Source organism: Sulfitobacter aestuarii (assembly GCF_042685005.1).
GTDB lineage: Bacteria > Pseudomonadota > Alphaproteobacteria > Rhodobacterales > Rhodobacteraceae > Sulfitobacter > Sulfitobacter aestuarii.
Window position 1 is genome coordinate 1 of the sequence record NZ_JBHUMP010000018.1, and the last position, 56352, is coordinate 56352.

Annotated in this window: 55 protein-coding genes and 2 pseudogenes (1 of these 57 only partly in view); 18 read left to right on the forward strand and 39 right to left on the reverse strand. The window is 59.2% G+C overall.

What is annotated here, in order from left to right:
- The 3 genes from ACFSUD_RS16270 to ACFSUD_RS16280 form a co-directional block, all read left to right on the forward strand.
- On the forward strand, positions 1-705 hold a 705-nt coding region (locus tag ACFSUD_RS16270), incomplete at its 5' end, for a tyrosine-type recombinase/integrase (protein WP_386375562.1).
- Positions 698-2701 carry a hypothetical protein gene (locus tag ACFSUD_RS16275; RefSeq protein WP_386375563.1) on the forward strand — a complete coding sequence of 668 codons (2004 nt, stop codon included), beginning with the start codon at positions 698-700 and terminating at the stop codon, positions 2699-2701. The genes ACFSUD_RS16270 and ACFSUD_RS16275, both read left to right, overlap by 8 nt.
- 10 nt (positions 2702-2711) lie before the next feature.
- Positions 2712-3116 carry a hypothetical protein gene (locus ACFSUD_RS16280; protein WP_386375564.1) on the forward strand — a complete coding sequence of 135 codons (405 nt, stop codon included), beginning with the start codon at positions 2712-2714 and terminating at the stop codon, positions 3114-3116.
- Between the two features lie 84 nt (positions 3117-3200).
- Here the strand turns inward: ACFSUD_RS16280 and ACFSUD_RS16285 are convergent, their stop codons facing one another.
- From ACFSUD_RS16285 to ACFSUD_RS16320, 8 genes are all read right to left on the reverse strand, one after another.
- Entirely contained in the window at positions 3201-4424 is a 1224-nt protein-coding gene (locus ACFSUD_RS16285; protein ID WP_386375565.1) for a GIY-YIG nuclease family protein, read from the reverse strand.
- A 4-nt stretch (positions 4425-4428) separates the two neighbouring features.
- Positions 4429-6504, reverse strand: a complete 2076-nt coding sequence (locus ACFSUD_RS16290) for a DEAD/DEAH box helicase (protein WP_386375566.1) — start codon at positions 6502-6504, stop codon at positions 4429-4431.
- Positions 6504-9179 (reverse strand): class I SAM-dependent DNA methyltransferase, encoded by a 2676-nt coding sequence (locus ACFSUD_RS16295; RefSeq protein ID WP_386375567.1) that lies wholly within the window; start codon positions 9177-9179, stop codon positions 6504-6506. The genes ACFSUD_RS16290 and ACFSUD_RS16295 overlap by 1 nt, the downstream gene beginning before the upstream one ends.
- Positions 9180-9234: 55 nt before the next feature.
- A complete protein-coding gene (locus ACFSUD_RS16300) occupies positions 9235-9690 on the reverse strand; it encodes a type II toxin-antitoxin system VapC family toxin (RefSeq protein WP_386375568.1) in 456 nt (151 codons plus the stop codon).
- Positions 9687-9929, reverse strand: coding sequence for a FitA-like ribbon-helix-helix domain-containing protein (locus tag ACFSUD_RS16305; RefSeq protein WP_386375569.1), 243 nt, complete (start codon positions 9927-9929; stop codon positions 9687-9689). Before ACFSUD_RS16305 ends, ACFSUD_RS16300 begins: the two co-directional genes overlap by 4 nt.
- Before the next feature lie 83 nt (positions 9930-10012).
- Entirely contained in the window at positions 10013-10219 is a 207-nt protein-coding gene (locus ACFSUD_RS16310; protein ID WP_386375570.1) for a hypothetical protein, read from the reverse strand.
- Positions 10216-10755, reverse strand: coding sequence for a 3'-5' exonuclease (locus ACFSUD_RS16315; RefSeq protein ID WP_386375571.1), 540 nt, complete (start codon positions 10753-10755; stop codon positions 10216-10218). Before ACFSUD_RS16315 ends, ACFSUD_RS16310 begins: the two co-directional genes overlap by 4 nt.
- A 4-nt stretch (positions 10756-10759) precedes the next feature.
- Complete coding sequence (locus tag ACFSUD_RS16320) at positions 10760-11149, reverse strand: hypothetical protein (protein WP_386375572.1); 390 nt, start codon at positions 11147-11149, stop codon at positions 10760-10762.
- A gap of 709 nt (positions 11150-11858) precedes the next feature.
- Here ACFSUD_RS16320 and ACFSUD_RS16325 point away from each other — a divergent pair.
- Positions 11859-12113 (forward strand): helix-turn-helix domain-containing protein, encoded by a 255-nt coding sequence (locus tag ACFSUD_RS16325; protein WP_386375573.1) that lies wholly within the window; start codon positions 11859-11861, stop codon positions 12111-12113.
- Between the two features lie 131 nt (positions 12114-12244).
- On the opposite strand, the gene ACFSUD_RS16330 is transcribed toward ACFSUD_RS16325, so the two are convergent.
- On the reverse strand, positions 12245-15046 hold the full coding sequence (locus ACFSUD_RS16330; protein ID WP_386375618.1) for a tetratricopeptide repeat protein: 2802 nt from the start codon (positions 15044-15046) through the stop codon (positions 12245-12247).
- Positions 15047-15943: 897 nt separating this feature from the next.
- Here ACFSUD_RS16330 and istA point away from each other — a divergent pair.
- Together istA and istB are read left to right on the forward strand one after the other, a co-directional pair.
- Positions 15944-17443, forward strand: coding sequence for an IS21 family transposase (gene istA / locus ACFSUD_RS16335; protein WP_386375619.1), 1500 nt, complete (start codon positions 15944-15946; stop codon positions 17441-17443).
- Entirely contained in the window at positions 17440-18171 is a 732-nt protein-coding gene (gene istB, locus ACFSUD_RS16340) for an IS21-like element helper ATPase IstB (protein WP_386375574.1), read from the forward strand. The genes istA and istB overlap by 4 nt, the downstream gene beginning before the upstream one ends.
- A gap of 298 nt (positions 18172-18469) precedes the next feature.
- Here the strand turns inward: istB and ACFSUD_RS16345 are convergent, their stop codons facing one another.
- The gene (locus ACFSUD_RS16345; RefSeq protein ID WP_386375575.1) at positions 18470-19045 is read right to left on the reverse strand and encodes a recombinase family protein; all 576 of its coding nucleotides are present in this window, start codon (positions 19043-19045) and stop codon (positions 18470-18472) included.
- Between the two features lie 150 nt (positions 19046-19195).
- Here ACFSUD_RS16345 and ACFSUD_RS16350 point away from each other — a divergent pair, with 150 nt between their 5' ends.
- The 3 genes from ACFSUD_RS16350 to ACFSUD_RS16360 all read left to right on the forward strand — a co-directional run bounded on the left by ACFSUD_RS16350 (position 19196) and on the right by ACFSUD_RS16360 (position 23683).
- Complete coding sequence (locus ACFSUD_RS16350; RefSeq protein WP_386375576.1) at positions 19196-19885, forward strand: AAA family ATPase; 690 nt, start codon at positions 19196-19198, stop codon at positions 19883-19885.
- 453 nt (positions 19886-20338) lie between these two features.
- Positions 20339-22285, forward strand: a complete 1947-nt coding sequence (locus ACFSUD_RS16355) for a hypothetical protein (RefSeq protein ID WP_386375577.1) — start codon at positions 20339-20341, stop codon at positions 22283-22285.
- Positions 22286-22300: 15 nt separating this feature from the next.
- Entirely contained in the window at positions 22301-23683 is a 1383-nt protein-coding gene (locus tag ACFSUD_RS16360) for a hypothetical protein (RefSeq protein ID WP_386375578.1), read from the forward strand.
- 235 nt (positions 23684-23918) lie between these two features.
- Here ACFSUD_RS16360 and ACFSUD_RS16365 read toward each other — a convergent pair whose 3' ends face one another.
- A complete protein-coding gene (locus tag ACFSUD_RS16365) occupies positions 23919-24587 on the reverse strand; it encodes an NnrU family protein (RefSeq protein WP_386375579.1) in 669 nt (222 codons plus the stop codon).
- Positions 24584-25777, reverse strand: coding sequence for an NnrS family protein (locus ACFSUD_RS16370; RefSeq protein ID WP_386375580.1), 1194 nt, complete (start codon positions 25775-25777; stop codon positions 24584-24586). The genes ACFSUD_RS16365 and ACFSUD_RS16370 overlap by 4 nt, the downstream gene beginning before the upstream one ends.
- A 328-nt stretch (positions 25778-26105) precedes the next feature.
- Here ACFSUD_RS16370 and ACFSUD_RS16375 point away from each other — a divergent pair, with 328 nt between their 5' ends.
- Positions 26106-26822, forward strand: a complete 717-nt coding sequence (locus ACFSUD_RS16375; RefSeq protein WP_386375581.1) for a Crp/Fnr family transcriptional regulator — start codon at positions 26106-26108, stop codon at positions 26820-26822.
- 252 nt (positions 26823-27074) lie between these two features.
- On the opposite strand, the gene ACFSUD_RS16380 is transcribed toward ACFSUD_RS16375, so the two are convergent.
- Both ACFSUD_RS16380 and ACFSUD_RS16385 read right to left on the reverse strand, forming a co-directional pair.
- Complete coding sequence (locus tag ACFSUD_RS16380; RefSeq protein ID WP_386375582.1) at positions 27075-27326, reverse strand: DUF6522 family protein; 252 nt, start codon at positions 27324-27326, stop codon at positions 27075-27077.
- Between the two features lie 67 nt (positions 27327-27393).
- Complete coding sequence (locus tag ACFSUD_RS16385; RefSeq protein WP_386375583.1) at positions 27394-28395, reverse strand: LysR substrate-binding domain-containing protein; 1002 nt, start codon at positions 28393-28395, stop codon at positions 27394-27396.
- A gap of 112 nt (positions 28396-28507) precedes the next feature.
- Here ACFSUD_RS16385 and ACFSUD_RS16390 point away from each other — a divergent pair, with 112 nt between their 5' ends.
- Positions 28508-29044, forward strand: coding sequence for a DUF6647 family protein (locus tag ACFSUD_RS16390; RefSeq protein WP_386375584.1), 537 nt, complete (start codon positions 28508-28510; stop codon positions 29042-29044).
- A 302-nt stretch (positions 29045-29346) separates the two neighbouring features.
- Here the strand turns inward: ACFSUD_RS16390 and ACFSUD_RS16395 are convergent, their stop codons facing one another.
- The 10 genes and pseudogenes from ACFSUD_RS16395 to ACFSUD_RS16440 all read right to left on the reverse strand — a co-directional run bounded on the left by ACFSUD_RS16395 (position 29347) and on the right by ACFSUD_RS16440 (position 36262).
- Positions 29347-30372, reverse strand: coding sequence for an IS1595 family transposase (locus ACFSUD_RS16395; protein ID WP_386375585.1), 1026 nt, complete (start codon positions 30370-30372; stop codon positions 29347-29349).
- Positions 30373-30616: 244 nt separating this feature from the next.
- Positions 30617-30718, reverse strand: a pseudogene (locus ACFSUD_RS16400) (transposase); the annotation flags it as partial.
- Positions 30719-30840: 122 nt separating this feature from the next.
- Positions 30841-31527, reverse strand: coding sequence for a NapC/NirT family cytochrome c (locus ACFSUD_RS16405; protein ID WP_386375586.1), 687 nt, complete (start codon positions 31525-31527; stop codon positions 30841-30843).
- Position 31528: 1 nt separating this feature from the next.
- Positions 31529-31987 (reverse strand): nitrate reductase cytochrome c-type subunit, encoded by a 459-nt coding sequence (locus tag ACFSUD_RS16410; RefSeq protein ID WP_386375587.1) that lies wholly within the window; start codon positions 31985-31987, stop codon positions 31529-31531.
- Positions 31987-34488 carry a periplasmic nitrate reductase subunit alpha gene (gene napA, locus ACFSUD_RS16415; RefSeq protein ID WP_386375588.1) on the reverse strand — a complete coding sequence of 834 codons (2502 nt, stop codon included), beginning with the start codon at positions 34486-34488 and terminating at the stop codon, positions 31987-31989. Before napA ends, ACFSUD_RS16410 begins: the two co-directional genes overlap by 1 nt.
- A complete protein-coding gene (locus ACFSUD_RS16420) occupies positions 34473-34751 on the reverse strand; it encodes a chaperone NapD (RefSeq protein ID WP_386375589.1) in 279 nt (92 codons plus the stop codon). The genes napA and ACFSUD_RS16420 overlap by 16 nt, the downstream gene beginning before the upstream one ends.
- On the reverse strand, positions 34744-35145 hold the full coding sequence (locus tag ACFSUD_RS16425; RefSeq protein ID WP_386375590.1) for a ferredoxin-type protein NapF: 402 nt from the start codon (positions 35143-35145) through the stop codon (positions 34744-34746). The genes ACFSUD_RS16420 and ACFSUD_RS16425 overlap by 8 nt, the downstream gene beginning before the upstream one ends.
- Positions 35146-35239: 94 nt before the next feature.
- Complete coding sequence (gene napE, locus ACFSUD_RS16430; RefSeq protein WP_386375591.1) at positions 35240-35431, reverse strand: periplasmic nitrate reductase, NapE protein; 192 nt, start codon at positions 35429-35431, stop codon at positions 35240-35242.
- 80 nt (positions 35432-35511) lie between these two features.
- Positions 35512-35742, reverse strand: a complete 231-nt coding sequence (locus ACFSUD_RS16435) for a hypothetical protein (protein ID WP_386375592.1) — start codon at positions 35740-35742, stop codon at positions 35512-35514.
- A gap of 64 nt (positions 35743-35806) precedes the next feature.
- Positions 35807-36262 carry an RrF2 family transcriptional regulator gene (locus ACFSUD_RS16440; RefSeq protein ID WP_386375593.1) on the reverse strand — a complete coding sequence of 152 codons (456 nt, stop codon included), beginning with the start codon at positions 36260-36262 and terminating at the stop codon, positions 35807-35809.
- Between the two features lie 82 nt (positions 36263-36344).
- Between ACFSUD_RS16440 and ACFSUD_RS16445 the strand changes: the two genes are divergently transcribed.
- Positions 36345-36500 (forward strand): hypothetical protein, encoded by a 156-nt coding sequence (locus ACFSUD_RS16445; RefSeq protein WP_386375594.1) that lies wholly within the window; start codon positions 36345-36347, stop codon positions 36498-36500.
- Positions 36497-36904 (forward strand): group III truncated hemoglobin, encoded by a 408-nt coding sequence (locus tag ACFSUD_RS16450; RefSeq protein ID WP_386375595.1) that lies wholly within the window; start codon positions 36497-36499, stop codon positions 36902-36904. The genes ACFSUD_RS16445 and ACFSUD_RS16450 overlap by 4 nt, the downstream gene beginning before the upstream one ends.
- Before the next feature lie 9 nt (positions 36905-36913).
- Here the strand turns inward: ACFSUD_RS16450 and ACFSUD_RS16455 are convergent, their stop codons facing one another.
- Positions 36914-37699 (reverse strand): ornithine cyclodeaminase family protein, encoded by a 786-nt coding sequence (locus ACFSUD_RS16455; RefSeq protein WP_386375596.1) that lies wholly within the window; start codon positions 37697-37699, stop codon positions 36914-36916.
- A 10-nt stretch (positions 37700-37709) separates the two neighbouring features.
- Positions 37710-38837, reverse strand: a complete 1128-nt coding sequence (locus ACFSUD_RS16460) for a DSD1 family PLP-dependent enzyme (protein WP_386375597.1) — start codon at positions 38835-38837, stop codon at positions 37710-37712.
- A gap of 368 nt (positions 38838-39205) precedes the next feature.
- On the opposite strand from ACFSUD_RS16460, the gene ACFSUD_RS16465 reads away from it, so the two are divergent.
- From ACFSUD_RS16465 to ACFSUD_RS16475, 3 genes are read left to right on the forward strand one after another with little or no spacing between them, the layout of a single operon-like run.
- Positions 39206-39475, forward strand: a complete 270-nt coding sequence (locus ACFSUD_RS16465) for a hypothetical protein (RefSeq protein ID WP_386375598.1) — start codon at positions 39206-39208, stop codon at positions 39473-39475.
- Between the two features lie 26 nt (positions 39476-39501).
- The gene (locus tag ACFSUD_RS16470) at positions 39502-40287 is read left to right on the forward strand and encodes a hypothetical protein (RefSeq protein WP_386375599.1); all 786 of its coding nucleotides are present in this window, start codon (positions 39502-39504) and stop codon (positions 40285-40287) included.
- The gene (locus ACFSUD_RS16475; RefSeq protein ID WP_386375600.1) at positions 40284-41192 is read left to right on the forward strand and encodes a hypothetical protein; all 909 of its coding nucleotides are present in this window, start codon (positions 40284-40286) and stop codon (positions 41190-41192) included. Before ACFSUD_RS16470 ends, ACFSUD_RS16475 begins: the two co-directional genes overlap by 4 nt.
- Positions 41193-41436: 244 nt before the next feature.
- On the opposite strand, the gene ACFSUD_RS16480 is transcribed toward ACFSUD_RS16475, so the two are convergent.
- From ACFSUD_RS16480 to ACFSUD_RS16540, 13 genes and pseudogenes are all read right to left on the reverse strand, one after another.
- Complete coding sequence (locus tag ACFSUD_RS16480) at positions 41437-42201, reverse strand: hypothetical protein (protein ID WP_386375601.1); 765 nt, start codon at positions 42199-42201, stop codon at positions 41437-41439.
- Positions 42202-42482: 281 nt separating this feature from the next.
- On the reverse strand, positions 42483-44180 hold the full coding sequence (locus ACFSUD_RS16485; RefSeq protein ID WP_386375602.1) for a tyrosine-type recombinase/integrase: 1698 nt from the start codon (positions 44178-44180) through the stop codon (positions 42483-42485).
- A gap of 483 nt (positions 44181-44663) precedes the next feature.
- Positions 44664-44879: a helix-turn-helix domain-containing protein gene (locus ACFSUD_RS16490; RefSeq protein ID WP_386375620.1), complete on the reverse strand. Its 216-nt coding sequence runs from the start codon at positions 44877-44879 to the stop codon at positions 44664-44666.
- Positions 44880-45510: 631 nt separating this feature from the next.
- Positions 45511-45711 (reverse strand): annotated as a pseudogene (locus tag ACFSUD_RS16495) (transposase); the annotation flags it as partial.
- A 310-nt stretch (positions 45712-46021) separates the two neighbouring features.
- Positions 46022-47050 carry an IS110 family transposase gene (locus ACFSUD_RS16500; RefSeq protein WP_386375603.1) on the reverse strand — a complete coding sequence of 343 codons (1029 nt, stop codon included), beginning with the start codon at positions 47048-47050 and terminating at the stop codon, positions 46022-46024.
- A 98-nt stretch (positions 47051-47148) separates the two neighbouring features.
- The gene (locus tag ACFSUD_RS16505) at positions 47149-47970 is read right to left on the reverse strand and encodes a universal stress protein (RefSeq protein WP_386375604.1); all 822 of its coding nucleotides are present in this window, start codon (positions 47968-47970) and stop codon (positions 47149-47151) included.
- Positions 47970-49571 (reverse strand): tripartite tricarboxylate transporter permease, encoded by a 1602-nt coding sequence (locus ACFSUD_RS16510; protein ID WP_386375605.1) that lies wholly within the window; start codon positions 49569-49571, stop codon positions 47970-47972. The genes ACFSUD_RS16505 and ACFSUD_RS16510 overlap by 1 nt, the downstream gene beginning before the upstream one ends.
- Positions 49571-50146 (reverse strand): hypothetical protein, encoded by a 576-nt coding sequence (locus tag ACFSUD_RS16515; RefSeq protein WP_386375606.1) that lies wholly within the window; start codon positions 50144-50146, stop codon positions 49571-49573. The genes ACFSUD_RS16510 and ACFSUD_RS16515 overlap by 1 nt, the downstream gene beginning before the upstream one ends.
- Before the next feature lie 170 nt (positions 50147-50316).
- Complete coding sequence (locus ACFSUD_RS16520; protein WP_386375607.1) at positions 50317-51405, reverse strand: Ldh family oxidoreductase; 1089 nt, start codon at positions 51403-51405, stop codon at positions 50317-50319.
- Positions 51406-51429: 24 nt separating this feature from the next.
- A complete protein-coding gene (locus tag ACFSUD_RS16525) occupies positions 51430-52626 on the reverse strand; it encodes a UxaA family hydrolase (protein ID WP_386375608.1) in 1197 nt (398 codons plus the stop codon).
- Positions 52623-52925 (reverse strand): UxaA family hydrolase, encoded by a 303-nt coding sequence (locus tag ACFSUD_RS16530; protein WP_386375609.1) that lies wholly within the window; start codon positions 52923-52925, stop codon positions 52623-52625. The genes ACFSUD_RS16525 and ACFSUD_RS16530 overlap by 4 nt, the downstream gene beginning before the upstream one ends.
- A 92-nt stretch (positions 52926-53017) precedes the next feature.
- Positions 53018-53974, reverse strand: coding sequence for a tripartite tricarboxylate transporter substrate-binding protein (locus ACFSUD_RS16535; protein ID WP_386375610.1), 957 nt, complete (start codon positions 53972-53974; stop codon positions 53018-53020).
- A 21-nt stretch (positions 53975-53995) separates the two neighbouring features.
- Complete coding sequence (locus ACFSUD_RS16540; RefSeq protein WP_386375611.1) at positions 53996-54340, reverse strand: hydroxyisourate hydrolase; 345 nt, start codon at positions 54338-54340, stop codon at positions 53996-53998.
- A 147-nt stretch (positions 54341-54487) separates the two neighbouring features.
- Between ACFSUD_RS16540 and ACFSUD_RS16545 the strand changes: the two genes are divergently transcribed.
- Together ACFSUD_RS16545 and ACFSUD_RS16550 are read left to right on the forward strand one after the other, a co-directional pair.
- Positions 54488-55414, forward strand: a complete 927-nt coding sequence (locus tag ACFSUD_RS16545) for a LysR family transcriptional regulator (protein ID WP_386375612.1) — start codon at positions 54488-54490, stop codon at positions 55412-55414.
- 205 nt (positions 55415-55619) lie between these two features.
- A protein-coding gene (locus ACFSUD_RS16550) for an AbrB family transcriptional regulator (RefSeq protein WP_386375613.1) crosses the window boundary here: on the forward strand, positions 55620-56352 show its 5' portion. The gene runs 335 nt beyond the window's last position; the window shows 733 of its 1068 coding nt (coding positions 1-733); it begins with the start codon at positions 55620-55622; the stop codon falls past the right edge of the window.

Here is a 56352-nt window from a genome sequence, read left to right on the forward strand (position 1 = left end):
GACGCAACCCTCGAACGGAGAATGCCGCGGGAGAGGCCGCCGAGCCAGTCAGCTCACACGGCGATCATGGGGTCTAAGGGGTATGCCGGTCACCCGAATGCAGATACGCTTAACGTAAGATATCAAAGGATCATTCGCAGTCTCGGCATCATTTCACCGCGAACCGGCAGGGATCTAAGAGCTACGCCAAATCGTGCGCGTCATACGGTCGGCACACAAATGGCGATGCAAGGCGCGCCGGCGGCAGCGATCGCTGCCTGGTTGGAGCACCAAAGCGAATTGAGCTGCGAGGCATATGTGACCGTCGCGACGCAACACTTCCAGCTGATGAGCAGCCTGCTCGATGGCCATCTTACCCATTTGGCGGGTCGCTTTTTGGGAGAGATTATCTCCCAGGATGCGGTCGACGAAGTTGATCTCACGGGCATCATTTTCGACGTTGAAGACGAAGGGGCCCCTTCACTCGGCGCTTGTGCAGAAGGAGGTTGTGTTGCGGTTGAAAGCCTCGATGCACCCTACGCATGCTTCACTTGCCCAAACTTCAACCTTTCCTCATCAGCGGACCTACGCCCGCTTCTCGTCCGCCTCAAAGAGCGACACCAGCTCGCCGCCGGGCGGGGCGACAGCATGATGCTCCGCCAAATTGAAGGCACGGTCGCCGCAGTTCGTGCCGCCCATGAAGCTCAGGAGACGCACCGTGGCTGAAGTATACGATTTTAAGTCTAAGCGCTTGCTTGCCTGTGAACGGTTCGTAGCAAACGCCCGCTCGCTTCCCATCTTCGCGTCCAAAAATGACTTCAACTTCGAGAGCCTGTCTTGGAATGTAGCGCAGCTGGTCTCGGCGGGTCGGGCGAGAAATGCATGCATTGCCTTCAAATCCCTCAAAAGTCCTCTTGGCACCAAAAAAAAACCGATGGCCCAGCCTTTTGGGGATGCCGTGAAGGCGGCAGTGGCAGAGAAACTCTGGGCAACGCGCGATGCACCCAACGGAGTGAGCGCTTACAGAGACATTGCCAGGGCAGGACAATATCTTTTCCGGGTAATGGAAGAAGACCAGCTCAATGGTGATATCACCGCCTTGACTATTGACCACCTTACTCGGGCGATCCCTTCCCACTTGGCACAGGACACGCAAACCACGATCGCCTACGGACTCCGAACGCTGGCCCGTATATGGGCAGAGGCCGGCATCGCTCCCCAGCTTGAAGACTGGGAGTTTGACCGTATTCCGAGCGCTAAAGAATCTCGCTTGGAAAATGTAAAGGCGCGGCGCAATCTGACTCACGATGAGGTCTGCGCTATTGCCGAGGCTTTCCATCGCGCCAAGACACCATATGAACAAGTAATCACATCTGTTCTTGCCTTGCTCTGTTGTGCGCCCTCAAGGATGGAAGAAGCCCTGATATTGCCTGAGCAAGTAGAGATCGTTGAAAGGCCTGGAGAATACGACGTTCCGGCTGAGCAGTCATTTCACAAAGACAATCGCTTCCGCTTCGGATTACGTTGGTGGCCTTCGAAGGGGGGGCCGCCGATGATTAAGTTCGTGCCCGCTGAAATGGTTCCTGTAGCTATCGAAGCTCTGTCTCGATTGAGAACTCATACCGCGACGGCGCGTGAACTTGCCAAGTGGATGGATAAAAACCCAGGCGTGATGCCACTACCCTGCGCCCTGTCTCATGTGCGCGACTGCGGCGAAATCACAACGGCCGAGATTCTTCAGTTATTCGAGCGCGACGTTCAAAGGTACAAAAAATTTCGCCCATTTCGCCGTCTGCGAAATGGTGTCTATGATTTCTTCAGTGTCGAAGATTGGTGGCGCGCGCAGAGGCCGAATGGATGGCCCATCCTTTCAGAAAGAAGTGGAGTGAAGTATAGCAATGCGCTGCTTGTCTTCAATCGTTATCAGTTGGGCAATTGGGCAACTGATCCAACACAAATCGAGATGCTCACCGAGAAACAAATTGGGGCGGCCCTGTCGCCGAATCCTGGTCAACCCTCAATTTTTGAACGTCTTGGGGTTCGTCTGCCTGATGGGTCCTTTCCGCGGATCACAACTCATCAGATCAGACATTACCTAAACACTATCGCTCAGCGTGCCAACGTTCCGCAAGCTCACATCGCATATTGGAGTGGACGAAAGAGCGTCATGCAAAACAGAGACTACGACCATACAGATATTCTCGATGTTGTCGACCAAATCATGGCGCGCGGAGTACACAGCGAGGTAGCGCAAAGTGTGCCAGTGATCGTAAGCGACGGCGATGGCACGGACATGGACCTCCTCGAGGCTTCGATCCGAACAAACGTGCATAGCACGCCGTTTGGCTTCTGCGTCGGTAACCTCACCTACGAACCATGCAGCCGTGCCATGACTTGCACGACCTGCACCCGGCTCGTTTGCGTGGTGGGAAACATGGACCAAACGGCAAACATCGAAGCTGACATTTTGCGCCGCCGGAAGTCTGTAGAAAACCTGAAGGCAATGGATGCTAATGGGCGTAAAGTTAACCCACGTATGAAGGCGCAGATGGAAGCGCAACTCAAGCACGGCGAGATGCTATTAAGTATGATGATAAAGTCAGAGAATGAAGGCGCCGTAATTCGAAACTCAGGTGCTCCTGGCCTGATGGATTTCAGTCACAGCGTGCGCGCTTTTGAATCGCGGAAAAAGCGAAACCAAGAATGTCTTTTTGAAAACTAAAAGATGCCTGATGAGCTATCATCTAACTCATCGCGATTTAACCGAAATTGAAGCCCAGATTCGAAAGATGCGCCGAATTACTTGGGAGCGTGTCCATAAGCGCGTAAAAGATAGGCTTGGCCTGCCGCACTCCATTTCCACCTTAAAAAAGAACTCAAGGGTGCGAAAGGCGTATGCAGATCGTAAAAAAGATCTCAGCATTAAAGAAACCGCAGATGAAAATAAATTATCAAAAATACATTTGCCCAAAGACCCGGGGGCATACATCGTCGAACTTGAGAGACGAGAAAGTGCCATGCTCGAAAATCTCAAGACGATTCTCGGAAACGCCGTGCAACTTGGTATACCTGTCGAACGCATGGAACTGCCCCTGGAACCTGTGAGCTATAGTCCGACCCCAAGGAAACCTCGATAATTTGCGAATTCTTCTTGAGCAGGCAGAAGCACACTATCAGTTTTGGCGTTTGAGCGTTCGTTCCGGTAAACCGCTGCTTGGTTATCAAATTCGTCTAACGATCTTCTGGCTCAACGGGTCGTATTTCAGCTTGTGAAGCTGACCATTCTGGATTGCGGCAACTGCCTGGCTGACGTGCTCGGGCAGGACATAGAACCACTCGCGTGGATAGATGCGCTTGCCGAACCGGTCCTTGATCCAGAGGTCCCGCGGCCGGGCCGTGTCGAAGAAGCGATGCAGCAGGTCCTCGACCTTGCGCCTGGAGAGGTTCTTCAGCTCGTAGGTTGCCACGATGTCGACGGGAGCGAGCAGGAAGGTCGGGTCGTTTCGGGCGTCAGCGACGCGCCGCTGCACGTCCTGGGTGGTGACGCCGATCTTGAGAAGGATGTCGCGCACCTCGGCGATGGCCGGTTCGGTGGAGCGGCTGCGCGCCACGTAGATCGTGCCGGTGAGGTCGAGCTGGTCGGCCTCCCAGTCCGGATCGAGCGGGCCAATGCCGGGACGATGGATGACCCTTGCTGTCGGGTCCGCGGCGAGCGCCTTCCGGAACGAGGAGATCAGAGGATCGCTCTCGGTCCCGTTCGAGAAGATGACCCGGAGGCGGTGATCCCGCTTGCCACCGCGCGCGGTCATCTCGGCCTTCTCGGCGATGTAGGCGAGCAGGCCATTACGGATGAAGTAGCCGCCCTCCTGCACGTCGATCACCTCGCGCGATCCGACGGCCGTCGCCTCTCGCATGCCGTTCTCAAGCTCGGCCTGTAACTCTTCGAAGGCCGGCTGGAAGACCTCGAAGTCGGGACAGGGGAAGAACTCGGCACGGTGGTCCGGGAGGTGGCGCTCCGCGACGGGCGTGACGTTCTGGATCCGGGTGAAGGCCTCGGAGACGTCCCCATCGTCCTCGTCGAAGATGTCGTCCAGGCTTTCAGGGATCTCGTCCTCGAGCGGGTCATCGCGCCAGTCCCGCACTGGAGGGGCCTCTGCCACAGGTGCCATGGCGAGGAGCCCATTGCGGTCGACGTCCTCGAAGACGTTGGGGTCGGCGCGTCCTGCGAGGCTGCTCCAGATCGTTCCGAGCCGCATTTCGTCGTGATCAGAGGCATTCTCGTTCGGCAGCCGGCCGTGCCGGTCGTAGAAGTCGTTCACCTCTCGCACCAGACCGGCATCGCGCTCGAGTTCCGGCGGCCGCGTGCCGCGCGGTTTCAGCCGGACATCGAGCAGGCCGAACTCGTCCGGTTCGTCGAAGATCTCATCAAGCGTGGGCCGCGGCATGCGTTCACTCCGCGGCGGCCGAGCGCAACCGCTCCGCCTTCTTGGACCTGATGTAGGCGAGGGCCTCGGCCATGCGCTTCTCCAAAGGATCGGCTGCGTGCGGGTTGGGCTCGCGGCCTTCGGCCTCGCGGAAGCGTTTGATGCGCGGCCAGAGCGTGCGCGCCTCGTCCTCGGTCATCTGGATGCGCTGTGCGACCATGGCGCTCTGGATCTGTTTCAGCAGCGGCGTGTCGAGGGCTTTGGAGGCGACGTCGAAGCCTTCGCGGAACGGGTTGATCCCGTCGATCAGGTCGATGTCGAGCTCGCGGACGTTGATGAATTTCTTCACCAGGTTGATCAGGTTCATGCCGTCGGGGGCGCTCTCGATCTCGTCTTCCTCGGTGTCCTCGCCGCCGGCCTTTGCTTGTTCCTGTTCTCTCTCGGCCTCTCGCCGGGCGAGGTTGGCGATGTTCATGCGCGCGGCCAGGTCCTGGCGGATAGCTTCGGTCTCGTCGGCGGAGAGGTTCTCGTAGCTCTTCTCGATGATGTCGGTGAGCACCATCTGCGTCGCGACCTCGGGGGCGATGTCGTCGCCGACGGTTCTGCGATCCATGGCCTGGCAGGCCTTCGCCATCAGGTCCTGCATGTCGTTCTCGCAGATCGCCTTCGATCGGTCCGTCGGCGGCTCCATCAGCCCCTTGATGCCGATATGGACGGTGCCCGTGTCGTCGACCTCGATGGGTTCGCGGATGTCACCGTCCTCACGGCGGTAGAAGCGGAAGTTGGGCTGGAGCACCTGTTCCATCAGCAGAGCGCCGGAGATCGCCTTCAGCATGTCGTTGACCGCGTCGGCTACGACCGTCGTCTCGACGCCGGGTTCGGCGATCAGGTTGGTGAACTGCGCGTGCGCCTTGCCCGTGGCATCCCGAGTGGCGCGGCCGATGATCTGGACGATCTCGGTGAGTGAGGAGCGGTAGCCGATCGTCAGGGCGTGCTCGCACCAGGGCCAGTCGAAGCCTTCCTTGGCCATTCCAAGCGCGATGATGATGTCGACCTTGTCACGGTCGGCCGCGTCGTCGCGGCGACCGTCGGGGCCGGTGATCTCGCGGGTCAGGGCAGCCTTCACGCCGCCACGCTCCTCGTTGTCGTTCACCAGGTCCGCGACCTTGAGGATCCTCCCGTCGGATTTCCGTCGGACCAGGTCGAAGCCCGTCTCCTCGTCGCGGCCGACATGCTCGCCAATCGCGTCTATGATCCGGCCGACCTCGTCGTTCTTCTCGCCGTAAGCCTCGGCCGAGCCGCGGTGCGGGATGTGCACGATGGTCTTGAGGTCGCTGTCGAGAACGTCCGGTATCGCCGAGATGTATTTGCCCCGGTAGAAGCTGTAGCTGATCCCCAGAGACTTGAGGTGCTCGTAGCCATCGAGCTGCTCGTAGTATGAATAGGTGATCGACCGGAACTTGGCCTCGTCCTCGGGCCGCAGGACCGGGATGCTGTCGCCGCGGAAGTAGCTGCCGGTCATCGCCACGACATGCGCCTTCTCGCGCACGAGCAGGCGGCGCAGGATCTCGCCCAGCCTGTTGTCGTCGCCGGCACTGACATGGTGGAATTCGTCGATCGCGATCAGGCAGTCGTCGAAGGCCTCCGCGCCCGTCGCGGCCTCGATGGCGTCGTAGGCGAACCGGAAGGTGGCGTGGGTGCAGACGATCACCTCGTCGTCGGAGGCCATGAATTCCTGGAAGGCCTTCACCTTCTGCGACTTCGATCCTTCCTCGGCACCGCTGACGCAGAGGTTCCAGCGCGGTTCGACATGCCAGTCGCGGAAGAAGCCGTGCGAGGTCAGGTCGGTCGACCGGAACGAGGCTCCGATCGAGGTCTCGGGCACGGCAACGATCACCTTGCGGACACCCTGGTTCTCAAGCTTGTCGAGTCCGAGGAACATGAGAGCCCGGGACTTGCCTGCGGCGGGTGGCGCCTTCAGGAGGATGAACTGGGCGCCGCGGGCTTCGTAGACCCGGGCCTGCATCGGCCGCATGCCCATGGCATTCGTCGTCTTCGATGTGCCCGTGCGCCCGTAGGCGACCTTTACCAGATCGACCATCACGCGGCCTCCTTCTTCAGCTTCTTCACCTTGGCCGCGTAGAGCTTGAAGAGATGCTCGAGGCGCTCGGTGTCGGTCTTGAACGGCCGACCGATATACATGCTCTCCAGCAGGTCGTCGTTCGCCCGGTGCGCGGCGCGAAGATCCTCCGGCATCTTGTCGGGATCATAGAGATCCGCGATCGTTGCCGGATGATGCTTGTAGCGGGTCTTGAGGATCGCGCGGGCGGACTGGGATAGCGCCTCGAGCTGGCTCTCGGTGAAGGCCGGGACCGGGAAGGTGTTCCAACCCAGGGTGTTCGAGTAGCGGAAATCGGACTTGAGCTTCCCGCAAACCGTCGCGATCCATACGAGGTGAATACGAGATGCTATGAGGGCAATACACCATTCTGGAGCGTCGTAGATCGCCTGGTTCAGGTTCGACGAGATCGTGTCGGCTCCAAAACGCGCGACCGGAAGGTATGGCCGCCTTTCAGAGCTGACGCTGGGAACCAAGATGGAATGATCGCGTGCGACACCTTGAATCTGGACAAATCGGTGAGGGCGATTTGAAAAATCCTGAGTAGAGGTTGCGGGACTCTCCAGCCGGTTGGAGGCTACCGCGTCGAGGCGCTCGGAGATGAAGCTCGATGTGCGGGCTTCATCGACTTGGTGATCTTCGATCCAGAGGCACCACCGCTCCTTTCCCTTGATTACTTCTTCCGACCCCATGTAGCGCCGGACAAGATGGCCATATCCGGAGCTTTTCAGCATTTCTGCTTCTGATTGATCCAAGATAAGATGCCCCCCGTCTCGAGGCATGTTTCCGAAAAGCATCTCCGGTAGTCCGAAGATACTAATACGCTCGGGGGTAACGAAGGAGTCGTCAGCATCCAGAAGATAGGCATTTATGTTTGCCGCTGCGTTTCGGACTGTCTCATCGAAGAGCCATTTCGGTCTGCCTGATGAGTTTCTCAAACCGACGACAACACACATAACCGCCGCATTTGCGGATGCGTTGTTCCTCCATTTGAAGGTCCTGTGTGCGAACGATATCTCCAGGCCGTCTGCCAAGATTTTCGGCCAAAGTGCGGGCACGGAGGCGCCTTGGCAGATCGAATTGGTTGCCACGAGAGCTGCAGCTGCGCGCTTTCCTCGAATGTATTCCGAAGCTTTCAGATACCATGCCGCGACCATGTCAAGCGCCTTATGACTTCCGGAAAAGTCACGGAAGGCGTGGGCAACGTCAGCCTTCTGGTCTGCATTCATGTTTCGTCCGCCCAAGAAGGGTGGGTTCCCAGCGATGAAAACCTCGCCATCCACGAGAGGTGAACAGACATCAGCCCAGTCTATCCGCAGGGCGTTTCCATTCCTGATGCTGGCCCCTACCTTTAGCGGTAGGGCTGCCGGCTTGCGCCCGAAGGCCTCACCGAACATGGCGTTCGCCTGATACTCGGCGATGAACATGGCGAGCTTCGCCGTCTCGGCCGAGAAGTCGGTGATCTCGATACCGTAGAAGTTCGTGATCGGGATCTGCGACCACATCTGGATCTGGGTCTGGCCCTCGATCTCGCCGAGGCGCCGCAGGATGCGGATCTCGCGTGCGCGCAGCTCACGATAGGCGACGACCAGGAAGTTGCCGCTGCCGCAGGCCGGGTCGAACACCCGGATCGCCGACATCCGGTCCAGCACCTTGCGCAGCCCGTTCGGCCGGTCCCAGGCCTTGTCGATCTCGGCATCGAGCTCGTCGAGGAACAGCGGGCCCAGCACCTTCATGATGTTTGGCACGCTGGTATAGTGCATGCCGAGTTCGGCGCGCGCCTTCGGGTCGGCCACGGACTGGATCATCGAGCCGAAGATGTCCGGGTTGATCTCCTTCCAGTCGAGGTCGCAGGCCTCGCGCAGGTAGCGGAAGGCGATCACATCGAAGCGCGGCGCGTCGATCGTGCCGGCGAAGAGTCCGCCATTGACGTATTCGAGGTCGTGACTCCAGGCCGGGAGGTCGGTCCGCTTGTTCTTGGGCAGATTCATCGCCTGGAAGGCGGAAATCAGGACGCCGTGGGCCTCCTCACCCTTGTCGCCGGCATGGGTGAAGATCGCGCGCGAGAACTGGTTCTCCGGGAAGATCCCGACATCCTCGGCGAACATGCAGAAGATCAGCCGCGTCATGAACTGGTTCATGTCGTGGCGCCGGGCATCGGTGGCCCAGTCGGGGTTCGCCTTTACCAGCGCATCGTAGAGTTTCGCGAGCTTGCCCGTGGCCTTCACGTCGACCGGGTTTTCCTCGGCCGGGCGATAGCGGTCCTTGCCGGCGGCGGGGAGGAAGAACCCGAAATGGTCGCCGATCTCCGAGAAGGCGCAGTGCAGCCGCTCGCCGCTCTTCCAGTGCTCGGCTGCGACTGTCTCGCCGTCGGTGGCGATCAGGATCGCCGGCTTGTGCTTCGCGGTCCGCTTGCTGCCCTTCAGCGCATCGAGGGTGGCCTCGACCCCCAGGGCGTCGGCCGGGGCGTAATGGAACTTGAGGTTCATCAGGACACCGCCCTCGATGTCCGACCTGTTTAGTGACCCGCCGCGGAGCTTCGAGACCGTGGCCTGGGCATTGTCGGTCGCCTCGGCGAAGGAGAACCCGAATTCCGCCGGATCGAAGGGAGCCTTGGCGATGGCCTCGAGGGCCTCGAAGATGTCTGTCGGGTTCATGCGCTCACTCGAAAAATCGTTGCTGAAATGAATATTGCTCGCGGCGGAAGGCGTCTCAAAGGCGGGCCTCCCCCGACGCGGCTGACCCCAGGGTCTCCAAGGCAAGAACCCGCGCCGCATGCTCGGTGCCGGAAAGGGTCTTGATGAACCTGCGATCGGCGGTGATGAGCCGGCGGTCCATGCGCTCGGCAAGCGCGAGGTAGACGCAATCGTAGATCGGGTGCTTGAGCGTCAGCGCGAGGTCGAGGGCACGTCGCTCCAGGAGCTCGTCGGCGTCGATGATTGTCACCGGGGCTGTTTGCAGAAACAGAAAGAGGTCGATCGCACGATCGTTGGCGAGGATATGTTTCGCCGCGAGGGTGCGAAGGACGTTGCCGGCCTCAATGCGAAAGAGGGCAGGGGCCACCATATCGGCACCCTGAAGGAGCTCTGCCTTGTCGCTGTCCTCTTCGTCCACGATCCACTTGATCGCGACGGAGGTGTCGACAACGAAGCTCTCGCCCGCTGTCACGACGCCTCGTCTCGATCACGATCCGCGCGCAGGATCTCCGTCGTGGTCGGGGCCCCTGGGACCAGTTTCACGCGCCTGGTGCGCGCCTCGGCGAAGAAGTCGGCCCTTCGTCCGGGGCGGAGGGCTTCCTCGAGGATCCTGCGATGCTCCGCCTCTGCGGATCGCCCCGCTTTCGCCGCGCGCTCCTTGAGGGCGGCGGCGATCGCATCGTCGACATTTCGAACGGTGAGTTGTGCCATGACGCGCATCCTGAATGCGAAATGATGGCACTATGAAGGCAAACCAGAGATCTGGCAAGATTTCTCTGGTTTCGGGGATACTGTCAGCTGATCGGGGTCGCGTCGCCAACCTTGATCCCAGTGCCCTCCAGCCGGTGGTAGGGCGCATCGCGAATATATGCATCGAGGTCGACTTTCGGTCGCTCGTTCCTCGGTGGACGCATCATGATGATGCTGGCGATCGTCACCAGGGCGCTGACGCCGAGCAGGCCACTCGCGACGATGATCTCGATCGTGAATATCTCGGTCATGCGGTCCTGCCCTCCATTGCAAGTGTTACCTGATGCTCGGCCGCCTTCAGCCAGCCTCGCGCCAATCGCGCGCTGTCCGGCCCCGCGCGATGAGGGGCGGGGCGCCGCTCTACGGTCTCATAGAGCAGATCCAGAGCGTATCCGTCGAACATCGCGAAGGATGCGTCGTCGAAATCTTCGACCGAAGGGCTCTCTGCACGCCCGGCGGTTCGGAGCAGGCGGTCCAGCCATCGTGTCTCGAACTCAGGGGCGTCAGAGACGAGTCGGCGGCCTCCGAGGATCTTGAAAAAGGCCTCGGCCACTTCTGTTACAGACGGCGCATCCATGAGCTCGGACACGGAAATGCCGTGGACAGATGCACTCTGCGGTGACCAGTCGTCTATCGCCCAACTGGGAGCCGGGCGTATGAGGGAGCACCAGGTGCGCACTTCTCCGCGCTCGAGCCACGAGAGTCCGATCTCGATGGGCCAGCTTGCTTCCGACAGACTCGATGCCTCGAAGTCCAGGATCGCGATTTTCTCTACGACCGCATCCATGGTCTCACTCTTGGCGCGCCGATGAAGGACAATGGCTGGCTCTTGTGGTGTTCGCTTGCTTCACCGCTCTACGAACGCGGGCGATATCTGTCAGGCGGGCATGAGCGGATTGCGCTTGAGACGGGCGATGGAAGGTTGAACGGACATCGCGCCCTTCGGGCTTGAGGGACCATCCGAGTGCCGTGAGCGCCTTTTCCGCGGCATCGCGTGCTTCATGCCGCCTGAGGCGATCCGTCACCCGTGGTTCAACATGTGCTATCTCGTAGTCTTCGCAGCTATGATGTCGCTGCAGTTCCATGCTGATAACCAGACCCGGGAATTCCGCATCCAGCCAGCTAATGACAGCGCGTGCATCATCATCAAGCCGCTGTGCGGCGTCGCGGGTCCGCTGCATAGCAAGCAGGTCCTCGGGTGACCTCTGGATGGGCGATGTTATGGGTGCTTGGCTATCGTCCGGCATGGTTGGATCTTCGGTTGGTTCGCCCCTGTTCAGTCTTCTTCGAGTGGCGCATTAAGATCGATCACTACGCAAATCTTAATCTTCATGCCGCAGCTGAGCTTCGTCAGAATTCGAAATCGCCTGTCAGAGGTGGAGCCGTAGATCTTTGTCGTCAGGATCGTGCAGGCATAAGCGTAGGTACAGCAACAACTTTTTCCGATAGGTCGCTTGCAAGAGAGCGTTGGGGCAACGAACAATCTCATCACTTTCGGGTTGGAGCCAAGCCTCACTATATCCACGCAACATGAGAACCTCGGCCAGTTGCCGACAATTCTCATCTGTGAAGCTGTGTATGCCCGCGTCAGTCAAGGCCAAGCCTCGAGTAGACAAGGCTATAGGGTGTTGGTCCCGCGCTTGAACCTTTTCAAACACTCCACTCTCCAAGCCGCTCGCTACAAGATGCTGGGGAAGCCAACCTGCCAGACGGAGCCTGATGGCTTCCAGCCATCCGTTCTCTCGCCACCGAAGATCTATACAAACAAGATCCTGACTATTCATGCTGCGCTCCCATTTTGGGAGTGATCAGTAGCATGGGGTACGCGGGTGTGTCTACAGCCAGAGAGGCACCATGGCGGGCACACAACACACAAAGGAGTATCGAGAAATGACGAGAGCATTGGTCGAACTCCGCGTCCAAAGAGGTTTATCACAAAAGAACTTGGCAGCTTGCCTGGGTAAGCCTCCTTCTTATGTGGCAAAGGTTGAGCTGTGCGAACGGCGTCTGGATATTATTGAGTTTTGTATCTGGCTGAATGCATTGAACTTCGATCCGGCTGAATTCATTCAAAATCATTTACCAAAGCTGCCAAGAAAAATTCCTGAGAGCTCAGGGAGAGAAAAGGGAGCACATGGAGCCTAAATGCGCATATGAGAAAATTTGGATTTCGCTCGAGCTAAGATCACTATCTTCCCTGCAACCTGGTCTCGGACTTTACGTGAAATTCCCCGCAAGAAGTCTGGTGACTGATCTAAGTTTCGGATGCGAGCTGATCATTGCTCAGCGGGTTTAGAATTGCAGTTCAGGAAATGACCTCGAGCCCACTGCCCTGCATATCGTCGAACGCGATAGTCATGACATCTGGCAGAGAATGCCTCGACGATCTGATTTGCTGAAATGCCCTCCAGTCTTACTAACGCACGAAGGACATGACCAATGGCAGATTGCGCCTCAAGTGTCGATAATTCTTGAAATGCGAGCCCCGCAAAGACGGACGCAACGACGACATGGCTTTTCGGTTCGGCATTTGGGCCGCCCAGACATCTTACGAGAGAGCGAAATCCTTGCTTCGTGGCTGATTGATCAGCGTGGTAAGCTGCCAACAAAAGCCCGGGATTGACCGAAAGGATACCACAACCTTGCATAGCCAGATCCATCATACCCATGGCATGGCACTCTGTATCGATTGCATCGACCTCGAGCAGTTGGTCCAGTAGCGCATCGATCCCGACCGCGTGCAGACCTGCGATCTCGCATGCGACCTGTCGGAACCGAAGGTCGAGGGACAACACTGTTCCTCCCTCTCGAGTTGCCACGGAAATGGTGTCGAACTGGTTACCGAGAAGATCGGCCATTTGACGAACCTGTGCGTCTTTGAATTGGGGCATTCCTATGCCCACCGAAGTCACGCTGGCGCCAATCCTTTCTACAACATCGTCGATTTCATTCCGCAGCGAGTTGCGAGCATCCTCTGTGTGTATTGTGCGGACGATGTTCTCTCCTTCAGAGTGCAAGGATATCGCTTCTGTTCCGGCTTCGCCGGCGCGTTGTGCCCAGCCGCGTAACTCATCGACCGCCGATACCGGGATCAGGACGCATCCAAACGTGTCCGACACACAGGTAAGAAGGTCCAGCTTTGCGAGCACCCACGCCGTGATACTATCGAGCACGAGCGGACCACGTGCGTCTTTGCCGAGATGGACCCGTTCCGCCTTACGTTCATGCGGATGGCCCGTCGCAATGAAGAGGGTATTGCCAGACTGTCCGAGGCTGAAGGCGATTTCCGGCAAACTCGCGGGCGACATCTGCGCCAGAGCCCCGAGCGGGAGCGGATGATCCCGGTAGTTTGTGAAGAGCCGCTCGAAGAATGATCCCCTCTGGCGAATGACATCGAGTATTGGCTCGATATCATCATTGATTATGCGCATCGACTGGAAGGCCCGTTGGTCCGGGAAGCGAGCCTGGAAAGAGGTCGACAGTCTATGGAATAGGTGGAGTGCTTTCGGTTTAATCTCCGCCACCGTCCACTCAGACGGCTTGAGTCCCGTATCGGTCGTAAACCGACTTCCGACAGGCTGGCCTATCGCCGCAGCAACGATGGTATTTGAAGAGTCAAAGTGCTGTCGAGCCTGGTCTTTTTCGTTCGCCACGATGAATTCGAACGGATCACCATCGGGCCGCGTAAGGCGCACCCATGCTCCTGGTTCGACAACATTGTGTTGAGGGAGCTCTGGGGCGCGTTCATCGAACGCATCCATCAGCATCAATCCGAAGAATGCCAGACAAACCTCTGGATCGTCCTCATTCCGCGTGACGATCTCATAGGCATGATCGAGCACATCGGCGCGTCCGCGTCGCCACAGCAGTTGGATTAGATTGAGCTGGTCGCTCGGCTCTCCCTCCAGCTGTTCGACGGCGAACTCATCAAGAAGTTCATCTGCCCGTCGCTTCTGGTTGGATCGGACGAGAGCTTGCCAAAGCGCCAGAATGAGGTGTGCCCGGTTAGGCTCGAGGTCCAGAGCTCGTCTAAACCAAGGGACGGCTTCGCGCGGTTTTCCGAGGGCAACGAAAAAGTGGCCTCCAGCTCTTTGCAGATCTGCGTCGCCTTCAGCGTGACGACGTAGATTAGAGAAGAAGGTCTCTCCGGATTGTCGCGGTTTCGATACGCGAGCATGTGCAACTGCCAGTCGAAAACGCTCGTGCCCGGGCAGCTGAGGATCTATGTGTCCATCAAGAAGGTCGATGACGTCATCTTGCCAATCCAGCTTGGCTGCTGCTTCTGCGAGTTGGAACCTGAGGAATCTGCCGTCTGGCTGACCCAGATCCAAGGCTCGCCGAACAAACTTCGCAGCGATCTCCTCCATGCCAGCGCGCTCGCAGAGGTGACTGATCGTCAGCAACGAGGCGGCATCCTGCTGCTCTTCGGCGATAGCTCGGATCTTTTCCTCACCATCCGACTGAGAAGCCTCAATTGCGCGAAGTACCTCAAGAAGGGTGTCTATCGGGATTTCCGAAGGACGCTCAAGGTCCTCTGATTTCCTCTGGACAATGGATATGGCATCGAGCCAATTCCGCTCGCGGATGGCCCATTCCAATTGCATGATCGCTTTGTCTTCAAACGAAAGTTCGAACATGCGCTCCAATATATCTTTCCGCCCAAGATCAAGGGCCACTGCAGCGACAACTGTTCGGCTGGCTTCATCATCGATCAGCGCATCAATCATCGGCTCGATCAGTTCCATCGCTCGTTCGGGCAGGCTCGCGATCCGAAATCCTGTAATGGCATTTTGAAGTAGTGAGATATGTGTTCGGCGCGCAGGTGTCTCAGTCTCGAGTAACGTCGTCCAAAGATCTGCGAGATCCTCGGAAGCCTGCTTGGCGCGGCGCCGGACATCGGAGACCTGCGCCATGCTGGAAGATGACGAAAGCAGAACCTCAACAGCTTCATCAAGAACAGCTTCAGCGGCATAGCGCCTGGCAGGTCGCGAGTCTGGATATGCCGCGATCGTATCGCGCGCCTTCGCTTTCCAACCAGCATCACCACGAGCCCGGAGGATGTTCAGCGTGGTTAGCATTACCTGTTCGTCATGGCGAAAAGCGATCGGCACGTCATCCAAGAAGGAAAGGTCGGCTCCGATGGCACTGTTCGCCTGGATATAATTTATCCAATGGTGCGGCGTTTCCGGGTCTTCATTCAGAAGCTCTCGAGCGAGCTCGACCGCAGTCTGCAGCTCCTCGCGGATCAGGAAACCCGTGACGGCATTGCTGCGAATTTTCGAAGATGTCGGATCGAGCTCATAGGCACGAAGAAACAGAGCGCTCGCCTGATCTTCCTGCCCGAGGTGAATATGACAATTCCCCCTGAGTGAAGCGATTTTCGCATGCCACTCAGGATCATCCTGAATTGAAGGGCCACTGCTCTCCACTGCATCGAAGATTTCAAGTGCTGTGACGTATTTCCGTTCATCTATTAGCTTGCGCCCGGGTTGGAGAACCAGGTCACTGAAGTCGTTGCGGACCACCTCGCGGCGCGTGGTCTGCTCGACGATCTCCAGTCTCGTCGAAATTCCGTTCAGTTGCTCGGTGGTACCGGCTTCGAGTTCAAGCAGGCGCCGCTCCTGTAAGATGATCCGACCATCATGTTCGTTTAGTTTTTCAGATACATCCGAATGCCATTCCACCGTCCTGCGATCACGCTCGGAGGGAACTGCATGCCTACCCAAAGCTGTCAGCGAGCCGCCCACTACAGGGATAGCTGAAACAGCTGCGTCCACCCCTACCCTCAGACCCTCCGAGGCGTTCGTCATCTCTTCCGGCGGACGGATTTTTTTGCTCGTCATGAAACCCTTACTTTCCTGTGAATCGGCATGCGAAATTGACCCACTTAGGTGGGTTATGAGCGAGTAAAATTGACCCACCTGTTTTCGTTAACATCCGCACAGAAAGTGCGGAGGAAAGAGCAGGTGTTATTGATGGAAAGTGTATCGAAGATCCGTCTGTGGGTGCTGGTTGAAGGGCGCAGCATCCGGTCTGTTGCGCGGGCGACGGGATTATCGCGCAACACGATCAAGAAGTATCTGAAGGATGAGAGCCCGCCGAGCTACCAGCGCCGGGTCCCGCCGGTTCGCCACAAACTGTGCAACGGGTTTGATCTTCGGCTTCAGGACCTGTTCGATCAGGATCAGAAGCGGCCCCGCCGGGAGCGGCGGACGGCTGTGAGGCTTTATGAGCAGCTTGTGTCGGAAGGGTATACCGGTTCCTATTCGCCGGTTCAGCGATTTGTCCGCGATCTGAAGCGGGCCGGTGCCGGTTCGGGCGAGGCTTTTATCCCGCTGCATTTTGCGGCAGGTGACGCGCTGCAATTTGACTGGAGCGAGGAACGGGTTGTCCTGGGCGGTGTCGAGCAGAAGGTGAAGGTTGCGCACTTCCGCCTTTGCCACAGCCGCAAGCCCTTTGTCGCCGCCTATCCCGGCGAGAGCCAGGAAATGGTGCTGGATGCCTTTGTGCGGGCGCTGTCCTTTTACAGCGGGGTTCCGCGTCGGGTGATCATCGACAATCCCAAAACGATGGTGACCTATGTCTCGCGCTCGAAGGACCGGGTGTTCCATCCGCGGTTCCTGGCGTTGATGAACCACTATGTCATGGAGCCGGTGGCCTGCACCCCCGCGTCGGGTTGGGAGAAGGGTCAGGTCGAGAACCAGGTCCAGTTTTTACGAGGCCGATTGTTTGTTCCCATGCCAGCCTTTGATGATCTGGATGCGCTGAACAATTGGTTGCGGCTACGCTGTGAGGAATTGGCAAACCGGCTCCATCCCGAGCAATCGGATCGCACGATTGCACAGCTGTTCGAAGACGAACGCGCCGATCTGCGCCCCCTGGGGCGGGCATTTGACGGATACGTGGAAAAGACCGTTCGGGTTCGCTCCACCTGCCTGGTTCAATATGCCAGCAATCGCTACAGCGTGCCGTCCCGGTTCGCGGGGCAACATGTGTCGCTGCGCGCCTATGCAGGCCGGATCGTGCTGGTGTCGGGCCAGGATGTCATCGCCGAGCACAAGCGTCGCTTCACCCGCAACGTCAGCTACTTTGAGCCGTGGCATTACGTGCCGCTGCTGGATCGCAAGCCAGGTGCCTTGCGCAACGGGGCACCCTTCGTGGACTGGCAACTGCCCGATGCCATGCATCGGATCAGGGAGCACTACATGGTCGGCAAAGGTGGGGATCGGGAGTTTGTCGATCTGCTTCTGCTGGCCCAGGATCACGGGATCGAGGTGGTCGAGACGGCTTGCGAATTGGCAGTGGAACAAAGCACGCTGCGCCTGCCCGCCATCATCAATCTGATCAACCAGTTGGTGGAGCCGGTCATCACGCCGCTCAGCGACGCCTATACCTATCCGCAGCTGACCCTTCGGCCCGAGGCCGATTGCAAGCGCTATGAGACGCTGTGTGCAGCCGGGGCGGTCGCGGCATGAATGCCCTCATCGACCAACTCACCGCCCTGAGGCTGCACGGAATGGCAGCTTGCGCCCATGATTTGCTGTCCGCGCGCAAGCCACCAAGTCTGACCACAGCGATAAAGCAACTGATCGACGCGGAGACTGTAGAGCGGCGGGTGCGCTCCATCCAGTATCAAATGCGCATCGCGAAGTTCCCCCATCACAAGGACTTCGCCACCTTCGATTACGGTGCGGCCGCCGTCACTCAGACCCAGATCGAACCGTTCTGCTCGGGCCAGTTCACCGAAGAGGCACACAACCTCATCCTGGTGGGCGGAACCGGGACGGGAAAAACCCATATCGCCATCGCGCTTGGAACCGCCTTGATCAACAATGGCAAGAAGGCCCGCTTCTTCAACGCGGTCGATCTGATCAATGCCCTGATCAAGGAGCAGGCCGATGGCAATGCCGGGAAGGTCATCCGGCAACTGTCGGCCCTGGATTGCGTTATCATCGACGAGTTGGGCTATATCCCGTTCCCGAAATCCGGCGGCGCACTGCTGTTCCACCTGATCAGCAAGCTCTACGAAAAAACCAGCGTCATCATCACCACCAACCTGGAGTTCGGGGAATGGGTCGCTGTCTTCGGCGATGCCAAAATGACAACCGCGCTGTTGGATCGCGTCACGCACCACTGCGCCATCATCGAGACCGGTAATAGATCCTACCGCTTCGCACAGAGCAAAAGTCGCACAGAAAAATAACCATGCCGCAAGCAAAGCCCCCAGACGGACTCGCTATATGAGGGCGGCCCGCCTGGGGGCTTTGCCATCCGATAGGCGGGTCAAAATCAAACGCTGAACCAGGGTCAGTTTTGAACGCTCATTGACAGGCTAAGATAACAGAGTTGCGTCGTGTTGCACTTAATAGAGGCAAGCTGCACCCGTAGCTCTCATTTCCAAAAACCGTTTTTGAACTGTTCGCCAAACCGGACTTTGGCGCGCTTGCAGCGAAAGCCTGCTTCGTCCGCATCTTACCGGTTCGCGCATGGCGCAGCGAAAATCAGGTTCGGCGCCGGTTGAGGGTTCTGTAAACGGTTGGCCGTGACACGGAAAAAACTTCTGCCAGATCGCTGATGGAGTACTCACCGGTAGCGTGCATACGGCAAAGTTCGCGCTGTTGCTTTTCAGAAAGTTTTGGCTGCTTGCCGCGCAGTTTGCCCTTGGCACGCGCGATTGCCATGCCTTCACGGGTCCGCATACGGATCAGATCAGCCTCGAATTCGGCGAAGGTGGCCAGGATGTTGAAGAACATCTTTCCCATGGGATCGGTGGGGTCATAGACAGATGCTCCCAAGGCAAGCTTCACGCCTTTTGCTTCAAGCTGATCAGCAATGGCGCGGGCATCTGGAACAGATCGCGCCAACCGGTCGAGCTTGGGCACAACAAGCGTGTCACCTTCCCGCACGGCCGCAATGGCCTGATCCAAACCGGGGCGGGCGCGGTTGGTGCCGGTCAAGCCGTGATCTGTGTAAATGCGATCCGGGGCCACGCCGAGAGTTTCCAGAGCCTGCTGCTGGACGGTTAGGTCTTGGCTGTCGGTGGAGCAGCGGGCGTATCCGATAAGTGTGGTATTCATGGCCGAACTGTACGAATAAGGCCCCTTCATTGCAATTTATATCGTACCATTTATATGAGACACGCTTTGAGCCAGTTTTGTTGAAGGGTTGCCGCGGCGAGAAATCGTCCGCTGGTCGACCCCCTTGCGGACACCGGGGGGAGGCAGATCATGGATGAAGCGATGCGTCGGTTTGCCGTTCTTCAACCTCATCTTGAAGAGGGCGTTTCGCTAATCGCTGCCGCCCGCGCGGCCGATGTCCCTATCCGGACGGCACAAAGGTGGCTGTCCCATTACAGAACGGACGGGCTTGATGGGCTGTCCGCAATGTCCGTGACGATCTGCGACAGCTCAACCCGCATCGAGGGATGCATCGACCTGGCGCTCCACCCTGACCGGGTCATTCCGGAACCCGTGGGCAAGGACGGGATCGAGTTACTTGTCATCGATGAGGCCGAGCGCCTCTCCACCCAGAGCCTCGAACACATCCGCGATATCTTCGACCGCACCGGCATCGGTGTCATCTTGATCGGCATGCCTGGCCTGGAACGGAAGCTGGAACGCTACCCGCAGCTCTACGGCCGGATCGGCTTCGCCCATCACTACCGGACGCTGAAGGGCGACGAGCTGACCTTCGTGCTCACCCGTCACTGGCGCAAACTCGGCCTACAGCTGGACGACGCCGACTTCACCGACCATCAGGCCATCGCATCCATCGCCCGGATCACTGGCGGTAACTTCCGCCTCCTGCACCGGCTCTTCGTCCAGATTGAGCGCATCCTGAAGATCAACGAACTCTCGCTCGTCACCGACGATGTGGTCGAAGCCGCCCGTTCCACTCTCATCATCGGTGCCACATAACGCCGGAGAAAACGCGCCAGATAGCGGTGAAGGTCACACCTAGGTTGGGTAGGGCAGGCGGACAAAAACGACCGTTTTTGGCGCATAGGTTCTGTCAGGGGGGTTATGTCCGGTGTTCGGACACTGCGGACATAGTCGGGTTCCATGATGATCATTCTCGCGAGGAAGGCGCGGAATTGGTCCGGCCGGATGGCCTAAAAAGTGTGCTCGGTCCCTGGAATCGCGCCGCCGCCCTTGGGCTCTTGTATTGCAAAAGATTGTACTCGATTGATCCCCTCGCCCAGGATCAGGCATCCCTCCATCACCACCACGACTTCTGGGGTTTGAGCGTAGGGAGCCCGATACAACCGGTCAAAATCCACATACCCGAACTTGGGCGGCGCAGGCTAGTTTTCGACTTGGGCCGCTTCTGTGCTAGGCTGGGCCATCTGCAAAGATGTCAGGGGGGCCGACATGTCTGAGACAGCGGAAATCGCTGAACAAGCAAAGACTGAACGCCAAAGCATTATCGATTGGCTCCGCCGGGGCAACGAAGCCTGCATGGGTAAAGACCATATCCCTGAAGCCTGCAAAAGCGTGGAACCCGATCCCTGCACCGGCCCCGGTCCGAACACCGGCCCCGAGGCGGTGATCCCATTCCGCAGACCTTTGCCATTGACCAGGATCGAGTTCCGGGCACCAGAACCCGAAGAGCAGGATTTTACCGCCGCGTCTTCAGGATGCTTCCGCCTGCGGTCGGCCAAGATGTCGGTGATGACAGCACTCGACCTGGAATTTGAACAGCGCTGGTGGTTCCGAGCCCACCGCCGGGCCGCGTTAGCCACCACCGTGTCCCTGGCCCCGGGCGAACAGCTGCGGCTCACAATCGAGACCTCGCAACGCAAACACTTCGAACAAAAGACCTTAGATGAGGTCGAGGAAAACGACACTACGGAAAGCACTATAGTCGATCGCGACGTGATCAACATCACTCGCTCTTCCACCCGGAGCAAGAACTGGACTGTGAACGGAGGTTTGTCCCTGTCGATCCCGATCAAAGGCGCCGAAGTCGGCCTTAACTTCGGTGGCTCGGTCGCCAAGTCGTTTTCCGAAACCGCGCAATCTTCGGCTGAACAGGTCCGCGAAGCTACCGAGAAATCCTCAGCCACCCTGCGATCTCTGCAGCGGGTCGAAGTCAAGGAAAGCGTGGAAACCTACGAGGAACGGGAGCGCTCCCGCCTGATCCGCAATCCTTACCGCGACCGGTCCATCAGCCTCAAAGTCTACGCCCTGGCCAAGGACTTCTGCGTCGAATTCCTGCTCCTGCGCACCCGTCCCATGGTGATCTTTGAGATCGACGATATCCTGTTTTCCCGCGCCTTTGTTTTGGCCAACGCTTCGTTTTTGGAACAAAGCCTCCAAGACCGCCGCCTTTTGCTCGAGCTGCAAGAGGCGCTCGAAACTGCCACCGATACGGCCTACGGTACAGCCCTTGAAGACGTCGAAAGCCTTTCGCGGCTCGCCCTGCGCTATCTTTTCGACGTGCCGAATATTTTTAACGTCGACAGCATCAGCGGCACAGACGCCAACCCGCCAGCGACCTCGTTCAACGCGCAATTGTCCAAGGACGGCCTAAACGACGCTACCGAAAACCGGCTGGGCCTGATCTTTACCACCCTCAACTACTACTACGCGATCTATACCAATGAAGCGCCGTCGAACGACCGGCTTTACCTCTCTCTGGCGCTGTCGCTCGAAGCCGCGCTCCGACCGCTTTGGATGGGGGTCGAGGAAACCGACCAAGCGGCCAACGTCCTCGACGATTCGGATTTCACCGAAATTTTCCGTCGGCTCGGCGGATTTTTGTCGCTCATCGCAGGTTCCGTGCGCCCGCAGCTGCACCCTGCGGACGAAGACCGCGAGCGGATCGAACAGGCCCGCCGAGCCGAATTCGTCATCGGTCGCGTGGTCAGTCACCTACAATGCCACAGGCATTACTACATCGGCCTTTTCCTGCGGTACAACGCGGCTATGGGCGGCGGCATCGCGTTTCGCCGGATGGTCGAGGACCTGCTTGGCACGGCGACCCAGCCCCCCGGCCTCGCGGCCCATTGGGCAGAGCTCTTTTCGACCGAAGAGCTTTTCGTCAGCGACAACCAAATCATCGTTCCCGGGCGCTGCGCCTTTGACGAAGAGATCACTAAAGACGTGCTTGAGGAGTCCGACAAAGTGACCGACTTCACCTTTGGCCTGCTAAGCCGCTCTGACATCACGGCTCCCACCGATGGCGTCCATGTCGAGCCGGTTGAAGGTGCCTGCCGCCTGACCGACGTGCCCGACGCCGAGGCCCCGCCTTACCTGCGGATCGGTATGCTAAACGACGAAACCCTGCTGCCGCTCGAACCCGCCGAGGACGGCTAAGCGGGGGCGAAGGGCGTGGCCGAACAACGCTTTTGCGCGAAGGCCCGGAAAGAGGCCAAGGGGTACGACAAGCCCTCGACACAGCTTTTGTCACTTTTGAAACTGCCAGTGCGCGCGGGCGACACCAAGGCCATCGTCAGCCGCGTCGACCGCCTGATCGGGCTCTTTCTCGACACCACGCAAGACGAAGCGGCCAAGCTCCATGCGGCCCTGACCGACCCCAAGAACCCTCTCGGGCGCTTTTACACATGCGAATTGGCGACCAAGACCCGAACGCAGCTTTTGAGCCTCCTTCATCAAATTGCCAACCGGATCGAGATCAAACCCAAGAAGAAAGGTAAATTCGAAGGCGCCCGAGTCATCACGGTGATCGCTGACACCGATGTATCGCCGCTGGAACACCCCCGCTATGTCGACAGGGTGGCCGAGGCGATCAGCATTCGCGTCGTCTTGGCCGAATGGTTGCTGATCTGGCGTCACAAGGGCCGAGAAATCGTCGCGGGCATCCCGCGCAATCGGATGGGCGCTCCGTCCCCGCAGACCCTGCTTTGGGCTGTCCAAATCTTCGACAGCGAAGAACTGGCCAAACAACAAGCGCGGGCGATGAAGTCCTACAACCAGATCCAGGACGATGGCTACGAGCCCCAGATCATCACCTTCTACTACGGCCCAGGCAACACCATTCGCCCCACCCTTTACACCCCCGTCACCGCTCCACGACTGATGGACGGTATCAAGATGTACATCGACGACGGCCACCTTCTTGAAACGGTCGAGATGTATTCGGCCTATTACGAGGTCATCAAAGATTTCGTGAACCCGACCTTCCTCGACATGGATCAAGAAGGCAACATAAGCATCACCGGGCCACCCAAGTTTCCCAAGGTTCCCAAGCTCAACTGGAAAGGTCTCCGTCGGCTCTTTCGCTGGAAGCAAAAGCCCACGATCAAACAGCTTCTCAACCGGCTCAATTACAAGGTTGCCTGGCGTTCGCCCAAAGGCACACACGAGGTTTACGAGACCGCCGCAAACCAGCTGATCGGTTCATTCGATGCACTTCAGGCGTTTAGGAAATCCAAAGCGGCGGCCGGTAAATACAAGGGCTGGCATCGTCATCACATAGTCGAGGACCGACACCTCAAGGATCTCGGAATCGCCGATTTATTTCCCGGGCGAAAGGACCTGCCCTGCGTCATGCTGCCCGGCAAGCCCCATTCCGACCGGATCGCTGGAGCCCTGACCCGCGCACTAGCCGAAAAAAAGCCCCTTACCGACCTCGACGTCTTTAACGCCTATGCCTTGGCCTACAAGGAGCTTGGCGATTACACCGGCGGCGGGATCGGGGCAATCCAGAAGGAACTACGCCGCGTCGTGGGCAACATGCTCGGGTTCGATTAGCGCGGAAAAATCCAGCCTCTTGGCGAGGGGCGGGCCCGCTGCATCGGGGTTTACTAAAAGCCGATCGTCTCCATCGAGCCGCCTTGGACGACTGGTCCGAAAAAGCCGGACCACTTCACTCAACCATTTCTGTTACGGGCGATAACGAACCGTTTTTGCCACAGCCTATGCCGGAAACTTCGCTCTTAGGCGGCAGGTTTTAAGAGCCGCACTTCTGGTTGCAATCCTCCATCGCCTAAAGCGCGGAGACCCCGATCACCAGCGGATGCAGCGCCAACAAAGCGAGAAATCCGCCCACTCCCGCAAGGAGTCGCCACACAGCGCCACCCCAGGAGCCGGGCGCGTGGATAAGCGGCGCCTGCCTCACGGCCGCGTTTAGCGCCTGCCAGCGTGCTTGCCCCATCTCGTGCTGTTTGCGTCTGTTGATCAGCGCCCGGCCTGCGATGGCAAAACCACCCAACACTCCGAACATCAGCACATGTGCCAGTTCTCCGTTCGACAGCAGATGCAATCCGGACCAAAGCGCCAGCGCCAGTAATACCGGATGCCGTGTCAACCGCACGATGCCCGGGTGCTGAGGGTCAAATTCCTCATTGCGCGTACCACCAAAGGAAAACGGATTGGGTCGCGCTGCCGCAAAGGCGATGATCAGACAGACTACCAGCATCCCCAAATGCACCACATGCCGTTGCCAGACCATCTGCGGCCATAGCGAGACGAAAGGCGCTTTCCCTGCAGCCCAAATCAACATTCCGAGCATCACGATGGACAGGATCGAATAACCGATACCAAACCTCCGCGCGCCGATCTGATCGCTGATGCGCGACTTCACTTCCGGCCGGACTGGAATGGAATGGGTCGCAAAAAACAGCGCGAAAACTCCTGCAAAGATTAGCCAACTCATGACGATACCTCCGATTTCGGACGCCACAATGCTGGCCCGTATGCCAGTACGAAACCAACGAAAGCAAGCAACCACAGCAGACCCGAAATACGGGTAAGCTCCGGCCAAAGCGGTGCGAGGCTGCGGGTCAATGTCGCTGCGATGATGCAGAGGTAAATTGCTACAGTCACCGTATCCGCGCGCAACGCCTGACCTGTGTGGCCAAGCGTCGCGCGCGACATCACCGCGAGTGTCATGGTCCCGAGCGCGCCGCTCATCCATAAATGCTGCGCTGCCGCGCTGCCAGTGCCTCCGGCAAGTTGCACAAAGCCAAGGGCAAATGCGCCAGCAGGGATGAAGGCGTAGGCAAAATGCAATATCCAGACCAAAGGATCACGCGTCGTTTGCAGCGGCTGCCAACGCGCTTGTCGTGCCAGATGTCCGAAGCCAAACAGCAAGAGCGCGCCGCCGGTATAGACTCCTTCAGGGAGCAGCACCCAAAAAATAAGGACAGGCAGACTTACAAGCAATGTCAGTTGATCGAACCGTTGCATCGGTGGCGCGGGTCGGGCTGGGTTTTCGACCCGCACTAACCAATTTCGCGTAAAGGACGGTATGATCCGCCCGCCGATCACCGCAATCATCATGATTGCCGTGGCCAGTCCCAGCCGCAGCCCGAACCCTTGTGCCGCCAGTTCTCCACGCAGCGCTTCAAGGTGGAATAGCCCATTGGCCAGCGCAAAGACTGTCAGCAGGGCGAGCACGATCAGGTTACGCCAGTTCCGCCCGGCGAGAATCTCACGCAGGATCACCGCCCCCAGCACCAGTGGGAATGCCAGATCGAGTACCGGTGCCACAGCGCTCGGCAGAGCGGCCGAGAAAAACACCGCTGCGCGACCGGTACACCACAGCGAGAACAATGCCGCCAGCCGCCAGCCGATAATCGGAAGGCGGCCAGCCCAATTCGGCACGGCTGTCAGCAAGAATCCCGCCAAGACAGCGCCCAGGTAGCCAAAAAGAAATTCATGGGCATGCCACGACACCGGATCGAAACGGCTCGGCAGATCAATCTGACCTTCCAGAACCAGCAGCCAAAGGCCCATCGCCAAGAGCGCCCAAACCGCCCCGAACAGGAAAAACGGCCGAAACCCATAGCTGAACAGCGCCGGTCCTTGCCAAGCGCGCCTCTGTTCGGCGGTAGATTGCACCATTACCTTTGCTCCACTGTCTTTCTGCTGCGACTCAATGGTTGGCCTTCTTGCATCTCGATCTCCAGGGCGCGTTCTCTCTGCTCTCCTTTGATACGCTCACCTGGCGCCCTTCGGGAAGGTCGAGTTTACCTTAGCTCAATGTTCCAAGCGATATTTTGATGCGCGGAGTTCCACGTCCGGCGATTCAATTACTTACCTTCAGCAGATTGCTTTCCACCTGTCAGCGACGCCCCGCAGACAATCGCTTTGTAAGCCCCTGAACCCTTAAGTATAGTTAGATCAATCTTGTGCAACCTTCGGGATCGCCCTGACAAGCGGGATTAACGTCATGAGACTGGAAATTGATAATTCAGACATCCCGGTTCTCTGCCGCGCTTGCGAAGCCCGCCACGGGGGCATTTGCGGTGCGCTCGATCCGGCTGAACTGCTGCGGCTTGGCAAGATGACGAGCCGACAAAGGTATCCGGCGCGCACCATTCTGCTCACCCCCGGAGAACACACCGAATATTGCTCAAACATCCTTAATGGCGTGGTCAAAGTGTCGAAACTGCTACCTGACGGACGCCAGCAGGTGGTCGAGCTGCAATTCGCGCCAGACTTTCTTGGCCACCCCTTTGCCGCGGAAAGCAACGTTTTTATCGAGACCGCATCAGCAGTCGAACTATGTTCCTTCCCGCGCCATATGCTCAAGAGCATGACCGCGGAATCGGCCGCGCTGCAAAACCGTCTGCACCGTCAGGTGCTCCGGCAGCTGGACCAAGCGCGCGACTGGATGATGACGTTGGGCCAAAAGACGGCCGCCGAGAAAGTGGCGTCTTTTCTTATCATGCTGGCGGGCCACCTCCATCCGTCGGAGGCAGATCGCTCGAAGAGCTTCGACCTCACTCTGTCTCGCATGGATATCGCGGATTTTCTTGGTCTGACGACGGAGACCGTAAGCCGCCAGTTAACCGCGCTACGCAAAGCAGGCGTGATCCATATCGACAAAGCACGCCATGTGTCGATTATTAACCCTCAGGGTTTACGGGCGGCTGCCGCGCAATGAGGCGCATAGTTTGTCGGCGCAAGGCGCTGCGGTACATCGGCAAGTTCACACCGGTCAAGGGCCGCATGACGATGCAAGGGTTGCAGCACCCCGCGGAGAGAATAGCCAAGTCGGTCCGCGTCACTTTGCATCGGATTTTATGCAGAGGCGATTATGGCGTCTGACAGAATTCCAGCGTGATCTTCGTCTTCCAGGGCCTCCGCGCGCAGACGGTCGGTAGGCGGATACCTCCAGCGGCCAATCGTGTCGTTATCATTGCCCTGCTGTCGTTTTGCTGCGGCTAATCACAGTGCCATCTTCGGCACAGGTCAGCCTGACGCGGGTGCCGACATAAAAGAACGTCAGCCGAAAACGCCCGGCGTCCTCGTCTTGTCCGGTCTCGTACCGGCTGATGATCTCACCGCGTCGCATTCCCTCATGCACCGCAGCGGGTTCGAGCCCCAGCAGGGGCCCGAGGTCGGCCGCGTCGATCACCGGTTGGCCCTCTTGCATCTGGATTTTCATAACGCCTCCGTCTGGTCGGCCTTGTTCATCATATGGCGGATATGCCTTGCGAAGAAACATTTCCCAATTATCCACGAGAAAAAGCAGGGGACGCGCCAGACTTTCGTGCAACAGCTCGGTCGACGCTGCACCAGAGGACTGATCGCCCTTGGCGGAATCCCTCCGCTGCGTGGGTCCGATGAATTGGCAAGACGCCCTCGGCTTCGGCTTCCGCGCGCAACCAGTGTCGAAATGCGGCGATCCGCGCGTCATCTGCGCGGGGTTCGGGACAGGTGATCGCATAGATCGACATTGGGAGGGTTGTCACGTCGAACAGGCGCTGCAATCGGCCTGAAGCGATGGTGCCCCGGACCACGGCGTCGTAGGCCAGCGATACGCCCTGATGCTGCTCGACCATGGTCGTCGAAAGCTCGCAGTTGGGGTAGGTTGGCCCGGGCGGCAGGTCCGCGCCGGGAATACCCGCCGCGGCGAACCAATCGGGCCAGGCATCGTCCGTCTCGTCGTAGAAAAGCGTGAGGCGCAGCAGGTCCGCCGGGTGGCGCACGTTCTCGCGCTCCCGCAAGGCAGGAGAGATCACGGGGTAGCGTGCCGAGGCCATCAGCGGCTCGACGCGCAGGCCGGGGGTCGGTCGGTCGGACCATTGGATCACGACATCGGCGTCGTTGGTGGCGAAGTCGAGCGACGGCGCGCCGTTCGAGACGCGCAGCCGGATGTCGCGGGCGAACGCGAGCCTCGGCAAGCGGGGGACGAGCCAGCGCGCCGCGAAGCCCGGTGTCGAGAGCACCCGCAGGGTCCGCGGCGCGGCGCGCACGGCCTCGGTTTCTTCGACGAACGCATTCAGCAGGTGGGTCAGCTTTCCGGCATAGGCCTCGCCCGTGAGGGTGAGCGCGATCCGGTTGCCCGACCGCTCGAAGAGCAGCGTGTCCAGGAACCCTTCCAGCGCCTTGATCTGGTGGCTGACCGCCGAGGGGGTCAGGCACAACTCGTCCGCCGCGGCCTTGACCGACATGTGCCGCGCTGTCGCCTCGAAGGCGCGGACGGCTGCGAATGGAGGAAGCTTGCGTCCCATCTTTCTGCCTGAACTGAGCTCACGCGAGCCTGAAAAGCGATCGTTCGGAGCCATGCGGGAACGAGTGTAGCATCGGAACACCAAATCTCAAAATGACCTGCCGGAGGGACCGATGCACCGCTCCCGTCTTGCCGTGGCGCTCGCCATGGCCCTGATAACCCTGTGCCCGACGCTGCCGCGTGCCGAGAACGTAACCCATGCGTCGGCCAGCCAGTGGCAGCACTCGGACAACATGACCACGCTCGTTTCTTCGCTCGACGCCTGGCTCGATGCGCAGACGGACTGGCCACGCCGCGATGCAGACCCGCGCGTCCGCCTCGTCAGCCTTTGGGAGGCTGCGGCGCGCCAGGGTGGGACGGCGAGTTTCCAGCGCGAACGTCTTCGCGGTCTCTACGACCCGGACCGGTCGGAGATCCTACTGGTGCGGCCGTGGAGCCCACGAAAGGCCGAGGATGTGGCGGTGCTGCTGCACGAGCTCACGCATCACCGGCAGGCGCCGCAACACTGGTATTGTCCAGCCGCACAGGAGCTGTCGGCCTACCGGCTGCAAGAGAGATGGCTTTCGGAGCAAAGGCTGTCGCTCGACGTGAACTGGGTGGCCGTCGTGCTCGACTCCGGATGCACCCCGCGGGATATCCATCCCGAGTGAACGACAGGATGGCGCTGCAGAAAACCTGTGACGCGCTGCAACGCAAGGAAGGTGAACGCAGGCGGCGGCGTTTCTGCCATTCTGATCACTTCTCCGGTTCCAGAGTATTTGGGACCTACATCACCTGCATCCCGCTCGGGATGGAGCGGTGCATCGGCTACGCGACGATTCTTCGCTGCGTGCGAGGCGATCACAGACGCCAGCATCGGGCCGTCCGCAAAGAGGCGCGTGCGCTGCACGCACAATATCGCTCCGGGGCGTCGCGTTCAGTTTGGCCCCCAGCGAGCCTTTTCTTGACGGGGTCATGGCCACCGAAGACCCCACGACGGTGTGCGTCTCATCTGGCGGCTGGCGGCTCCGCAGAGCAGGCCTCGCATCTGGTCCACAACCGGGATGGGCCTCCATACGGTCGTGGTCTCGGCAGTTGAGAGGCCCGATGAAGACTTCCGCTTTCGAACTTTGCTCTCCGGGGCCCTGTGGTTCCACCGCCAGATGATCTCGTCCAGGTTTCGCTGTAGGTGCTTTCGTCCCAGACGGTGATACACGCCGATCAGAGCTCGCTGGACGACCGCATTCACGGCCTCCACAGTGTTGATGTGCGCCCCGGTCTTCGTGTTCGCATACTGGCGCTTGTTGTGCTGGATTGTATGGTGGCTGGCAAAAGATGCCCCGATCTTTCCGTAACTTGGGTTCTTGTCGGTGATAAGCGCCGAGGTCGGGTCGATCCAGGCTTCGATGATGGGCTTCATGGTGCGCCCTTGAGCATTCGGGATGAGCACGGCTCGCGCCTGACCGTTTCGCGCCGCAGCAACGAGCGCAATAGGTTTGCCTGTTCCTCGCCCCCGCTTGTTCTTGACCCCATGGCGGAACTTCGGCTTACCGCCGACGAAGACCTCGTCGACCTCGACCCCTCCCGACAGTCGACCGGCAATGCCCTGCCGATCATCTATCATCTCGCGGGTCGCATGGCCAAGCTTCCACGCGGTCTTCTGGTTCACGTCCAGAATGCGCGACATCACGACCGAAGAGATGCCCTTGGAGGAGGTCAGCACGAGGAACATCGCGGCGATCCAGGTCCGAAGATCCAGCTTTGTCGCGTGGAGCGGCGTCCTCGTGATGACGGTGAACTGGCTGCGGCATTCCCTCTCGACGCACTGATACAGGCCGGGGCGCACGGATGCCCCGCGCAGCGGGCGCGAGCTCAGGCTGCCGCAATGTGGACGGAACCGATCATCGCCCCAGATGGCGTTCTCGAGGACGAGCCGCGCGTGACGTTCGGTCGGCATCTTCTTCCAGACATCGCGGACGGACTTCAGTTCGGTGATCATGGAGTCGCGCCGCTTCAGGGGGAACCCAGAAAATTGGCTGATTTCTCCTAACCGGAAGCGACTACGTTATGGCGAAGCCGGGACCTTCGCGAGGCAAGCAGGCTGAGCATTTCCGAAAGCCCTGCTTTTTCTCGTGGATAATAGGGAAACATTTCTTTCGCACGCGATTACAGCGTTCAGGAAGATTGACCCACCAGTGCCAAGCCCCGGCCCGCCACCCATCTTAAGATCAGCGATTAGACGGACTCAACCCGTAGCGACGGCACACTTCGGCCGTCGGCATGCCCGCTCTTGCTCCTTGGATCATCCCGATGATTTGCGCCTCGGTGAAACGGCTCTTCCGCATTCGTCTGCTCCTACAAGTTGGCGCAGACGCTACATCACGGCGAGGGATTTCGCGGGGAGGTCAACTGGCGTTTCTGATCCCGTTCGTTGCGGTGCAAGTGCGACCCGTCTTCCCGATTGAAGCTATCCTTTTATGTCCTGCAGGAAACTCTGGATTTCTTCTTCTTTCGTCAGGCCTGGCTGCGTTTCGCCCTGGAGGTCTTCGTCGACGGTCCAACCGGGTTCAATCCCCGTCATGTTGGGAAGCTCATGGGCGATCCCCTTGTGACAATCAATGCAAGTCCGATCACCAGGCAGCAGATAGGTGGTATGGATTTCGGCGGCGCGGGGGGCTTGGCGCGACAGGTCCATCGCTTCGGCGGCGTGGCAATTGCGACATTCCAAGCTGTCATTCGCCTTCAGCCGCGCCCATTCGCGTTTTGCCATCACGAGCCGGTGTTCGAGAAACTTCTGCCGTGTGTTAATGGTCCTGAATATCTTGCCCCAGACCTCTTTTGATGCCTGCATCTTGCGTGCGATCTTGTCGGTCCATTCATGCGGGACGTGACAGTCCGGGCATCCAGCCCGCACGCCGGAGCGGTTCGAGAAGTGCACCGTGTGCGACAGTTCCTCGAAGACATTGTTGCGCATTTCGTGGCAGGACACGCAAAATTTTTCGGTGTTTGTCACTTCGAGAGCGGTATTGAACCCGCCCCAGAAAACGACGCCGCCAATAAATCCGCCAAGTACCAGGAAGCCAAGGCCGAGCGTGGCGGCCGGTGTCCAAAGAATGCGCCAGAACCAGCGAAACGGTTGCAGAATCCATCGCATGTCATTCACTCCCCGCGCCAGCCGCACCCAGTTCCGACATATCGGTGAAGGTGTTGCCGATGGCGGGGTCGATATCAGCCTGCGGGACATGGCATTGCGTGCAGAAATACCGTCTCGGTGAGACATCCGCGAGCATCTGGGCGTCGCGCGTCATGAAATGCGTGATCGAGATCATCGGCGCGCCGGAGCCCTGTACGTTCTCCCGCCGGTGACAGGACATGCAACGGTTGGCGTTGACGGACAGCTGGTAGCCTTCGATCGAATGCGGGATCACCGGAGGCTGCTCGGGGTAAGCGCGCATCTGCCGCACGTCGTCGGTTACGTAGCGTTCCAGCGGGGCCGCGGGAAGCGATTTCATCGGGTCGGGCTGTGCGCCGGAAAGCTTAGGCACGCCTTGTGCCCCTGCAAGTCCGGCGCAGAGACCGGCTGTAGCAAGCGTCACGTAAAGAAGCTGTCTCATCACACCGCCTCCACGCGCACCGCGCATTTCTTGAAATCCGTCTGTTTCGAGATCGGGTCGGTGGCGTCCAGCGTGACCTTGTTGATCAGCTGGCTGGCATCGAACCACGGCACGAAGATCACGCCGGGCGGCATCCGGTTGCGACCCCGGGTTTCCACGCGTGAGCGGATCTCGCCCCGACGCGAAATGACCCGCACCTCCATCCCCTGGTTCAAACCGCGCTCGCGTGCGTCGATGGCGTTCATGAAGACCTTGGCGCCGGGGAAAGCCTTGTAAAGCTCGGGCACGCGCATGGTCATCGATCCGGAATGCCAGTGTTCCAGTACCCGCCCGGTCACCAGCCACATGTTGTATTCGTCGTCCGGGCTTTCGGCGGGCGGCTCGTAAGGAACCGAGAGGATCACGGCGCGACCGTCAGGCCGTCCGTAGAACTCCACGTCGCTGCCCGGCTTCACGTAAGGGTCATAGCCCTCCCGGAACCGCCACCTCGTTTCCCGTCCGTCGACGACGGGCCAGCGAAGCCCGCGCACTTCGTGATAGACATCGTAGGGCGCGAGGTCGTGGCCATGACCGCGTCCGAACTGCGCATATTCCTCGAACAGGCCTTTCTGGATGTAGAAGCCGAAGGCCTCCGCCTCGCGGTTCTCGTATTCCGCGTCGATGTCCTCCAACGGATAGACGTCCACATTGCCATTGGCAAAGCAAACGTCGAACAGCGTCTTGCCCTTGTACTCGGGATGCGCGTCGAGGATCAACGCGGGCCAGATCTCATCGGTGGTGAAGCGCTTGGAAAACTCCACCAACTGCCAGAGGTCAGACCGCGCCTCGCCCGGCGCATCGACAAGCTGGTGCCAGGTGTGGGTGCGGCGCTCGGCATTGCCGTAGGCGCCTTCCTTCTCGACCCACATCGCCGCGGGCAGGATGATATCGGCTGCCAGCGTCGTCACCGTGGGATAGGCGTCGGACACCACGATCATGTTGTCGGGGTTGCGATAGCCCTGATAGGTCTCGTTCTGCGTGTTGGGCGCGGCCTGCAGGTTGTTGTTCACCTGCACCCAATAGAAATTCAGCACCCCATCCTTGAGCTTCCGGTCCTGCAACACCGCGTGGAAGCCCGGTTTGGTGTTGAGCAGACCATGGGGCAGTTTCCAGATCTCTTCGGCGTGATGCACATGTTCGGGGTTCGTCACCACCATATCGGCGGGCAGCCGATGGGCAAAGGTACCGACCTCGCGCGCAGTGCCGCAGGCCGAGGGTTGCCCGGTCAGCGAGAAGGGCGAATTCCCGGGCTCCGAGATTTTCCCGGTCAGCAGGTGGATGTTGTAGACAAGCTGGTTGGCCCAGACGCCGCGCACATGTTGGTTGAAGCCCATGGTCCAAAGCGACATCACCTTTTTGTCGGGGTCGGCATAGATCTCGGCCAGTTCCTCGAGGAACCCCGGCTCAACGCCCGCCAACTCGCTGACGTAGTCCAGCGTGTAGGTCGAGACGTGCTCCTTGTAAGCCTCGAAATCGCTGTTCGTCATCAGGCCAGGATTGCCCGCGCCGGTGGCCGCCATCTCAAGCTCGTGTTCGGGACGCAGACCGTAGCCGATATCGGTCGCGCCAGTCTTGAAGGTCGTATGCTTGCCGACGAAATCCTCGTTCACACGGCCTGTCTGGATGATGTGGTTGGCGATGTAGTTCAGGATCGCCAGATCGGTGCCTGGCTTGAACACGATAGGAATGTCGGCCAGATCCATCGAGCGGTGGGTAAAGGTGGACAGTACAGCGCATTTCACCCCGGGCGTGCCCAGCCGCCGGTCGGCCAGCCGCGTCCACAGGATCGGGTGCATCTCGGCCATGTTGGAGCCCCAGAGCACGAAGGCGTCGGCATGCTCGAAGTCGTCGTAGCAGCCCATCGGCTCATCGATGCCGAAGGTGCGCATGAAGGCCACGGCGGCCGAGGCCATGCAGTGCCGCGCATTGGGATCGAGGTTGTTCGAACGGAAGCCGACGCGCATCAGCTTGGTTGCGGCATAGCCCTCCATCACCGTCCATTGGCCGGAACCGAACATGCCGATGCTTTCGGGGCCCTTCTCCTTCAAGACCTTCTTGACCCGCTCGGCCATGACGTCAAAGGCCTCGTCCCAACTGACCGGCTCGAACTCGCCGTTCTTGTCGAACCGCCCGCCGGATTTGCGCATCAAAGGCGTGGTCAGCCGGTCCTCGCCGTACATGATCTTGGACAGGAAATAGCCCTTCACACAGTTCAGCCCGCGATTGACTTCGTGCTGCATATCGCCGTGGGTGGCCACCACCTTGCCTTCCTTGACGCCGACCATGACGCCGCACCCGGTACCGCAGAAGCGGCACGGCGCCTTGGACCACTTGATCTTGAGCGCCTCGACCCCGCCTTCCACCGGTTGCGCCCGCGCATCCTGCGAGATACCTGCGGCACTCGCGGCCAACGCGGCGGCCTGCGCCTTGAGCAATTGTCTGCGATTCAGGTCGAGTGGCATGGGGGCTCCTCCCTTTCATCAGGCTCTTCGGCGTGCTCGAACACCATATTGGCGACGAGCACGCCGGGCATCAGGTTGATCTCGGTCAGCCGGTCACCCAGGTGTCCGGTACTGTGTCCTTCGATGGTGATGATCAGGCGCGAGTCATCGCCGCCATGAACCTCTACGCCCTCAAGCGTCTCTACGCGCGCACGTACCGCCTCCCGGTCGTTAGGCGCGACGCTCACCACTGCGGACGAAACGTGCCAGCGGTCCTCAGCCATCCTCGGGCTCCTTCTCGATAGGGCGGATTGCCTCCGCAGGACAGACCGACACGCAGGCCGCGCAGCCCGTGCATCGAGCGGCATCCAGCGAAGGCAGAAAGGGCACCCCGATCCGGGGTTGCATCAAAATCGCATCCTCGGGACAGGCGTCACGGCATGTCATGCAGGTGACTCCGGCCTGCGCGAGGCAGTCCCCGGAGATCTCCATCACGTGCGACATCGTCTTTTGTTCGCCGAAGACAGCCTCCGGACAAGCATCGGCGCAGCTTCCGCAGAAGGTGCATTCGCCAGCGGTCGTATCCAGAGCCACACCATCGGGTGCGAGCCTGACCACCTGCTCGGGACAGGCCGCGACGCATTTCTCGCATTGCGTACAGGCGCTGAGAGTTTCCAAAGAGACGCCTGGAGGCCGGGGCCGGAACGGCAGTGGCCGGGGGCTGCCACGAAGAAGGTCGCGGCGGGAAATCTCCTGGCGGGCCGACAAGTCGCTAATGCCCCGGCGGGCCCGGAGGTCCGGCAATGATCTGATACATCCATACGAGGAAGCCATAGCCGCCGACGACGCCGACGGCCGCAACGGGCCAGACTCCGAAAGCCAATAGCAGAAAGTAGCCCAATTCCTTGCGCCGTGTTTGTTCGCGCGCGGGTGGCGTGGGTTCGGAGGCTGGACTATTCGCCAATTCGACCTCTCCTCGCTAATGACGAGAGGGCAATCTCTCGCAATCCGATAACCGGAGCGTAACAAAGCCCGAACAGCATTTCAATTGAAGCGGTTCCCCCTTAAGGCGCCGAGCGGATTGTCGTGGTCTCCGACAATGGCATCGTCGATGCGATGCGGCTTTACTTCGGCGCGACGCACAATGCCGTCGAGGGCGCGGGGGCGGCGCCCTTTGCCGCCTTGATGCAATAGAAAGAGCCGATAACAGCCCGCCGCGTCGGCTTGGTCGCCAGCATTGTTCTGGTCGCCCCAGATCTGAAGTCTGTCGATCAACTTACGTTAAGTAAGATATGGAGTTGCCCCCAATCCGTGCGTCCAGGCGGTATTAACCGGGGATTTATGGTATTACATCAATTTCCGACGCTTCATTGCCCAACAAAGCGGTTAGATCGTTTTGCTGCCCCATGACATCCGCTACGCTGAAGCTGTCTAATGTAGCGAAAAAGGCTTCTTGCGCTTCGGCCAAGGGGCCTCGCAGCCCGCACACAGGCAAGATAAGACAGGTTTTGTTGCCACCAAAGCATTCTGCCACCGGCGCCTCTCTTTTTAATGCGCGAAGAACCGCACCGATGCTGATCGTCTCGGCTGGTTGGCGAAGCGTAAGCCCACCGTTGCGACCGCGTTCCGAGCGTACAAATCCTTCTCGCGCCAGCTGCGTGGCAATCTTCGATAGGTGGTTTTCCGATATGCGGAAGAGCGCGGCGATTTCAGAGGTTGCCACACGGTCAGGTGCCCTCACCGCGAGAGTGATGAGGATGCGCAGGGCATAGTCGGAAAACTTGTCGAGTTGCATAAGATATATATTTAGCATTTGCATTGCGCATTTAGAAGGGGCTACATATTGCGCATGCAAAATGCCCATTATGGAGGTTAACATGACGTTGTCAGAAGCATTCCTATGGCCCGGTACGAAAGTCTGCGAACGGCTTGGGATTGATCCGGAGGGCGAAGCGGGCCTGATCCGTTGGATGGTCAATACGCTCGTTTACTTGATCCTGAGCCTCATCTTCGTCTGGATCTTCGCGGTATGACAATGCCGCCCCGCGTTGCGGTGACCGAAGCACAGATTGATCGCGTGGTTTCACGGTTCTACACAGCCGTACGTCAGGAGCCGACCTTAGGCCCGATATTTGCATCTCATGTGTCCGATTGGCCCACACATGAGGAGAAGATTGGGCGCTTCTGGCGCAATGCCTTGTTATTTCGTCGATGCTATGACGGAAATCCGATGCAAATCCATAGCGCCGCGGGCAATGTACAGGCGGACCATTTCCCGATCTGGCTGACCCTGTTTGACGGGATATTGCATCAAGAACTGCCACCGGACCTCGCTCAAAGCTGGTCCGCGCTTGCGCACCGAATTGGACGCGGTCTGAGTTATGGTCTTACCCCCAAGGATCTCGTTAACGATATCCCGCGATTGTCGCTGCGCTAAGTGCAATTTCTAAGCCACTTTGAGCCCAATTTTGTCATGCTGGAATTCGCCGATGCGCATCGACTGTTCCGGGAGATCGCAGAAGAGACGGGCGCCTGGGAAGAGGTCGCTGGGGAGTTCCTGTTTGCCCTCGGAATCCGATCCCATGGAGGAGATGTGCGTTCCCGGACGGACCCATTCAGCCTCGAAGAGCGGTTCGGTGGCCGTTGTCGCGGTGACGATGATGTCCGCGGCCCGGACAGCTGTTTCCGCCGCTGCGGCCTCGACCGGCAACCCCGAGCTGCGCAACCGCTCGACGAAAACTTCGGTGCGGGAGGGGTCTCTGCCGACCACCAGCAGGCGGGACAGCTTTCGGACGCGCGCGACAGCCTGCGCCTCGTAGGCGGCCTGATGGCCGGTTCCGAACAGGGTCAGGACTTCGGCATCCGGGCGCGCCAGGGCATCACTTGCCACCGCATCCGCCGCGGCGGTGCGGAAGCAGTTGACGGCTGAGCCTTCAACCAATGCACCGATGCGTCCGGTGTTCTGATCGATCAGCAGGATGGTCGAGGCATGGCGCGGCAGACCGCGGGCATCGTTCGTCGGGAAGTAAGCGCCGACCTTCAGCCCGGCCAGTTCTGCACCCGATGCCGATTTGACGGTGAAACGGTTCTGCGGATCGCTGCCGTGCGCAATCACCACCGGGAAACTCGCAGCACCCGGCGCGACGGCGGCGATGAAGGCGTCGCGCACCGCCTCGAAGGCAAGTTCTGGCGTGACGATGGCGGAGGACTGCGCTTCGGTGATCAGGATCATGTCTTTCTCCTTACCAGCCGCCGAAACGGGGCCAGGTCTGCATGGCGCCGTCGTCCTGTGGCAGCACGTTGTAGCGCTCATGTTGCGCGGCGGTGGCGCAGGCGTGGTTGGGCAGGATGCGCAGGCGCGTGCCCACGGGCAGGTCCGGCATCGGCCCATCCGCGCCGGGGCGCAGCGAAACGATCCCGTGCTCCTGATTGGCGCTGCTCACGATCAGATCGGACAGGACGCGGCCGTTCTCGTCGCAGACCAGACCATAGCCCTGATCCACGTCCTGCGCCGCCGTCCCGCGGTCGCGCGACAGGGCCATCCAGCCAGCGTCGATCATCGTCCAGCCCTTGGTCGGCTGATGCCCGATCACGGTCGTCAGCACGCTGAGCGCGATGTCATCCACGGTGCAGACGTCGATCCCCGCCATCACAAGGTCGAAGAACATGTAGACCCCGGCCCGCAGCTCCGTCACCCCGGTCAGGTCGCGCGCGGCATGGGCGGTCGGCGTGGACCCGACGCTCACGACCGGGCATGGCAGACCGGCATCACGCAGACTCTCCGCCGCGGCGACCACAGCCTTGCGCTCCTGTTCGGCGAACTCGGCATGGGAAGAGGGACCGCGCACCGAATAGCTTTCGCCCGCATGGGTCATCACACCGCGCAGGCACCCACTGTCGTGCAGGATGCGTCCGATCCGGATCAGTGCCGGGTCATCGGGCCGAAGCCCGCCGCGATGGCCATCGCTGTCGATCTCGATCAGCGCAGGCACGTCCGCCTGCGCCACGGCCTGCGCCTGCGCCTCGCTATCCAGGATCACCACGAGATCGCAGCCGCGGGCCCGCAGCGACTGCACGCGGCCCAGCTTCTGTGGCGCGATCCCGACAGCGTAGAGAATATCGTCGTGCCCTGCATCGTGGAACACCTCTGCCTCGGCCAGGGTCGAAACCGTGATCGGGCCGGGCACACCGCCCGTCAGTCGGCGGATAGCCTCGACCGACTTCGCCGTTTTCGCATGCGGGCGTAGCGAAACGCCCAGTCTCTCTGCATGCTCGGCCAGTCGTGCAATGTTTCTCATCATCCGCGTCTCGTCCAGCAACAGCGCGGGTGTGGGCAGAGCATCAAGGCTCGAAAGGTCAGGCGTCATCATCAGGCAATCCTCCAGCAGTGCCGGAGTGTTAGCACCCAAAGCATTCGCAGCATATTCCCTTTACATGACCCTGCCCGCGGTTTCGCAGCGGCTGACGCTGCTGGAAACCCGCCTGCGTTTGCGACTCACCGAGCGCGGTCGCGGACAGCAATAGCTCCCGTGTGGACGACTACACCCACAAGCAGGGCATCGAGGAGAAGCCGCCGAGCTGATCGGGCCTACCCATGACACGATCACAACCCTGCAGCGTTGCTGCGAGCAGCACTGCAAGAAGGCGTATTAAACATCACAATATTGCTGTGTAATTTTTTTCTTGATTAGAGATTTATGATAGTGCAATATTTCCACATTGCACAAAGGAGATTCCCATGCGGATGACATTCCACGCCACCGAACGACGCACACAGCGCAACTTGCCGCTGGATATCCTCCGGCTCATCCAGTCCTACGGAGAGCCGGTGCATTCACGGGGCGCACTCTCATTGATGCTGGATGACGCGACAATTGACCTGATCGCGGAAGGCGATCTGCGTCGCCGCCAGTCTCTCAGCCGCTACCGGGGAGCGTATCTTGTCGAATCCTGCAACGGCACCGTCATCACAGCCGCGCGGCGCAGTCGGCGCCATCGCCGCCACTAATCCAACCCCTACGGAGTTCCGAAACCTTGGAACAAGATCTTTCCCTCGCCGTAACCCATCTCGGTCGTATTTCTGGTGCACTCGCTGCCAATTTGCTGGACAGCCGAACCATGACCATCGCTCAAGACGGTGTCCTTAGGGTCGCTTATGCGCCCTTCGACTATATCGCTCGCAACGCCAAGGTTGTGATCGTGGGCATCACGCCAGGCCGGGTACAGGCAACGAATGCCCTATCAGCCGCTCAAAGCGCTCTGGAAAAAGGAAAATCTGTCCCCGAATCCCTTGCCGAGGCCAAGTTGACCGGCAGCTTCAGCGGCCCCCTCAGAGCAAACCTCGTGGCGATGCTGGATTCAGTCGGCGTGGCAGAGCATCTGGGCGTCCAGACCACGGCCGACATTTTCCGCCCTGGCTCACAGGATGTACACTTCACGTCTGCCTTGCGTTACCCGGTCTTCGTGGATGGTAAGAACTACAACGGCACCCCGGACCTGCTCAAGACGCCGCTCCTGCGCAAAATGGTCGAGACTCATCTGGCCGAAGAAGCCCAGATGCTGCCCGACGCGCTTTGGCTTCCTCTTGGGCCGCGTCCCGAAGCGGCTTTGCGGCATCTTGCAGGACAAGGACTGCTCGACCGAAAGAGAATTTTAAGCGGACTGCCGCATCCCAGCGGAGCAAATGCTGAGCGCATTGCCGTGTTCTTAGGACGAAAGTCACCCGAACTCGCTTCGCGGCAGACAAACCCTGCCAAACTGCTGAGCGCATTCAATGCGATTGTTGCGCAGATCGCCGCATTGAAAGGAGCTTCGGCATGAACCAGGCAATGAACATTCCGAACGACTGGTCCGAGATCGAGGTACAAGTTCGTGACGCGATCATCGCGATGGCATCAATCCTCCAGACCTTCGGCCCGCAGGACGACGGCGCAACCGTCGCCGCATTTCTCGGCCAGCCGGTCGAGATCGCCGAACAAAGCTACATGAGCGCAGAAGAGATCAAAAGTATTGATATCACCCGGCATGCCCTTCATGGCCACGCACGCGCAGCTTGGTGCTATGCTTACCAACTCGACGGATGGGAAGATTTCACTCCCGAACATGGGCACGAGATAAGTTGTGGCTTGCTCAGTGGCGGCTACGCACTGACGGACAGTGAAGGCGAGCCGACCGGCCTCGATTTCAGGAATGATTCACCCCTCCGACGAGTCTTTGAGACGGCCTTCGCTCGCTGGTACTGGACGGAATACGACAGCGACCTGACTGTCCGGCAATTGTCCCTGCTGTCGAACATGGCGGAAACGACCGTGCGCTCTTCCCTCAGTAAGGAGGGGTTCAAGCTGGCCTCCCCGAATATCGTGGACAACGGGTCATCCTACACGCTTTCGGCCAACGATGCCCTGCAATGGCTCAGCCGCCGTCGTGGTTTCATTCCGAATGCTGCCGGTCCATCCCCTGACCGCCATCATATCGCGATCCGCGAGACGCTTGCTGATTTGTCCATTCCGTTCCCGATCGCCGTAAAGCGATCAGCCGAGCTTGCCGGTCTCTCGGGCACGAACGGATCAGGGATAGACCCAGAGTGGTATGCCGGACTGATCGACGGACGCGCGGTTGCTCCTGATGTGAAACTCCTAGTCGCTCTGGCGGGCGCACTTGATGTTCCACGCGCTGACTTCGCCGCACGGGGAGTGCAGCATCTTCTGGAGATCGACATGGGCTAAGACACCGCAGAGGCAAGAAGAGAAGGGCGTTCCTTGGCACTCCTTCCTCCATCAGGCGCCCGCTCTACCTTTGACTTTCATCGTCATGTCAGCAGTCAAATAGCAAATTATCCCTTATACAGCACTGTCAGCATCGGTTGCCACACGGCGGATGACGGGATCAACAGCGCGACGGTCAGCAGCGTTGACATCCTCCTCAATCGAGGCATCGTTTCGAATACCGCGCGTAGGTCGCTGCCCACATTTACTCATACTCGCCTAACAAGTCATTCAGCATCGCCGAGTAATCGCGACCAGCTTCGATGGTCCCGGCCTGAATATAGTGCTTCTCAGCCGTTCCATGGCTCGACTGTGCAAGGAGCGGACGGATCAGTCGGGCATTTTCCGGCGACCGGCGCGACAGACTTGTCGCTGCCGCATCCCGAAACAAATGGGGGTAGATCCGAATGCCGAGCTGCCGCTCGGTGATGTCGGCAATGCGCGTGCCGAGATAATTCAATGCGTAAGGTCGGCCCCGGTCACTGACCCAGAGGAAATCATGCGCAGCACCACCCCGGTGGAGAAGCCAAGGGCGCACCATCGTGATGTAGTGACGAAGCGTCGCTGACAAGATTGGGGGAACACGTACCTCCCAAGGGTGTCCGTTTTTGGTCATGTCGCCGGTTAGCACGATATGAATATCGGAACCGATCACCATCACAGACCGTCCCAATTGCAAATGACCAAAGGACCCCCGACGCATTGGCAACAAAGAGAGAAAGGCGAGCATGGTGCCGTCGCGAAACCGCTTGACATCGCTTAGGGAGTGAGGAGGATCCTGCGAAGCAGGACCGGCAAGCTCCAGCCCCGCGCGCAGCAGTACAGCGCTGTCGAGCACACGCCCATTCTTGCGGTCAGAGGTGCTTAAAGATGCCGCCCGGCGCAGGCTGCGCCCCAACTGCATTTGTCGTGACCAGTCCTGATCCGGAGCGGCGACCTTCAATATTCGAACTGTGGCATTGATGAACATTTCCCGACTTGCTGTGCTGGTATGCGCGAGAGACTTTGCCCAGTCGAATAGGCGCTCTGCAGTTGCTCTGGGTGCCGGAGCGAGAGCCAACGTAGCGGGCTGGGTCCGATGGAGCCATTCCAGCCAGCGCCCATAGTGCAGACACAGGGACTTCTGGGTCACAGGCCTTAATTGTGAGAGCTTACCACGGTCATCCAGAGGGCCTCCCGGCAGCAACAGGCTGCGCCACATCTTCTGATCTGCCATTGGCCATTGGTCAAACGGCATGTTCACAGGACGGGTCATGAACCTCTGACCCCATCGATAACTTCGGCAAACAGACGCGTGGCCGTATCTGCCTCGAAATCGGCGTAGAGAGCCAGGGTCTGGCTGACGGCGGCATGACCCAGCAGGCGGCGTGCGGCTTCGTAAGCGCCCGGGTTTCGGTCGAGCCACAGCATCGCAGCCATATGGCGAAACAAATGCGCATTCATATCGATGCCGATCTCCTTGCGAAGGCACTTTTTGATCCGCTCTCCGAGATGTCGAGGCGACATCGGTCCGCTGCCATCCCGTTTTGGAAAAAGCCAGCGGGAGCGGGCGGTGCAGAGCGCTGGCGAGCGAGATGCCAGGTGGCGGTCGATCATGTGAATGACGTGCGAGGGGAGTTCAAACTCAATGCCTCGCCCGTTCTTGACCTCCGAACCCGCGAACGACAGAAAAACGCGCCCATTTCCGGTGCGTTGCAGTTGCTGCTCGATATCAATGGCTGAGAGGTTGCCGATGCGGACCGGACAATATTGCAGGATGGCTATCGCAATCCCGATTTCCTGATCAAGAAGTGTTTGTCGGGTATGGAGCTTGGGCTGAATTGTGGTGCAGAGTTTGTCCGGTAGCGCGTACAACCGTTGTAGCGTGGCCTTGTCTCGAAGCGGGCGCAGGCGGGCTCGGTTCTTCTCGGTCATGCCCTTCTGTGGCGGCATCTGCAGTTGGTCGGTGAGGCGGGTGAGCGCGGTAAGGTCCTCCTCGGAGACGCGGACATAGCGGCGCGCCAGACCGCTCAAAATTCCTGCTATATGCTCAAGGTTGCGGGTGACCGTCTGCCCGCTGCTTTCCAGCATCAGGCGAAAGCCACGCTCTGCGTTTATGGGTTGTACGAGATAGGCGAGGTCAACGATGTCGGCGGGCGGTGTGCCATGGCGGACCAATTGTGACGCGAACCGGATAAGGTTTTTGCGATAGGATTCGACAGTCGACGGCCGCAAGGGTGACGTTCGGGCCAAAGGGTCGAATGGGTCGGGCGCCTCGAGGCACTGCCCGTAATGGGCGAGGTCATCTTGGAAGCTCTTCGGAAAATCTGTTATGACCAAGCTGATCCGTTTCGACCGGATTGGTAGCGTCAGTAAGTTGGGCGGCCACGCCGGAAATTTTCTCACTGCCCTGTTCCAGCTGGTGATTGCGCTACGATAGGCACCGTCCGGAGATTTGCGGATCTCGTTTAGTTCTACGGCTGCGAGAAACGCGGATGCGTGGGCATCGCAGACCATGTCAGGTGCTATTGAATGGCGGCTCAGGAAATAGACGAACCGTGACAATGCGAACTTCAGGCCGGGATCGTCGGAGCTCAGGATCATTTTCCAGAGAGCCTGCCACTCAGGCGAAAGATCACTGAACCGGTTCTTGCGGGTTTCGACGATTTTGCAGCATACCAAGGCCGCGCGCGCGTCACTGTGCGCATTGCTCCATGATTTGGGGCGCAATCCCAAAGACGCAGGTTGAACCTGTTCGAGGCGTGGCTGCAGCCATTTAATGTCGGCGGGTATGGTGTTGGGAGAACGGTTCAGCGCCTTGGCGACACGCCGCAAGCCGGAGACCATGTCGCGGCGGCGGGTGCAGGAGAGGGTGGGGTCTGCGCCTACGGCGTCGATGACATCTGAAAAATACGGGGTGCCGATCCTGACGAATGCTGTGTCCGGATCGAAGTTTCCAATCTTGTTCATCGGGTGGTGCTCCTTGTGACTGCAGGTGTCTCGGGTGGACAGGAAAGGACAAAAGGTCAAATTCGGGAAAACAATAGCACAAGATATTGAGAATCTTTGCCGGTACTGTCTTCCCGAAAGATCGTTAACTTGTTGACTTTAATGGACATTGAGTGACCTATGCGGTCTCGCGCGCAGCGCCTTGCGATAGCGCTCGCGGGCTTCCGGATGGACGCCCAAACGGCAATTCTCCACTCTGATCCACCGAAGAATTTTCCCCGGCGACCTTCCGGCGGCGTAACGCCCGGCAAGCGGATGTAGGGAGAAATTATAAGCGCTCCTCTGGGTGTAAGCAGAAGATCTGCTCGAGCGATCGCGCTGAAAACAAGTCGAGAGGCAACCCCCTTCAGACCCGCGATCACTATCCGTCCGTCTGCATTGTGAGTCCCTTTCGGGGAGGCCCTCTTCCCGAGGAAGCGCGATCCAACTGATACTATTGTACATTTATGGACTACACGCTCTGTCGCCCCAGCGATGGCGATAGGCCGCGTGGTCTGCCGGATGGATGCGGATGAGCCGACCGGCCGGTCCTATACTCACAACTTTCAGCAACCCGGCAGCGATCGCGCGCCTGACAGTTTTCTCCGAGCACCCATCGAGGGCTGCGACCTGCTTTACTGTCAGCAGGGTTTCGGCAGGGGCTGGTGTTTTCGGCATCATTGTTCCTTCACGTTTCACAAAGCTGCCTGCCTCTGACGCAAAGGCAGAGCCCGCTCTTACCCCCGGAACGCGGGAGCTTATGGAGAATGGAAACAAAACGGGATCAGATCCGGGCCCGTTCGGGCGGGCATCCGAGACTGAAACTGGCTAAATCGAACGCGCCCTATGTCGTGGCAAACAACGTACCGAACTAATACCTTTACTTCACTCGATTCTCAAGTATCTGATAAAATTAGCAAATCTGCCAATTCCTCCACCGAAAACATTCAATAATTTCGGCAAAACTGCTCCGCTATTCGCAGTTCTGCCAATTCGGTGGTGATCCAAGCTGACCTGACCCTGCCTCGCGCGTCCTGCAATCCGTTCTGCGAACGCACGAGCAGATGCAGGACAGCGCCGCGACCGATGGGGTCGGCGGCCGCGCCGCTCACCGTTTCCTCAGCTAAGCCGTCTCAGTGATGACGCTGTCTCCGGTGCTGCTACCCAGTCGCTTGGATGCCTACAGCCGCAGGCCTCTCTCAGCACCCCCGTATTTGTGAATCATGTTCCTCAAACCGCGTTGAGGGCCGACTAATTCAGCAACCTGTTAGGGAGCGGTTGATCGGGCCGATGTCGGACGCAGCCCGTGACTCCGGCAATTGGCGTTCTCATCCTCGAGCGCCTTCAGCCTGGCCGCCTCAGACACTTCCATGCCGCCATACGTGGACTTGAGTTTGTAGAACGTCGCCGTGCTGAGCCCATGCCTGCGGCACACCTCGGCCGTCGGCATGCCCGCCTCTTGCTCCTTGATCATCCCGATGATTTGCGCCTCGGTGAAACGGCTCTTTCGCATTCGTCTGCTCCTTCAGTGTTGGCGCAGACTCTACATTACGATGAGGGATTTCGCGGGGGGCATGTATGAACTGCCTTCCCCTGCAAGCGATTTTTCGATGCACCTTTAACCCTGCTTCTATGTATTCGGCCTGTTCGCGGGGCGTACATGCGCCCCTGACCAAGATGGGAAGTCGCGCGGCTTGCGTCTCATTAGGTCATCGGCACTCTTAGGCCATGCCCCCCGCCAGACTTGCACTCCGCCGATCAGGTCGTTGGTCCATCTCCTTTTCGCCCGCAGATTTCTATGCTTCCGTCTCCACTCGAGTCAGTCACGCGGCCACGAGAGCACTCGGTCGGTAGCGTTCGCCTTTGGTCAGCACCGCCCAGGCAATGCGCGCCAGTTTGTTCGCCATGGCGACGCCGGCAACGTTGGCATGCGCTCTTGCCTTCAGCGCATCGACCCATCGTGCCAACGGCGTCGACCTGTCACGGACAAGATGCAGGACGGTCCGCGCACCATGGATGAACAGCTTTCGCAAATAGCTGTTGCCATGCTTGGAAATGCCGATGAGGCGCGCCTTGCCGCCAGTCGTGATTTGTCTAGGCACCAACCCAAGCCAGGCGGACAGGTCCCGCGCCCGGTGAAAACTGCTCCCATCGCCGATAGCGGCGACGAGCGCGGTGGCGATGGTGGGGCCAACGCCGGGGATCTCCATCAACCGCCGCATATCCGCGTCTTGGCGCGCATGGGTCCGGATCTCGGCATCGAGACCGGCAATGCGTTCGTTTACCTCGGCCAGTTCGGCGGCCATGTCGGACAGGATTCGGATCATTCCTGGCATCAGGGAGGAGACGTCATCTTCCAGCAGCCGCCTCAGTTCACGTTGAAAGACATGTCGGCCGGTGCCAATGCGAATACCTCGCTCCATCAGGAAGCCACGAGCCTGGTTGACCAGGCGGGTCCGGTTGTGAACAAGGCGCTCCCGTGCCCGGTGCAATGCCTGAAGATCGAGTTGCTCCGGCCGCTTCAAAGTCACGAAGGACATGGTGGGGCGCGTTGCGGCCTCCGCGATGGCTTCGGCGTCTCGGTCGTCGGTCTTGTGGATCTTCACGTAGGGCCGGACATACAGGGGCGACATCAAGCGCGGGTCGTGGCCCTGCTCGACACAGAAATGACCAAGGTGATGGGCCCCTCCGCAAGCCTCCATTGCCACGATGCAAGGTGGGAGCACCGACAAGAAAGCCTGGAGCCGATGTCGTTGAACACGTTTACGCAGGACAACCGCGCCACCCCTATCAAGCCCCGCAACGCTGCAGGTCGTCTTCCCCAGATCAATGCCAAGTACTGCGATCTCCATCGGAATGCTCCTCTCTCTCCGCTGTTTCCACAACAATAGCTGCGGTGTTGGCGGGAAGGCAGTTCATCCCATTAGGTCAAACTTTCCGATCGGACCCCTCAATGCGAGATCAGGACAGGAATGCGAGACCTTTTCAGGATCGTCTTGGTCGTGCCGCCGAATAGCTCCTCTCGAAATGCGCTGCGCTCAAAAGCACCCATAACCAGAAGGCCGGCATCGACTTCGTCGCAATAGGCGAGAATGTCCTCTCCGACCGAACGCGTCGATTGCTGGCGCCGGACCCGTTTCGCCTCGATACCGTGACGTGCCAGCGTCGTGACGACATCAATGCCCTTCAGCGGACGCCGCACATTTTTGCCAATACTGAGGACATCGACGCGCTGCTTTGTCTCAAGGATCAGCATTGCATCGTTCAGGGCGCGTGTCGCAGCGCGCGCGCCATCCCAGGCAAGAACCGCCGGGCGGTTTATGGTCCCGCGGTCGAACCCTGGCGGCACGACGAGAACCGGTCGCCCGCTGTTCAATGCGATCCGCTCGGGATGTAGACTTGCGTCCACCACGTCGTTGACCACGTGGCGCCCCACGACCGTGATGTCGTACAGGCAGGCATATTGCGCGACCGTGCGATCAGGTTCGCCCGGCAATGTGATCCAGTGCACCTTGTCGCGCGGTGCGTCGCCAATCAGTCGATGAAAACCTGCACCGATCCGATCTTCATCTGCGCGTACTGATTTCTCGATGATCTCCCGCACGTTCTCGGGCACCCACGAACGCTGCGCGAAGCGTTCACGGCTTCCTTCATGGGCAAGCAGACCGGTGATATGCGCCCCATATTTCTGCTGCATATGCACGGCCGCTCTCAGCGCGCCTTCCGAACTTTCCGAGCCATTGAAGGCCACGAGGAGGTTGCTAATGCCCATCACGCTTCCAGTTCCGCTTCGATTGCCTTGTTGGGTGCCGACCTTCTTGGGCGCGAGAAGAGAATAATCACGCCTAGCGATACCGCCAGGAAAACAAGCGACAATGGGCTCTTGAACAGGAAGAATGGATCGCCGCCTGAGACGGCAAATGCTTGTCGGAAAGCCGTTTCGAGATTGCCCGCCAAGATGAAAGCGATGACGAAGGGAAGTGTTGGAATCTTGAGCTTTCGCATCGCGTAGCCCAGGAGGGCGAATGCGAAGGCAAAGTAGAAGACGGTAAAATTGGTCTCCTGCACATAGATTGCTGTGAGTGTCAGCAGCAGCACAATGGGCAGCAACACCTGCTTGGGTACCCGTGCCATAATCCCGCAGGCTGCCATAATCTTGCCGCCAATTATCCAGTTCAAAATGTTAGCCAGCATCATGGCGGTGAAGAGCCCGAAGGCGACAACGAGTTCGGGGTTCACCTCTTCCGTCGTGAAGCGGAAGACGCCGGGCCCCGGATTGAACCCGCCGATAGATTCCGCAGCGAGGATGAGGAACACCGCGCCCACGTTGCCCGGAATGCCGAGCGACAGGACCGGGATCAGGTTGGCGCCGGAAACTGAACTGTTGGCCGCTTCCGTCGCAGCGATGCCCTCGGGGGTGCCGTCACCGAATGCGACTGGTCCTTTGTGCATTCTCTCGCCCGACGAATAGCCGAGTGTCGCGGCCAGTGTGGAGCCGATACCGGGAAGCGCGCCTACCATAGTCCCAATTACAGCGGACATGCCAATGAAAGGCATTAGGTGTCGGCGCTCACTCCAGCTCAGCCGCTGGTCGCCCTCAGTAGTGGGCTGGGTCACTATATCGGTCCGGCGACTGCGCCACATCTCCTCAAAAGCGAACAGGATTTCGCCCAGGATCAGCACCCCCAGCACCGCCGTAATCATGGGAATGCCGGAGGACAGTACGTCGGTTCCCAACGACAACCTGGCATAGCTGTCCTGACCCGAGCCGATCGTGGCGATGAATAGACCCAGAAAGGCGGCGATCATGCCCTTCATCGGCGAGGCGCCCACGACCGCTGCAACGAAGGCCAGTGACAGCAGGATCAGTGCCGCCTTCTCACCGAAGCCGAGATACGCCTCTACCAACACTGCCAGAAATGGGGCGCAGGTGAACAGGACCAGGTCCGAGAACGTATCTCCGGAAACTGAGGCAAAATGCGCGGTACGCAGAGCCTTTCCTGCCTGCCCCTTCCGTGCCATTGGATATCCATCGAAAGTGGTCAGCATCGCATCCGGAGTGCCTGGCGTATTAAACAGGATGGCTGGCACCGCGCCGCCAACCGTTGCCCCCTTCATGACGCCAACGAGAAAGCCTAGCACAGGCAACAGCGCGTCAGGCGAAAACCCAAAAGTCGACAGCAGGATCGGCAATGATACGGCCATCAGAAACGGACCTGCGAGACCCGGTGTGGCACCACCGACAATTCCGAGGATGAACCCCCCGAGAACCATCAGCAGGGTAAGAGGAATGCCGATTCCGAATAGCTCGAATGCAGCGGGTCCGGCGACGACAGCCATGATCCCGGCCCAGACGTATTCAAGAACACTCATCAGAAATCACCATTCGGCGGAAGAAGGATCGTGTCGAATGGCACATCAAAGATGAAGATGAGAACAAGAACAGCGAACAACGACGTGATTGCACGGTTCAAGGTGATCTTGCCTTCGATCAGCGAAGTAACTCCGAAGACCATCGTAAACCCGCCGAGGCTGTACCCGATGTACTTCCAAGGAGGTGTCGCGCGCATCTGACGATAGGTCACCGCCTCGTCCCCGGAGGGACCGAAGAGCGTGAGAGCCAACGGCCCGGCCCAGTACATCAGGACGCTGGAGACCAGCATTATGGCGACAAATAGCAGAAAGAATACGCCGGTGTGTACATCCAGCGGTGCTGCAGACGCGGCAGCCGGTTTCCTCAACCACGACTGCAACAGATGGATGAAAGCGCATATCGCGATGGCAATTGCAGACGCCATCGGCAGCAATGCGTCGCCGATGTAAGTCTGGCGGCGAAAGGTGTGCACAGGAGGCGTTTCGCTGTCGAGCGGCACCCAAACGAAGGCGATGAAGAGTGCCAGTGCAAGGCACACCAAAGCAATCGAGATCTCGTATCTGCGGCCAAGCATGGTCCCCTCCCTCTAGCTAGGATCAGCGGCACGGGCCGACTGTTGTACAGGCCCGCGCCTGTTCCCTGTCTTTAGGGAGACCGCCCCTGCCTCTCTTCGAAACCGAGGGTCGGAAACGTTCAAGTTTCCGCTACCGGAGCACTCATTTCGGATGTCTCGTGAAACGTCCGTCATGGCATGAGGATTCCCGTGTCACGTCCCAGCGCCGCCAGTTCAGCAGCGACGGATCTCGCCAGCGGGACCCCTTCCTTCCGCGCCTGTGCTTCGGACTGTGCGGCGCGTTCGCCCGGAATACGGACACTGACGGTTTCTCCTGCGGCACAGTAGGTCTGCGTCCAAGCTGCCATGTGCCTGTCATATCCTGCCCGGCCTCCAGGTGTCATATTGTCCGGCGACAGCAAAAGGCAGAAAGCGTTCAGTCCACCAGAGGCGCTTTGCACACCGCCTTCGGGATTGAGACGTTCGGAATGGGCCGCACCGGAAAGACTGGCGGCCAGTATCTCGACGATCATGGCCAAGGCCATGCCCTTATGCCCGCCAAAGGGCAGTAGGGAACCGCGCAGTGCAGCATTGGCGTCGGTCGTCGGTCGCCCCTCCGGGTCGATCGCCCAGCCTTCTGGAATGGCATCTCCTTCCCGAGCGGCAAGCAGAATATTCCCACGAGCAGCCATGCAACAGGCCATGTCTATAACGATCGGCGGCCCGTCCGGTCGCGGGGCCGCCAGGGCCAGGGGATTGTTGCCGATCATCGGGCGGGTAGCACCCTGCGTTGCCATAACCGGCGAGGTGGCCTGCATGATCAGGCAGATCGCCCCGGCTTCGGCAGCGCGCAGCGCGTACATGCCGACGGCTCCCAAATGTGCGGTGTCGCGGATCTGGCAAACGACTGAACCGCGCTTGCGCAACAGTTCCAGACCCGCATCCACCGCTTTCGGCGTTACCACCTGGCCCAAGAGTCCCGCCCCATCGATACGCAATGCACCCGCGACTTCACTGAACACAGGCGCACCGCGTGGCGCGATCTCGCCCGTTTTCAGCTTGCCGACGTAACTCACCAGCCGGGAGACCCCGTGGGTACCGAAACCGCGGGCATCCGACCGCACGAGGACATGCGCAGCAAGCTTCGCTTCCTGAGGTTCCACACCCGCCCGACCTAGAATGGCGGCGACCCAGTTCTCTAGTGCGGTCCAGTCGACCCGCTCGACAGGCGCCGTGTCACGATACCGAAAGGCCGCGGCCGTTTGCTCTGTCTTGGTCATGTCGTCCTCCCACGGAATGGCAATTCAGCTGCTGATTGCGAGTTCAGGGCAATCTTCCCGTAGAATTCTCAGAAACCCGTTGTCGATCCGGCTGATGGAAATCTCTGTATCGCCGAGGCGTTCGCTTGCCGTTAATCTGCCGCGGGCAGTGCGGTCCATCATTTCCATGATGCGATCGGCAGCAACATCGAAATCCATATCCCCTGTGACGATCCCGGAGACGTCGATGTCGATATTGTCGGCAAACAGCTTGGCGGTGTCCGGACTGCCCGTAATCTTCAACGTTGGCGATACGGGATTGCCGATCGGGTTGCCACGCCCGGTATTGAACAGGATCATATGCGCCCCTGCTGCACCAAGAGCCGTGGTGTTTTCTGTTCCTGGCGCAGGCGCATCCATGAAGACAACTCCCCGCTTTTGGGGTCGTTCACCGTAGCCGATCACCTCGTTTAATGGTGAGGTTCCCGACTTGCGCACAGCGCCCAGCGATTTCTCCTCGGTGGTCGAGAGGCCACCGATAATGTTGTCTTCTCCGAGCGGCGCCATGTTCAATCCCAGATGAGTAGCGTGCCGTTCGCACCGCTCGACAGCGGCCAATAGCCGCGCTCGGACGTCGTCAGACGACGCGCGATCGGCCAAAACATGTTCGGCGCCTATGATCTCCTCGATTTCGGACAGGATGACAGTGGCACCCGCAGCACTCAGCCGGTCGGCGACGACACCCATCGCAGCGTTGCCGCTGACACCCGACAACGCATCTGATCCACCACATTCCAGCCCGATCACCAGGTCGGAAATTGGAGTGCTTTCCAGTCGCGCGGGATTGTCATCGATCAACACATTAAGGCGCCGCACACCCTCCGAAAAAGCATTCAGCGTCCCGCCCTGCCCCTGCACATCAATCCAATCCACGGGGCGACCCGTCTTGGCGATCTCTGTTGCGATGCGTTGCGCTGTCACATGCTCAAGTCCGACAACCAATGCCGCCTGACAATTCGGATGGCTGCCGTAATTGACGAGCGTCATATCATGTACGCGTTGATCTTCGCCTTTCTGGCCCCGCCCATAGGCCGCAACTATGGGAACCGCACCCTGTACAGCCCCTGCGATCCGCCGGGCCAGCGGGTTGCAATTGTCCATGACCGCGATGACCAGCGGATAGTTCCGAATGCCAGTCGCCCCATCTGACCGACGATACCCCATGAAGTGCTGGAAGCTCATGCGCCCTCTCCCTTTTTCAGATCTCCCCGGACCCGGTTGCTCGCAATGTTGTGGACATGCACGTGATCTCCAGCCGCGATCCTGGCCGTCGCAACACCAATGACGGCGCCGTACTTGATGACCTCCTCGCCCGTATGGATATCCACCAGAGCGATCTTGTGCCCAGACGGAATGGCCTGACGTGCCGACGGGGGGATGGTGCCCTCGGTACTGTCCTGTTCCAGTACGGTCCCTGCGGCAATATTGGCCACGGTGGTGGCGACATTATCCCTGAGATCGACGATGATTAGATTGGTCATGTCCCAGTCCTCGTGATGGTTTCCGTAGATCTGCTTCGCTATTGGCATCACCGTGAGTGACGCCCATTATCGGCTGCCGGGTTTGGTGCATCCTAGCCGTCGACATCGGACAACAGATTCCGGTCGTTGGCGATCGCAGCATCTCGGCGGGCGTCAAGGTCCTGACCCGAAATCAGGCGCGTTCCGGCGAAGCTCTTATTCAAGAGTTTGTGGAGATTGCCCTCCTCATCCGAAACAATCGTTCCAATCGCTTCAGCCAATGTTGTTCGTGCGTCATCAGGGAGACCCTCTGGAGCCACGATCACAAAATCGGTGCCGAAGAAATACGGAATGCCGTATTCGGACAGCAAGGGCGCGTCTGGGGAAACCTCCAACTTCTCCATTTCTCCGGACACGAGATTTACGAGCTGGCCGTTGAGGACATTCCCCCCCTGAAGCCCCCCCGCCCAAGCGAGGTCAGCGTCATCCGCGATCACTGCACTCATCGCAGCTTGACCGCCACGGGTCATCACCACCGTCAGCTCCACGTCATGTTCCCGAGAGATCAAATAGGCGGCATCCGCAAGTTTCTGCGTCGGCACGGCCACCGATAGCTTCTCACCGGATTTTGCCGCCGCGATTACATCTCCGAGATCGTTCCAGCCACGGTCTGCCCTCGCGATCAATCCCATCTGGGTACCGGCGAGTGTTGTGATCATGGTCATGTCGGCCACGGAAAATCCGGGGTCGTTGGTTACCAACTCGGTATAAATCAACTCGCCGATAGGCGCCAAAGCAATGGCAGTGCCATCTGCAGGCAGTTCAACCAGATTGCTGGCCATCAGTCGACCGCCCTGCCCCGGAACGTTCTCAGGCAAAACCTCCCATCCGTATTCCTCGTTCAGGCCGGTGGCGAGGAAGCGGGCCATGGAATCAGCGCTACCCCCCGCGCCGAACGGGATGAGCAGATTGATCGGGCCCGGTGGAGACCAGTTTATCTCTGCGTTGGCCGGACCTGTTATTGAGATGGCCGCGGCAATTCCGAGCGCCTTCCAAAATTGTAAATTCACGATATCCTCCTCAAGATGATTTCAAGTTCCTGACTTCAGCCAGCACAGCGAACTGGAATTCGGTGCAATCACAGTTGGTAAGTGAACCCCTTCGACGCCATCCTGCAACGCGACGCGCAGCGTCACTGCTTCCACTGATACAGTAGTGTCGGTCGTCTGAGCGAACCGTGAACCGCTTGCGATCACGACGTCGATACGTTTTGCGATGTCTATTTCAGCTGAAGCTCGGCCCCCTGCATCGGTGATGCAGCGTGCCTGAAATGTCCGCTTCCCGAATTCATCGATACTGTGTACCTCAATCGGAACATCCCCGGCGTGATCGCCATTTGATCCGTCGAGGACGTGAATACTGAACCGCATTGCCATCTCTCCCATTCCAGCCACAGTTACGGTACTGACCTCGACAGCGCCTCCCGTCTGTCCCAGTCACGTTATGAGTTATTTGAGGATTGGCACAAATATGGTTCTGGCATATCCCATACCTGAATGGCATAGGTGGCAGGGGGCAGCGGAATGGAACTGAGACAGCTTCGGTATTTTCTGGCTGTCGCAGCGCAAGGCAGCATAAGTCGGGCTGCGCGCGTTCTAAACATCGCACAGCCAGCACTCAGCCGACAGGTAAGGCAGTTGGAGCAGGAACTTGGCCTATCGGCCTTCATCCGCACCGGCAGCGGTACTGAACTGACTGCGGACGGAAAACGCCTGCACCAGCTTGCGGAAAGCGTCATGCTCCGTATCGCGTTGATTGAAGAAGAGTTCTCTGACCGAGGCTATGAAGCCAACCGCTTGAGTATTGGACTCCCACCCGCAATCAGCAAACTCCTTCTGGGGCGAACGGAGAGTTCGCTGACCGCACTGCGGCGCACGGCGCTCCTACAATTCAGCGAAGCACCTAGCCATCGGTTGGAAGCCTGGCTTCGGGCCGGGGATATCGATTGCGCGGTGCTGACAAATCCGCCGCAGGAAAACGTCTTGGCCATATCGCCCCTTTGGGAGGAGGCACTCTTCGTGATTGGCGCTCGCGGCGAATTTACAGCGTCGAAGGTTCCAATTTCCATGCTGGATGGACGCTCCTTCGTACTCACCACGGAACAGGACTGGGTACGCCGCTATCTTCAGGCCGAGTTCGATCGCCATGGCGTACGGACGTCAACGCAGATGGAAGTCGAGTCGCATTTCGCCTGCATCAATGCCTGCGCCAGCGACAAGCTGAATTCCATATTGCCGTTCTCAGCCTTCTCCAATGAGTTGCGTTCTGGTGCGATTAGTGCAGCCCAAGTGGAAGGATTGACGATCAACCGGGTATGGGCGCGCAGGCGGCTGCTGCCTGATACTGAGCCCATGGTACGGCTGCATAAGATCCTGCGTGACAAGGTAGCACCAAAGTATCTGAATGAGATCTCCACGGCGGTTTCTGCCGATGGACTACTCTCAGTCTGACAATGCTGACAATGAGGTAGGCTCATCGCGCGCTGTAGTTTCTCCATGCCTGATAGGTATGACCTATGCAGATCCAGTATTTGCGTCGATCTTTGTCCCATCCCTAGACTGATCGTGTCGTCTACTCGGCTTCGTTGGTGTGCTCCGATTGTACGTTCACGACAAAAGGCCGATCAGACGTAAGACAGTTCACGCAGGATCGACGATGACCCCAAGATTATTTGTTATCACGCCCTTAATGCTCGTTATCGGTACGGCTGCTGGCTGGCTCGCACATCTCACTCCGGTACCCCTGCCCTATTTGCTTGGAAGTCTGATGATGACCGGTGTTATCGCGACCAGCCTCCCCAATGCCTTACCGAACGGCTACAGCTTCCCTCAGCGGGTGCGGACCGTTTTTATCGCGATCATTGGTTTGACAATTGGGGCGCGCGTCACCTCTGAACTAACCAGCGACTTGGATGAAATGGTCTATAGTCTAATCGCGGTGAGTCTCTTTGTGCTGCTCGCACATATGGTCAACTACCAGATATTTCGTCGTTTAGGAAAGATGGACCGCATCACCGCGTTTTTCGCGGCGGCCCCTGGCGGACTGATCGAAAGCGTTACCTTGGGTGAAACCGCCGGTGCTGACACCAAACATATTGTAATGCAGCAATTCCTTCGGATCATCTTTGTCATCGCCCTTGTCCCTATTGCTATGTCGCTTTGGACCGGCCATCCGGTCGGTAGCGCCGGAGAAATGGACACCGCTACCGAAGATAGCCTGCCCGCTACCGGCATCGTGTTATTGCTGTCGACCAGTCTTGTCGGAATGCTTATAGCTGGAATTCTGCGTCTGCCCGCTTGGGAGCTCACCGGACCATTAATTGCCGCCGCTGCTCTGAATTTCGTTGGCGTCGGGGCACCCACGGTGCCATCTTGGCTGCTCAACATCA

Bases quoted from the DNA above. Each gene is read 5' to 3' on its own strand.
- ACFSUD_RS16280 (WP_386375564.1), top strand. From the start codon at position 2,712: ATGAGCTATCATCTAACTCATCGCGATTTAACCGAAATTGAAGCCCAG.
- ACFSUD_RS16285 (WP_386375565.1), bottom strand. From the start codon at position 4,424: ATGCCGCGGCCCACGCTTGATGAGATCTTCGACGAACCGGACGAGTTC.
- ACFSUD_RS16290 (WP_386375566.1), bottom strand. From the start codon at position 6,504: ATGGTCGATCTGGTAAAGGTCGCCTACGGGCGCACGGGCACATCGAAG.
- ACFSUD_RS16295 (WP_386375567.1), bottom strand. From the start codon at position 9,179: ATGAACCCGACAGACATCTTCGAGGCCCTCGAGGCCATCGCCAAGGCT.
- ACFSUD_RS16305 (WP_386375569.1), bottom strand. From the start codon at position 9,929: ATGGCACAACTCACCGTTCGAAATGTCGACGATGCGATCGCCGCCGCC.
- ACFSUD_RS16310 (WP_386375570.1), bottom strand. From the start codon at position 10,219: ATGACCGAGATATTCACGATCGAGATCATCGTCGCGAGTGGCCTGCTC.
- ACFSUD_RS16315 (WP_386375571.1), bottom strand. From the start codon at position 10,755: ATGGATGCGGTCGTAGAGAAAATCGCGATCCTGGACTTCGAGGCATCG.
- ACFSUD_RS16320 (WP_386375572.1), bottom strand. From the start codon at position 11,149: ATGCAGCGGACCCGCGACGCCGCACAGCGGCTTGATGATGATGCACGC.
- ACFSUD_RS16325 (WP_386375573.1), top strand. From the start codon at position 11,859: ATGACGAGAGCATTGGTCGAACTCCGCGTCCAAAGAGGTTTATCACAA.
- ACFSUD_RS16330 (WP_386375618.1), bottom strand. From the start codon at position 15,046: ATGCTAACCACGCTGAACATCCTCCGGGCTCGTGGTGATGCTGGTTGG.
- istA (WP_386375619.1), top strand. From the start codon at position 15,944: ATGGAAAGTGTATCGAAGATCCGTCTGTGGGTGCTGGTTGAAGGGCGC.
- istB (WP_386375574.1), top strand. From the start codon at position 17,440: ATGAATGCCCTCATCGACCAACTCACCGCCCTGAGGCTGCACGGAATG.
- ACFSUD_RS16345 (WP_386375575.1), bottom strand. From the start codon at position 19,045: ATGAATACCACACTTATCGGATACGCCCGCTGCTCCACCGACAGCCAA.
- ACFSUD_RS16350 (WP_386375576.1), top strand. From the start codon at position 19,196: ATGGATGAAGCGATGCGTCGGTTTGCCGTTCTTCAACCTCATCTTGAA.
- ACFSUD_RS16355 (WP_386375577.1), top strand. From the start codon at position 20,339: ATGTCTGAGACAGCGGAAATCGCTGAACAAGCAAAGACTGAACGCCAA.
- ACFSUD_RS16365 (WP_386375579.1), bottom strand. From the start codon at position 24,587: ATGAGTTGGCTAATCTTTGCAGGAGTTTTCGCGCTGTTTTTTGCGACC.
- ACFSUD_RS16370 (WP_386375580.1), bottom strand. From the start codon at position 25,777: ATGGTGCAATCTACCGCCGAACAGAGGCGCGCTTGGCAAGGACCGGCG.
- ACFSUD_RS16375 (WP_386375581.1), top strand. From the start codon at position 26,106: ATGAGACTGGAAATTGATAATTCAGACATCCCGGTTCTCTGCCGCGCT.
- ACFSUD_RS16380 (WP_386375582.1), bottom strand. From the start codon at position 27,326: ATGAAAATCCAGATGCAAGAGGGCCAACCGGTGATCGACGCGGCCGAC.
- ACFSUD_RS16385 (WP_386375583.1), bottom strand. From the start codon at position 28,395: ATGGGACGCAAGCTTCCTCCATTCGCAGCCGTCCGCGCCTTCGAGGCG.
- ACFSUD_RS16390 (WP_386375584.1), top strand. From the start codon at position 28,508: ATGCACCGCTCCCGTCTTGCCGTGGCGCTCGCCATGGCCCTGATAACC.
- ACFSUD_RS16395 (WP_386375585.1), bottom strand. From the start codon at position 30,372: ATGATCACCGAACTGAAGTCCGTCCGCGATGTCTGGAAGAAGATGCCG.
- ACFSUD_RS16405 (WP_386375586.1), bottom strand. From the start codon at position 31,527: ATGCGATGGATTCTGCAACCGTTTCGCTGGTTCTGGCGCATTCTTTGG.
- ACFSUD_RS16410 (WP_386375587.1), bottom strand. From the start codon at position 31,987: ATGAGACAGCTTCTTTACGTGACGCTTGCTACAGCCGGTCTCTGCGCC.
- napA (WP_386375588.1), bottom strand. From the start codon at position 34,488: ATGCCACTCGACCTGAATCGCAGACAATTGCTCAAGGCGCAGGCCGCC.
- ACFSUD_RS16420 (WP_386375589.1), bottom strand. From the start codon at position 34,751: ATGGCTGAGGACCGCTGGCACGTTTCGTCCGCAGTGGTGAGCGTCGCG.
- ACFSUD_RS16440 (WP_386375593.1), bottom strand. From the start codon at position 36,262: ATGCAACTCGACAAGTTTTCCGACTATGCCCTGCGCATCCTCATCACT.
- ACFSUD_RS16445 (WP_386375594.1), top strand. From the start codon at position 36,345: ATGACGTTGTCAGAAGCATTCCTATGGCCCGGTACGAAAGTCTGCGAA.
- ACFSUD_RS16450 (WP_386375595.1), top strand. From the start codon at position 36,497: ATGACAATGCCGCCCCGCGTTGCGGTGACCGAAGCACAGATTGATCGC.
- ACFSUD_RS16455 (WP_386375596.1), bottom strand. From the start codon at position 37,699: ATGATCCTGATCACCGAAGCGCAGTCCTCCGCCATCGTCACGCCAGAA.
- ACFSUD_RS16460 (WP_386375597.1), bottom strand. From the start codon at position 38,837: ATGATGACGCCTGACCTTTCGAGCCTTGATGCTCTGCCCACACCCGCG.
- ACFSUD_RS16465 (WP_386375598.1), top strand. From the start codon at position 39,206: ATGCGGATGACATTCCACGCCACCGAACGACGCACACAGCGCAACTTG.
- ACFSUD_RS16475 (WP_386375600.1), top strand. From the start codon at position 40,284: ATGAACCAGGCAATGAACATTCCGAACGACTGGTCCGAGATCGAGGTA.
- ACFSUD_RS16480 (WP_386375601.1), bottom strand. From the start codon at position 42,201: ATGTTCATCAATGCCACAGTTCGAATATTGAAGGTCGCCGCTCCGGAT.
- ACFSUD_RS16485 (WP_386375602.1), bottom strand. From the start codon at position 44,180: ATGAACAAGATTGGAAACTTCGATCCGGACACAGCATTCGTCAGGATC.
- ACFSUD_RS16490 (WP_386375620.1), bottom strand. From the start codon at position 44,879: ATGATGCCGAAAACACCAGCCCCTGCCGAAACCCTGCTGACAGTAAAG.
- ACFSUD_RS16500 (WP_386375603.1), bottom strand. From the start codon at position 47,050: ATGGAGATCGCAGTACTTGGCATTGATCTGGGGAAGACGACCTGCAGC.
- ACFSUD_RS16505 (WP_386375604.1), bottom strand. From the start codon at position 47,970: ATGGGCATTAGCAACCTCCTCGTGGCCTTCAATGGCTCGGAAAGTTCG.
- ACFSUD_RS16510 (WP_386375605.1), bottom strand. From the start codon at position 49,571: ATGAGTGTTCTTGAATACGTCTGGGCCGGGATCATGGCTGTCGTCGCC.
- ACFSUD_RS16515 (WP_386375606.1), bottom strand. From the start codon at position 50,146: ATGCTTGGCCGCAGATACGAGATCTCGATTGCTTTGGTGTGCCTTGCA.
- ACFSUD_RS16520 (WP_386375607.1), bottom strand. From the start codon at position 51,405: ATGACCAAGACAGAGCAAACGGCCGCGGCCTTTCGGTATCGTGACACG.
- ACFSUD_RS16525 (WP_386375608.1), bottom strand. From the start codon at position 52,626: ATGAGCTTCCAGCACTTCATGGGGTATCGTCGGTCAGATGGGGCGACT.
- ACFSUD_RS16530 (WP_386375609.1), bottom strand. From the start codon at position 52,925: ATGACCAATCTAATCATCGTCGATCTCAGGGATAATGTCGCCACCACC.
- ACFSUD_RS16540 (WP_386375611.1), bottom strand. From the start codon at position 54,340: ATGGCAATGCGGTTCAGTATTCACGTCCTCGACGGATCAAATGGCGAT.
- ACFSUD_RS16545 (WP_386375612.1), top strand. From the start codon at position 54,488: ATGGAACTGAGACAGCTTCGGTATTTTCTGGCTGTCGCAGCGCAAGGC.